Origin of the sequence: Ureibacillus sp. 179-F W5.1 NHS (assembly GCF_045369345.1) — a bacterium.
GTDB classification, from domain to species: Bacteria; Bacillota; Bacilli; order Bacillales_A; family Planococcaceae; genus Ureibacillus; species Ureibacillus halotolerans.
The window spans coordinates 173,015-230,685 of sequence record NZ_JBIQFG010000001.1; the positions used below are offsets into that span (position 1 = coordinate 173,015).

The 57,671-nt window shown below is 34.8% G+C and carries 60 protein-coding genes and 1 other annotated feature (2 of these 61 running past the window's edge); of the genes, 30 read left to right on the plus strand and 30 right to left on the minus strand.

Annotated elements, in window-relative coordinates; all coding sequences use genetic code 11:
- Nucleotides 1-175 carry the 5' portion of a response regulator transcription factor gene (locus ACH0B5_RS00880; protein WP_122970852.1) on the minus strand. The gene continues 530 nt to the left of window position 1, outside the view, so the window shows 175 of its 705 coding nt (coding positions 1-175); its start codon is at nt 173-175; its stop codon lies beyond the left edge, outside the window.
- Nucleotides 176-340: 165 nt separating this feature from the next.
- Complete coding sequence (gene lplA, locus ACH0B5_RS00885) at nt 341-1,333, minus strand: lipoate--protein ligase (protein WP_406927279.1); 993 nt, start codon at nt 1,331-1,333, stop codon at nt 341-343.
- Nucleotides 1,334-1,471: 138 nt separating this feature from the next.
- Between lplA and yhfH the strand changes: the two genes are divergently transcribed.
- Nucleotides 1,472-1,597 carry a protein YhfH gene (yhfH, locus tag ACH0B5_RS00890; RefSeq protein ID WP_122970854.1) on the plus strand — a complete coding sequence of 42 codons (126 nt, stop codon included), beginning with the start codon at nt 1,472-1,474 and terminating at the stop codon, nt 1,595-1,597.
- Between the two features lie 126 nt (nt 1,598-1,723).
- Here yhfH and ACH0B5_RS00895 read toward each other — a convergent pair whose 3' ends face one another.
- The 4 genes from ACH0B5_RS00895 to hemE form a co-directional block, all read right to left on the minus strand.
- Nucleotides 1,724-2,260 (minus strand): FixH family protein, encoded by a 537-nt coding sequence (locus ACH0B5_RS00895; RefSeq protein ID WP_406927280.1) that lies wholly within the window; start codon nt 2,258-2,260, stop codon nt 1,724-1,726.
- A gap of 142 nt (nt 2,261-2,402) precedes the next feature.
- Nucleotides 2,403-3,800, minus strand: coding sequence for a protoporphyrinogen oxidase (hemY, locus tag ACH0B5_RS00900; protein WP_241559262.1), 1,398 nt, complete (start codon nt 3,798-3,800; stop codon nt 2,403-2,405).
- 33 nt (nt 3,801-3,833) lie between these two features.
- Nucleotides 3,834-4,766, minus strand: a complete 933-nt coding sequence (gene hemH / locus ACH0B5_RS00905; RefSeq protein WP_122970857.1) for a ferrochelatase — start codon at nt 4,764-4,766, stop codon at nt 3,834-3,836.
- A gap of 75 nt (nt 4,767-4,841) precedes the next feature.
- The gene (gene hemE, locus ACH0B5_RS00910; protein WP_406927281.1) at nt 4,842-5,894 is read right to left on the minus strand and encodes a uroporphyrinogen decarboxylase; all 1,053 of its coding nucleotides are present in this window, start codon (nt 5,892-5,894) and stop codon (nt 4,842-4,844) included.
- Between the two features lie 436 nt (nt 5,895-6,330).
- Here hemE and ACH0B5_RS00915 point away from each other — a divergent pair, with 436 nt between their 5' ends.
- Nucleotides 6,331-6,852, plus strand: a complete 522-nt coding sequence (locus tag ACH0B5_RS00915; protein WP_122970859.1) for an antibiotic biosynthesis monooxygenase family protein — start codon at nt 6,331-6,333, stop codon at nt 6,850-6,852.
- Nucleotides 6,853-6,887: 35 nt separating this feature from the next.
- Here the strand turns inward: ACH0B5_RS00915 and ACH0B5_RS00920 are convergent, their stop codons facing one another.
- Complete coding sequence (locus tag ACH0B5_RS00920) at nt 6,888-7,871, minus strand: ornithine cyclodeaminase family protein (RefSeq protein ID WP_341362606.1); 984 nt, start codon at nt 7,869-7,871, stop codon at nt 6,888-6,890.
- A 27-nt stretch (nt 7,872-7,898) separates the two neighbouring features.
- Nucleotides 7,899-9,227: an MFS transporter gene (locus ACH0B5_RS00925; protein ID WP_122970898.1), complete on the minus strand. Its 1,329-nt coding sequence runs from the start codon at nt 9,225-9,227 to the stop codon at nt 7,899-7,901.
- Nucleotides 9,228-9,442: 215 nt separating this feature from the next.
- On the opposite strand from ACH0B5_RS00925, the gene ACH0B5_RS00930 reads away from it, so the two are divergent.
- Nucleotides 9,443-9,943 carry a helix-turn-helix domain-containing protein gene (locus ACH0B5_RS00930; RefSeq protein WP_122970861.1) on the plus strand — a complete coding sequence of 167 codons (501 nt, stop codon included), beginning with the start codon at nt 9,443-9,445 and terminating at the stop codon, nt 9,941-9,943.
- A 53-nt stretch (nt 9,944-9,996) separates the two neighbouring features.
- Here ACH0B5_RS00930 and ACH0B5_RS00935 read toward each other — a convergent pair whose 3' ends face one another.
- Both ACH0B5_RS00935 and ACH0B5_RS00940 read right to left on the minus strand, forming a co-directional pair.
- A complete protein-coding gene (locus tag ACH0B5_RS00935; RefSeq protein WP_122970862.1) occupies nt 9,997-11,196 on the minus strand; it encodes an ABC transporter permease in 1,200 nt (399 codons plus the stop codon).
- Nucleotides 11,189-11,929, minus strand: coding sequence for an ABC transporter ATP-binding protein (locus tag ACH0B5_RS00940; RefSeq protein WP_122970863.1), 741 nt, complete (start codon nt 11,927-11,929; stop codon nt 11,189-11,191). Before ACH0B5_RS00940 ends, ACH0B5_RS00935 begins: the two co-directional genes overlap by 8 nt.
- Before the next feature lie 261 nt (nt 11,930-12,190).
- Here ACH0B5_RS00940 and ACH0B5_RS00945 point away from each other — a divergent pair, with 261 nt between their 5' ends.
- The 6 genes from ACH0B5_RS00945 to ACH0B5_RS00970 all read left to right on the plus strand — a co-directional run bounded on the left by ACH0B5_RS00945 (nt 12,191) and on the right by ACH0B5_RS00970 (nt 15,584).
- Nucleotides 12,191-12,616 (plus strand): HIT family protein, encoded by a 426-nt coding sequence (locus ACH0B5_RS00945; protein WP_406927282.1) that lies wholly within the window; start codon nt 12,191-12,193, stop codon nt 12,614-12,616.
- Nucleotides 12,617-12,786: 170 nt separating this feature from the next.
- Nucleotides 12,787-13,320 (plus strand): tryptophan transporter, encoded by a 534-nt coding sequence (locus ACH0B5_RS00950; RefSeq protein ID WP_406927283.1) that lies wholly within the window; start codon nt 12,787-12,789, stop codon nt 13,318-13,320.
- A gap of 170 nt (nt 13,321-13,490) precedes the next feature.
- Nucleotides 13,491-13,868, plus strand: coding sequence for a YtxH domain-containing protein (locus ACH0B5_RS00955; protein WP_406927284.1), 378 nt, complete (start codon nt 13,491-13,493; stop codon nt 13,866-13,868).
- A 185-nt stretch (nt 13,869-14,053) separates the two neighbouring features.
- Nucleotides 14,054-14,608: an HTH-type transcriptional regulator Hpr gene (locus ACH0B5_RS00960; protein WP_122970867.1), complete on the plus strand. Its 555-nt coding sequence runs from the start codon at nt 14,054-14,056 to the stop codon at nt 14,606-14,608.
- Between the two features lie 179 nt (nt 14,609-14,787).
- Nucleotides 14,788-15,327, plus strand: a complete 540-nt coding sequence (locus ACH0B5_RS00965) for a DUF3267 domain-containing protein (protein WP_341362607.1) — start codon at nt 14,788-14,790, stop codon at nt 15,325-15,327.
- Nucleotides 15,328-15,398: 71 nt separating this feature from the next.
- On the plus strand, nt 15,399-15,584 hold the full coding sequence (locus ACH0B5_RS00970) for a hypothetical protein (protein ID WP_122970869.1): 186 nt from the start codon (nt 15,399-15,401) through the stop codon (nt 15,582-15,584).
- Between the two features lie 135 nt (nt 15,585-15,719).
- Here ACH0B5_RS00970 and ACH0B5_RS00975 read toward each other — a convergent pair whose 3' ends face one another.
- The gene (locus tag ACH0B5_RS00975; protein WP_122970870.1) at nt 15,720-15,815 is read right to left on the minus strand and encodes a YjcZ family sporulation protein; all 96 of its coding nucleotides are present in this window, start codon (nt 15,813-15,815) and stop codon (nt 15,720-15,722) included.
- Between the two features lie 142 nt (nt 15,816-15,957).
- Here ACH0B5_RS00975 and ACH0B5_RS00980 point away from each other — a divergent pair, with 142 nt between their 5' ends.
- The gene (locus tag ACH0B5_RS00980; protein WP_341362608.1) at nt 15,958-16,866 is read left to right on the plus strand and encodes a peptidylprolyl isomerase; all 909 of its coding nucleotides are present in this window, start codon (nt 15,958-15,960) and stop codon (nt 16,864-16,866) included.
- 141 nt (nt 16,867-17,007) lie between these two features.
- Here the strand turns inward: ACH0B5_RS00980 and yhaM are convergent, their stop codons facing one another.
- Nucleotides 17,008-17,946, minus strand: a complete 939-nt coding sequence (gene yhaM, locus ACH0B5_RS00985) for a 3'-5' exoribonuclease YhaM (protein WP_122970872.1) — start codon at nt 17,944-17,946, stop codon at nt 17,008-17,010.
- A 194-nt stretch (nt 17,947-18,140) separates the two neighbouring features.
- Here yhaM and ACH0B5_RS00990 point away from each other — a divergent pair, with 194 nt between their 5' ends.
- Entirely contained in the window at nt 18,141-18,326 is a 186-nt protein-coding gene (locus tag ACH0B5_RS00990) for a YhzD family protein (RefSeq protein ID WP_122970873.1), read from the plus strand.
- A gap of 47 nt (nt 18,327-18,373) precedes the next feature.
- Here ACH0B5_RS00990 and ACH0B5_RS00995 read toward each other — a convergent pair whose 3' ends face one another.
- Complete coding sequence (locus tag ACH0B5_RS00995; RefSeq protein WP_122970874.1) at nt 18,374-19,156, minus strand: enoyl-CoA hydratase; 783 nt, start codon at nt 19,154-19,156, stop codon at nt 18,374-18,376.
- A 63-nt stretch (nt 19,157-19,219) separates the two neighbouring features.
- Nucleotides 19,220-20,866 carry an FAD-binding dehydrogenase gene (locus ACH0B5_RS01000; RefSeq protein ID WP_406927285.1) on the minus strand — a complete coding sequence of 549 codons (1,647 nt, stop codon included), beginning with the start codon at nt 20,864-20,866 and terminating at the stop codon, nt 19,220-19,222.
- Between the two features lie 357 nt (nt 20,867-21,223).
- Nucleotides 21,224-21,460, plus strand: a binding site (T-box leader).
- A gap of 103 nt (nt 21,461-21,563) precedes the next feature.
- On the opposite strand from ACH0B5_RS01000, the gene serA reads away from it, so the two are divergent.
- The 5 genes from serA to ACH0B5_RS01025 all read left to right on the plus strand — a co-directional run bounded on the left by serA (nt 21,564) and on the right by ACH0B5_RS01025 (nt 27,311).
- Entirely contained in the window at nt 21,564-23,183 is a 1,620-nt protein-coding gene (gene serA / locus ACH0B5_RS01005; protein ID WP_406927286.1) for a phosphoglycerate dehydrogenase, read from the plus strand.
- Nucleotides 23,184-23,323: 140 nt separating this feature from the next.
- A complete protein-coding gene (locus tag ACH0B5_RS01010; RefSeq protein WP_241559263.1) occupies nt 23,324-24,811 on the plus strand; it encodes a spore germination protein in 1,488 nt (495 codons plus the stop codon).
- Nucleotides 24,812-24,813: 2 nt separating this feature from the next.
- Complete coding sequence (locus ACH0B5_RS01015; RefSeq protein WP_122970877.1) at nt 24,814-25,923, plus strand: GerAB/ArcD/ProY family transporter; 1,110 nt, start codon at nt 24,814-24,816, stop codon at nt 25,921-25,923.
- On the plus strand, nt 25,898-27,151 hold the full coding sequence (locus tag ACH0B5_RS01020) for a Ger(x)C family spore germination protein (protein ID WP_122970878.1): 1,254 nt from the start codon (nt 25,898-25,900) through the stop codon (nt 27,149-27,151). The genes ACH0B5_RS01015 and ACH0B5_RS01020 overlap by 26 nt, the downstream gene beginning before the upstream one ends.
- Before the next feature lies 1 nt (nt 27,152).
- Complete coding sequence (locus tag ACH0B5_RS01025) at nt 27,153-27,311, plus strand: hypothetical protein (RefSeq protein ID WP_158599663.1); 159 nt, start codon at nt 27,153-27,155, stop codon at nt 27,309-27,311.
- A gap of 54 nt (nt 27,312-27,365) precedes the next feature.
- Here ACH0B5_RS01025 and ACH0B5_RS01030 read toward each other — a convergent pair whose 3' ends face one another.
- Entirely contained in the window at nt 27,366-28,154 is a 789-nt protein-coding gene (locus tag ACH0B5_RS01030; RefSeq protein ID WP_122970879.1) for an HAD family hydrolase, read from the minus strand.
- Between the two features lie 225 nt (nt 28,155-28,379).
- On the opposite strand from ACH0B5_RS01030, the gene ACH0B5_RS01035 reads away from it, so the two are divergent.
- Nucleotides 28,380-28,994 (plus strand): PH domain-containing protein, encoded by a 615-nt coding sequence (locus tag ACH0B5_RS01035; protein ID WP_122970880.1) that lies wholly within the window; start codon nt 28,380-28,382, stop codon nt 28,992-28,994.
- 172 nt (nt 28,995-29,166) lie between these two features.
- Here the strand turns inward: ACH0B5_RS01035 and ACH0B5_RS01040 are convergent, their stop codons facing one another.
- The 4 genes from ACH0B5_RS01040 to ACH0B5_RS01055 form a co-directional block, all read right to left on the minus strand.
- Complete coding sequence (locus ACH0B5_RS01040; protein WP_122970881.1) at nt 29,167-30,579, minus strand: tetratricopeptide repeat-containing diguanylate cyclase; 1,413 nt, start codon at nt 30,577-30,579, stop codon at nt 29,167-29,169.
- Between the two features lie 279 nt (nt 30,580-30,858).
- Nucleotides 30,859-32,376, minus strand: coding sequence for a coproporphyrinogen III oxidase (locus ACH0B5_RS01045; RefSeq protein WP_122970882.1), 1,518 nt, complete (start codon nt 32,374-32,376; stop codon nt 30,859-30,861).
- 235 nt (nt 32,377-32,611) lie between these two features.
- A complete protein-coding gene (locus tag ACH0B5_RS01050; protein ID WP_406927287.1) occupies nt 32,612-32,956 on the minus strand; it encodes a YlbF/YmcA family competence regulator in 345 nt (114 codons plus the stop codon).
- Between the two features lie 20 nt (nt 32,957-32,976).
- Nucleotides 32,977-34,122, minus strand: a complete 1,146-nt coding sequence (locus ACH0B5_RS01055) for a DUF445 domain-containing protein (RefSeq protein WP_122970884.1) — start codon at nt 34,120-34,122, stop codon at nt 32,977-32,979.
- Between the two features lie 129 nt (nt 34,123-34,251).
- On the opposite strand from ACH0B5_RS01055, the gene ACH0B5_RS01060 reads away from it, so the two are divergent.
- Nucleotides 34,252-34,461 carry a YheE family protein gene (locus tag ACH0B5_RS01060; RefSeq protein WP_341362615.1) on the plus strand — a complete coding sequence of 70 codons (210 nt, stop codon included), beginning with the start codon at nt 34,252-34,254 and terminating at the stop codon, nt 34,459-34,461.
- Between the two features lie 37 nt (nt 34,462-34,498).
- Here ACH0B5_RS01060 and ACH0B5_RS01065 read toward each other — a convergent pair whose 3' ends face one another.
- The 3 genes from ACH0B5_RS01065 to ACH0B5_RS01075 form a co-directional block, all read right to left on the minus strand.
- Entirely contained in the window at nt 34,499-35,791 is a 1,293-nt protein-coding gene (locus tag ACH0B5_RS01065) for an MFS transporter (RefSeq protein ID WP_406927288.1), read from the minus strand.
- A 184-nt stretch (nt 35,792-35,975) separates the two neighbouring features.
- The gene (locus ACH0B5_RS01070) at nt 35,976-37,709 is read right to left on the minus strand and encodes an ABC transporter ATP-binding protein (protein WP_122970886.1); all 1,734 of its coding nucleotides are present in this window, start codon (nt 37,707-37,709) and stop codon (nt 35,976-35,978) included.
- Nucleotides 37,706-39,451: an ABC transporter ATP-binding protein gene (locus tag ACH0B5_RS01075; protein WP_341362617.1), complete on the minus strand. Its 1,746-nt coding sequence runs from the start codon at nt 39,449-39,451 to the stop codon at nt 37,706-37,708. The genes ACH0B5_RS01070 and ACH0B5_RS01075 overlap by 4 nt, the downstream gene beginning before the upstream one ends.
- Before the next feature lie 742 nt (nt 39,452-40,193).
- On the opposite strand from ACH0B5_RS01075, the gene ACH0B5_RS01080 reads away from it, so the two are divergent.
- Nucleotides 40,194-41,516 carry a hemolysin family protein gene (locus ACH0B5_RS01080; RefSeq protein WP_174232642.1) on the plus strand — a complete coding sequence of 441 codons (1,323 nt, stop codon included), beginning with the start codon at nt 40,194-40,196 and terminating at the stop codon, nt 41,514-41,516.
- Between the two features lie 87 nt (nt 41,517-41,603).
- Nucleotides 41,604-42,503, plus strand: coding sequence for a cation diffusion facilitator family transporter (locus ACH0B5_RS01085; RefSeq protein WP_122970889.1), 900 nt, complete (start codon nt 41,604-41,606; stop codon nt 42,501-42,503).
- Between the two features lie 65 nt (nt 42,504-42,568).
- Here the strand turns inward: ACH0B5_RS01085 and ACH0B5_RS01090 are convergent, their stop codons facing one another.
- A complete protein-coding gene (locus tag ACH0B5_RS01090; RefSeq protein ID WP_122970890.1) occupies nt 42,569-43,216 on the minus strand; it encodes a response regulator in 648 nt (215 codons plus the stop codon).
- Between the two features lie 10 nt (nt 43,217-43,226).
- Nucleotides 43,227-44,342, minus strand: coding sequence for a GAF domain-containing sensor histidine kinase (locus ACH0B5_RS01095; RefSeq protein WP_122970891.1), 1,116 nt, complete (start codon nt 44,340-44,342; stop codon nt 43,227-43,229).
- Between the two features lie 201 nt (nt 44,343-44,543).
- Between ACH0B5_RS01095 and ACH0B5_RS01100 the strand changes: the two genes are divergently transcribed.
- From ACH0B5_RS01100 to ACH0B5_RS01120, 5 genes are all read left to right on the plus strand, one after another.
- Nucleotides 44,544-45,170: a GntR family transcriptional regulator gene (locus tag ACH0B5_RS01100; RefSeq protein WP_122970892.1), complete on the plus strand. Its 627-nt coding sequence runs from the start codon at nt 44,544-44,546 to the stop codon at nt 45,168-45,170.
- Between the two features lie 143 nt (nt 45,171-45,313).
- Nucleotides 45,314-45,742, plus strand: a complete 429-nt coding sequence (locus tag ACH0B5_RS01105; protein ID WP_122970893.1) for a disulfide oxidoreductase — start codon at nt 45,314-45,316, stop codon at nt 45,740-45,742.
- Nucleotides 45,739-46,209, plus strand: coding sequence for a thioredoxin family protein (locus tag ACH0B5_RS01110; RefSeq protein ID WP_122970894.1), 471 nt, complete (start codon nt 45,739-45,741; stop codon nt 46,207-46,209). Before ACH0B5_RS01105 ends, ACH0B5_RS01110 begins: the two co-directional genes overlap by 4 nt.
- 68 nt (nt 46,210-46,277) lie before the next feature.
- The gene (locus tag ACH0B5_RS01115; protein WP_122970895.1) at nt 46,278-47,114 is read left to right on the plus strand and encodes an RluA family pseudouridine synthase; all 837 of its coding nucleotides are present in this window, start codon (nt 46,278-46,280) and stop codon (nt 47,112-47,114) included.
- Nucleotides 47,115-47,223: 109 nt separating this feature from the next.
- Nucleotides 47,224-48,117, plus strand: coding sequence for an alpha/beta fold hydrolase (locus ACH0B5_RS01120; RefSeq protein WP_406927289.1), 894 nt, complete (start codon nt 47,224-47,226; stop codon nt 48,115-48,117).
- Between the two features lie 112 nt (nt 48,118-48,229).
- Here the strand turns inward: ACH0B5_RS01120 and ACH0B5_RS01125 are convergent, their stop codons facing one another.
- On the minus strand, nt 48,230-49,048 hold the full coding sequence (locus ACH0B5_RS01125; RefSeq protein WP_174232699.1) for an aldo/keto reductase: 819 nt from the start codon (nt 49,046-49,048) through the stop codon (nt 48,230-48,232).
- Nucleotides 49,049-49,321: 273 nt separating this feature from the next.
- On the opposite strand from ACH0B5_RS01125, the gene ACH0B5_RS01130 reads away from it, so the two are divergent.
- A complete protein-coding gene (locus tag ACH0B5_RS01130; protein WP_406927290.1) occupies nt 49,322-50,935 on the plus strand; it encodes a long-chain fatty acid--CoA ligase in 1,614 nt (537 codons plus the stop codon).
- A gap of 39 nt (nt 50,936-50,974) precedes the next feature.
- Here the strand turns inward: ACH0B5_RS01130 and ACH0B5_RS01135 are convergent, their stop codons facing one another.
- Nucleotides 50,975-51,169 carry a hypothetical protein gene (locus ACH0B5_RS01135; protein ID WP_122972904.1) on the minus strand — a complete coding sequence of 65 codons (195 nt, stop codon included), beginning with the start codon at nt 51,167-51,169 and terminating at the stop codon, nt 50,975-50,977.
- Between the two features lie 396 nt (nt 51,170-51,565).
- Here ACH0B5_RS01135 and ACH0B5_RS01140 point away from each other — a divergent pair, with 396 nt between their 5' ends.
- The gene (locus ACH0B5_RS01140; RefSeq protein ID WP_122972903.1) at nt 51,566-52,450 is read left to right on the plus strand and encodes a VOC family protein; all 885 of its coding nucleotides are present in this window, start codon (nt 51,566-51,568) and stop codon (nt 52,448-52,450) included.
- A gap of 97 nt (nt 52,451-52,547) precedes the next feature.
- Entirely contained in the window at nt 52,548-52,961 is a 414-nt protein-coding gene (locus tag ACH0B5_RS01145) for a VOC family protein (RefSeq protein ID WP_122972902.1), read from the plus strand.
- 41 nt (nt 52,962-53,002) lie between these two features.
- On the opposite strand, the gene trmL is transcribed toward ACH0B5_RS01145, so the two are convergent.
- Together trmL and queG are read right to left on the minus strand one after the other, a co-directional pair.
- A complete protein-coding gene (trmL, locus tag ACH0B5_RS01150) occupies nt 53,003-53,476 on the minus strand; it encodes a tRNA (uridine(34)/cytosine(34)/5-carboxymethylaminomethyluridine(34)-2'-O)-methyltransferase TrmL (protein WP_341362623.1) in 474 nt (157 codons plus the stop codon).
- Nucleotides 53,477-53,503: 27 nt separating this feature from the next.
- Nucleotides 53,504-54,637, minus strand: coding sequence for a tRNA epoxyqueuosine(34) reductase QueG (gene queG, locus ACH0B5_RS01155; protein ID WP_406927291.1), 1,134 nt, complete (start codon nt 54,635-54,637; stop codon nt 53,504-53,506).
- Between the two features lie 81 nt (nt 54,638-54,718).
- Between queG and ACH0B5_RS01160 the strand changes: the two genes are divergently transcribed.
- Both ACH0B5_RS01160 and ACH0B5_RS01165 read left to right on the plus strand, forming a co-directional pair.
- Nucleotides 54,719-55,408, plus strand: coding sequence for a B3/B4 domain-containing protein (locus ACH0B5_RS01160; RefSeq protein WP_406927292.1), 690 nt, complete (start codon nt 54,719-54,721; stop codon nt 55,406-55,408).
- 13 nt (nt 55,409-55,421) lie between these two features.
- Nucleotides 55,422-55,937 carry a DIP1984 family protein gene (locus tag ACH0B5_RS01165; RefSeq protein WP_406927293.1) on the plus strand — a complete coding sequence of 172 codons (516 nt, stop codon included), beginning with the start codon at nt 55,422-55,424 and terminating at the stop codon, nt 55,935-55,937.
- Nucleotides 55,938-56,220: 283 nt separating this feature from the next.
- Here the strand turns inward: ACH0B5_RS01165 and ACH0B5_RS01170 are convergent, their stop codons facing one another.
- Both ACH0B5_RS01170 and ACH0B5_RS01175 read right to left on the minus strand, forming a co-directional pair.
- On the minus strand, nt 56,221-57,567 hold the full coding sequence (locus ACH0B5_RS01170) for a GntP family permease (RefSeq protein WP_406927294.1): 1,347 nt from the start codon (nt 57,565-57,567) through the stop codon (nt 56,221-56,223).
- A gap of 12 nt (nt 57,568-57,579) precedes the next feature.
- Nucleotides 57,580-57,671, minus strand: partial view of a glycerate kinase gene (locus ACH0B5_RS01175; protein WP_406927295.1) — the 3' end only. Its footprint extends 1,030 nt past the window's final position; 92 of the gene's 1,122 nt are visible here — the last part of the coding sequence; its start codon lies off the right edge, out of view — the gene reads right to left on this strand; the stop codon is at nt 57,580-57,582.

Consider the following 57,671-nt stretch of genomic DNA (forward strand, 5'->3'; position numbering starts at 1 on the left):
ATGGTAAATTAATATCTAACAAAATGATGTGGGGTGCAAATGCATTACATTCCTCCACGATTTCATCAAAATTTTGTACTATTTCTACTTCATATTGGTATTTTCTTAATGTATCTGCTAAAAGGGAGGCGATTTTATGATCGTCCTCCACAATGAATATTCTTGTGTTTACCATACCCATTCCTCCGTTATATTTTGGAATGCTTAATTACTTTATTTTATCAAAAAGTCAAAGGGTCATAAACCTGGAGCTATTCTTTTTTCTAAACGTTTCGATTACAAAATAAAAAAGATGCCCCTAAACATAGAAGGAGCACCTTTTAGCCTTGAAAAACTAGTATTAATAAATTAATTTTAAAAACTCTTCCCTTGCAACACCACCGAAATAATGGGGAATATCAATTGATTCTAAAGCATCATCAATGCTTGTCCGATCATACTTTGTCCCAATTAAACGTTGTTCAATTTCTGCAACATCACCTACACCGAAGAAGTCTCCGAAAATTTTAGCTTCTTCAATAATTCCTTTGTTCACTTCTAAACGGATATCGATACTTCCTGAAGGGAAGCGATTCGTTTTTTGAATGTTAAAACGTGGTGATTTTCCATAATTCCATTCCCATGTTTGATAACGTTCTTTTGAAATTTGGTGGATTTTTTCCCAATCTTCATCGGTTAAATTGTAATATTGAATGTTTTCTTCTCCGCCGAATATCGATTTTAAAATTTCCATTCTAAACTGTTCTACTGTCATTGGTTCTTTTAAATAATCAGAAATATTACCAACTCGAGAACGAACAGACTTAATACCTTTTGACTCAATTTTATCTTTTTTCACTTTTAACGCGGAAGCAACCGCATCCACATCTGTATTAAACAATAATGTTCCGTGACTAAACATGCGACCTCTAGTTGAATATTGGGCGTTCCCCGATACTTTACGACCTTCTGCTAAAATATCATTGCGACCAGATAATTCAGCATTTACACCAAGTTTCGCAAGGGCATCTACTACAGGTTGTGTAAACTTTTTATAGTTGTGGAAGCTATTGCCATCGTCTTTTGTTAAAAAACTAAAGTTTAAATTGTTTAGATCATGATAAACTGCCCCACCACCAGATAAACGTCTTACTACAATAATTCCATTTTCTTCTACATAGTCTGTATTGATTTCCTCAATGGTGTTTTGATTTTTCCCAATAATAATGGAGGGCTGATTGATATAGAACAGTAAATAATCGTCCTTTTCTATATCCATATTTCTTAAAATATATTCTTCAATGGCTAAGTTAATACGAGGGTCTGTAATCCCTTTATTATCGATAAAATACATAGCTTTTCACTCCTCTTCAAATACATTTACTATTTTACACGAAAATTGAAATAATGTGTTGACGAAATGAAACTGTTATAATACAATTAAAAATATCAAATCAGTAATATAACAGATGTCCAAAAGGAGGGGCGGCTCTTGTTAGAAAACGTTGTTGAATTCTTCAAAAATTTACCTGACAAAGTTTGTGTACAATGTGGGGACAAAATGGAAGAACAAAGTGAATGTTACGGCAACACTTGCGATAAATGTAATTCTCTCTAGTCGTCAGTCGGTGTATTATTGATTCAGTATTAACCTTCATCTTATTAGATGAACCTATAAGTAAATAGCTTACACGATAAAACCCTCAAAGCTCGCTCAAGCTTTGAGGGTTTTCAATTTGATTGTTTAATGATGATTACTTTCTTCATTTGATTCGCTATGCTCACCGTGATTACTATGATCCGTTTCTGTAGATTCTCCTTGGTCACTTGGCATTGAATCATCACTATTATCTTCTTTTACTTTACTCATATCTGGATTACCGACAATGATTTGTTGTTTCGGCATAACGTGTAATCCCCTTGCCGTTGTATGGGCATACATATAATACACCCCATCATGATCAAAGGTAATTTCCGCTTTATAAACACCATCTGCTTCTAGCTTACCATCCATCATTTGCCCTTCATCTCGATATCCCGATTCCCAAACTTCAAATTCAACAGACTCTGCATCGTTGATATCCTCACCATTTTGAGAGACATGGGCAGCTAATTCAACCGGTTCATTTACTGCTACTTTTTCAGGCGTTAATATGTCTACAACTACTTCTAGTGACGCTGCATCTATTGGCCCTTCATTCGTATCTACTTCTTTGTCATTAGACGAACATCCTACTAATAGCGCCGTAATTGCTACGAAACTTGCAAACCACTTTTTCATTGTTTTTTCCTCCAACTTTTAGATAGAAAAACTTCATCGGTTACAAAACTTTCATTTTCATTCGAAATAAGAGCTTATTCTTTTCTAAAAAATAAAAGCTGTCTATCCATTTAAGATTCGACAGCTATGTTCAAGATTTAATTTAAATAAGCTGCATTTCAAACATTTTATTTAACATTTCATCTGCAACGCTTTTTCCTTGGGAAACACAATCTGGAACACTAATACCTTCATAAGAACTTCCTACTAATTTAACATTAGGGAACTCTTCCTCCAATTGTTCTTTCATGGATTCCATACGTTTTTCATGCCCTACTGTATATTGGGGCATCGATTGCTTCCAACGGGAAACAACTGTAAATATTGGTGCTTCCGTTAAACCAATGGCTCTCTCTAAATCATTTAGAACCGTTTTTTCAATATCACTATCTGATAGTTCCACAATGGCTTCATCACCAACACGCCCAATATATACTCGCAACAAATCATAGCCTTCTGGGGCAACATTTTCCCATTTATGATTGCACCAAGTACATGTCGTAATGGCAAAGTCACTATTTCTAGATACAAAAAAATTCATTGCATCTTGATATTTTTCAACTTCTCCTTGTTTAAAGGCCATAGTTACCGTTGCTATTGTGGCATATTGCATTATTGGTGTATGTTCCAACAAGCCATAACTTGTAAAAATATCTTTTGTCACATTAAATGGCGTCGTCATAATAACAGCATCACATTTAATCGGTGCCATATTATTAGAGAATAATTGAATCGTACCGTCATTTAATTTATCAATAGATTCCACTTTTACTCCCTTTAAAATGGAATTGGGCGATAGTTGGGATTCCAAAGTTTCAACAAGGGTTTCTAAACCATTTTCAAAAGTTTGGTAGGACTCAATATGCTCTTTTCTTAATGCTTCTCCCGATTTTTTCAAACCAAGAATTAAACTTCGATGTTTCTTTTCAAGCTGATAAAATTGGGGAAACATCGACTTGATACTTAAATGGTCGATGTCCCCCGCAAAAGTTCCTGCAAGTAAAGGTTCTACTAAATTTTCAACAACTTCTTTACCAAAACGGCGTCTAAAGAAATCCCCAATCGGTTCATCCTCCAAATCCCTTGTTTTAGGTAACAATAAATCCCCTGCAGCACGAATTTTGCCAGTTAAAGAAAATAAACCAGACGTAATGAATGAAGAGACTTCAAGCGATCCAAACATAAAATTGTTTGGAATTGGATACAGATTGCTACCGACTGCTACATACGTAAGTCCATTGTTATTCTTCATCATCTTTTGTTCGATACCTAAATCTTTAGCTAGATCACGAACACTATTGTTATAGTCTAAAAAAGATTCAGGACCCCGTTCGATAATAAATCCATCCTTCCTTAAAGTTTGGATTTTACCCCCTAAACGTAAAGATGATTCGATTAACACGACCTCAATCGGCAAATTGTTCAATTGTGCTTTTCTTTGTAAATAGAACGCTGCCGTTAAACCGGTAATACCTCCGCCTATAACAGCAACTTTTCGCATCCTTAAAGTCACCCTCATCATCACTCTCTAAAATTAATTAGCCAATTTATTATAAATAGCATCCACCATCGCATCTATAAATAACGGATGCGTGTTTGGCATTGGTGGACGACGATAGTTCGCACCAAGCTCATCACAAACAACTTTACATTCATAATCGTTATCATAAAGAACTTCTAAATGTTCTGTCACAAATCCTACAGGAATGTACACGAATGAACGGAATCCTTTTTCTTCATAAAGTTCACGTGTTAAATCTTGAACATCTGGTCCAAGCCAAGGCTCTGGTGTTTGACCAGCAGATTGCCAGCCAACCTCCACATTTTTCACACCTGTAGCTTGTTGAATTAAACGAGCAGTTTCAATTAATTGGTCTTCATATGGATCGCCAGCTTCTTTAATTTTTTCTGGTAATGAGTGATTGGAAACGATTAGACAAGCTTTTTCACGTTCTTCTTCGTCCATTTCAGCAAATGCATGATTCACAGCTTCTTTCCAATATTCGATGAACTTCGGTTCGTTATACCAAGCTTCTACAGACGTTAATTTCATAGAGCTGCCTAATTTTTCAATCGCTTCTTTTGCTCTACCATTGTAGGATTTAATTGAAAACGTTGAGAAGTGTGGTGCTAAAACGATAGAAACGGCTTCTTCAATACCGTCTTTTACCATTGCTTCTACTGCATCTTCAATAAATGGTTCGATATGTTTTAAACCGATATAAAATTTATATTCTACTTCATCTTGCACTTCATTTAAACGAGCTTCAAGGGCTTGAGCTTGTTTTTTCGTCATTTCTGCAAGGGGTGAAATCCCACCGATTGCTTTATAACGACTTTTTAAATCTTCTAAATGTTCTTCAGAAGGTTTACGTCCATGACGAATATGTGTGTAATATCGTTCAATATCTTCTTCTTTATATGGTGTTCCATATGCCATTACTAATAATCCACGTACTGGTTTCAATTTTTTCACCTCATAAAATTTTACTTATTGTTATATATTATTTTGCTAAAACATTTCCTTAGCGAATTCACTACCTTATTGACCTAACTGACTTACTCTTTCACGACTGTATTCATGAATGAAAGTTGTAAGGCGTTTTAGTACATCTGGATTGACTTCAGGGAACACGCCATGACCTAGATTGAAGATGTGACCAGGTACTTCTAGTCCTTGATCGATAATATCTTTTGTACGTTCTTCAATTACAGACCAATCTGCTAACAACAATGAAGGATCAAGGTTACCTTGCACAGCTTTCTGTACGCCTAATTCACGAGCTTTTCGAATTGGCATGCGCCAATCTAAGCCAACAACATCAATAGGTAGATCATTCCATTCATTAACTAAATGGCTTGCACCTACTCCAAATTGGATTAATGGGACATTTTCTTTTCGCAATTCAGCAAAAATACGTGTCATCACTGGTTTAATGAAAACGCGGTAGTCTTCTACGTTTAAAGCGCCAACCCAAGAATCAAATACTTGAATCGCTTTAGCGCCAGCTTCAATTTGAGCTGTAACGTCATTAATAATCATATCACCTAGCTTGTCCATTAAAGCAAACCATGCTTTTGGCTCTGATACCATAAATGATTTTGTTTTATTGTAGTTACGTGAAGGACCACCTTCAATCATATAACTTGCTAAAGTGAAAGGTGCACCAGCGAAGCCAATTAATGGTACATTTAATTGTTCTTCCGTTAACAATTTAATTGTTTCCAAAACGAATGGTGTATGTTCTTTTGCATTGAATTCTCCTAATTTCTCCACATCAGCTACTGTGCGTATTGGATTAGAGATAACTGGTCCAACGCCTGCTTTAATTTTCACATCAACACCAATACCTGGAAGCGGTGTTACAATGTCTTTATAAAGAATTGCTGCATCAACATTGTAGTTTTCTACAGGTAATCTTGTGACATAAGCACATAATTCCGGTTGATGGGTAATTTCTTCTAATGAATATTTTTCTTTTATTTTTCGGTATTCTGGTTGTGAACGGCCAGCTTGACGCATATACCAAACAGGTGTGTACTCTGTACGCTCTCCTCTTGCAGCCCGCAATAATGTATCATTAATCGCTTTCATTTTAGTACCTTCCCCTCAATTTAATAAGCCCTGTTTCCTACTTTTCTTTCGAGCAAAGCATATTTATATTCAGTATAGGTATCCCTATAAAGAATAAAGCAAAAAAATAAAAACTACCTTTATTTCATTTCACTCGTTGATGCAAACGTACCGTTCTAAACATTCGTTACGAGTTCGTAATAAAGACAATTGGGTGATCTTTGTTCATTTTTTACACTCACCTTAAGAAAAGCAAAAAATGAACAAAGAAATATATTAGTTCATTGATATCCGTTTTCAAATATATACTTTTACCATCATATTGTATAGTTTTATCGACGAAATGTCATAAAATTGTTCTTTAACGAAAGATTTTACCAACAATAATTTTTGACAAACGTTACTTCTTTTGCTTTGATGAAATCAATAGAAATTTATGAAAGGGGTTTGGTTACGTTTGTTTATTTATTTAACATCTGGAACTGCGGAATATATGGAGAAGTTAATGAAAAAATATCGTTCAAAGGAACATATGATTGTTTTACATGGTTCTGGAACTTCCGTTTTACTCCATGAAACTGAAGGAAAAACTCTATTTGCTACTCCACGAAAATATGAAGTATTAGATAGTGTGAATGAAATTGAGCAACGGGGGTATTTCGTTTTTAATCATATCCCTGTATCGGATGAAGGTAGACCTATTTTTGAAAAACGTTTTTTAGAACGTTCGAAAACGATTGAAAACGAACCGGGATTCATCGCTTTCCGTTTGTTACGTCCGTTAGCTTCTGATACGTATATCGTCCTTACCCAGTGGACTGGTCCAAACTCCTTTGAAACATGGAAAAACTCCCAATCCTTTAAAGAAGCCCATAGTAAACCTAGTGGTACAACACCGGGTGTAAAAAAACAAAATATTTTTAACGCAGCCAGTTACCTTACGACTTATTCAGGTAAATTAATGGAAAGTGAACAATAAAAAATATAGGGGTGTCAATGGACACCCCTACTTCACTATACTTCAATCGTTATTCCTCGTTTATCCTCTAATGCTTTATAATAGACACCCTTTGCAACAGCCAAATCATAATAAGCTGCGCCAACAGATTTAAAAAATGTTATTTCCTTTTCATTTTCTCTTCCTATTAAATGGCCGCTTACTAAAGATTCCAATTCCCCATATAGTTGTTCAAAGGACCAAACACCTTTGTGATTAGCATTAATAAGTTCCCCAGCTTCATCCTTTGCACCATGTACATCATCTACCACAATTTTAGAAGCGGATTCAATCGTTGTTTCATCGATTTCATGCATATGGGGTAAATAAGAACCGACGCCGTTCACATGGGTACCCGGTTTTAAATAATCCCCGTTAAAGACAGGTGTTGTCGATTTCGTAGCACAACAAATAATATCGGCTTTACTGACGGCTACATTCACTTCCTCTTCAACGGTAATAATCGCTGATACGCCAAAATCCTTTAACTTTTGTAAAAATACTAGAGCTCGTTCCTTCGTTCGATTGACTAAAAGTATTTCTCGAATATTCCGAACCGCTAATACACCAAGTACTTGTTCAAATGCCATTCCACCTGTTCCAATAACCGTTAACACTTCAGAACTTTCCTTAGCAAGATAATCTGTTGCTAAAGCAGTCATCGCGCCAGTCCGCAATCTCGTTAAATAAGAAGCATTAAGGAAAGATAAATGCTCCCCCGTCTCCGTACTCGTTAGAACGATGACTCCTTGAGTTGTTGGTAATCCCTTTTCATAATTATTTGGAAAAATCGTGACAACTTTCACCGCAGCCACTTTATTTTCCAAATCCGCGCTTGGCATATAAAGAGAGGAAGCATTCCTTTCTGGAAACTCTAAAATCGTTCGATGGGGGGATTGAACTTTATTTTGACCTTTTGCAATCAACGTTTCTCGAACATCGGAAATAGCATCTTCAATTGTATAAAAACTTTTAATCTCTTGTTCATTTAATAGTATCAATCATAACATCTCCGTTATTTTTATTTACTAATGTACAGCAGTCTTTTCCCGTTCTTTTCCCTCTGTTTTAACCTCTTTACTTACAGTTTCGAATTCATCTAATTCTTTATTACTCTTTTCTCTTACAGAAAATACAGCAATTAAAGAAATAACGGCTGTTAATATAATGTAAATAGCAACTGGAACATAGGAATTGTTAAATTGAACTAATAAAGCAGTAGCTACTAATGGAGCTGTTCCACCGGCAACTGCAGCACCAATTTGGTACCCTAATGAAACTCCTGTATAACGTACTTTTGCGTCGAAAATTTCAGAGAACATCGTTCCTAATACAGCAGTAATTGGAGCCCAAATAATACCTAGTCCGATAATCGTTGCAATTAATAACGTTGCAAAAGTACGTTGTTCAAGTAGTAAGAAGTATGGGAATGCGTATAAAATCATCCCAATCGTACCCCAAATATAAACTTTTTTCCGTCCAATCTTGTCAGATAAACTCCCCATAACTGGCATTAACAGCGTAGTAATAATTGTGGCAATCATAACCGCTACTAAAACTTGTGTATTGGTAAAACCTAAATTACTCGTTCCATAGGACACGATAAACGTTGCAAAAATATAAAATGGAGCTGTTTCAACAACTTTTCCACCAATGGCGATTAATACTTCTTTCCAATGGTATTTAAAAATATCAACAATCGGTAATTTTGGAATCTCTCCTGATTCTTGTACCTTTTTAAAGGAAGGTGTCTCATCAAGCCCTTTACGAATCCATAGACCGAAAATAACTAAAACTGCACTTGCTATAAATGGAATACGCCATCCCCAAGAAATAAAGGCATCTTGAGAAACAACCGAAGTGATGAACGTTAAAGCACCTGAACCTAAAAACATCCCAATCGTAACGCCCATTTGTGGGAAGGCACCAAATAATCCTCGTTTGTCCTTTGGAGCATATTCTACTGCTAGAAGCAATGAACCTCCCCATTCACCGCCAATCCCAATTCCTTGAACTAAACGAAGGGTAATTAATAGAATAGGAGCCGCAACGCCTATGGCTTGATAAGTTGGTAATAACCCCATCAATACAGTTGCAACACCCATAATTGTAAGAGTCACAACTAGGGTTTTTTTGCGTCCTATCCGGTCTCCGATATGACTAAAAATAACACCACCTAATGGGCGTATAAAGAAGGCTAAAGCTAATGAAGCATATGATAACAATAGGCCGACGGTTGGATCATCGGCGACAAAAAACACTTGATTAAATACTAATGCGGCAACTGTACCGTATAAGAAATAATCAAACCATTCAATTGAACTACCTACTAAACTTGCAATCCATACTTTCACCATTTGATTTTTACTCACTACATTTCCTCCTTAATTTTTTTATGTCACTAAAAATCGAAGAAAGAAAAAAAGTATGTACAAAAATTTAAGTGACACTTAAATTATTCCAAATCAAATATTACACATTTTAGAATTTTCAGTCAATAGTTTTTTATAGGTTTGAGTTAAGTAGAATACTAGCGTATAATTTTTTATGGAAATATTAGGAGGTGTTAGACATGACGATAGGTGAACGACTCCGAAAAATAAGAAAAAAGAAGAAAATGACATTAAAAACTCTTTCAGAACTTACAGGGGTTTCCATTAGTTTCTTATCTCAAGTAGAACGAAACAAATGTAATGTTACATTAGAATCATTGAGGAAAATTAGTGATGCTCTTTACGTTAATCCAAGTATATTTTTTTCCGATACAAATCATGATAGCCCAGAAGTGAAAAGCTTCCCCTTTTATTATGAGGATCTTTCAAATAATATTAAAAACCCATCCTTTCACCCGATACTTGTTACACTAAAACCGAGGGAAAAGGAAATTAAAGAACTTACCCATTATGGACATGAATTTATATACGTTTTATCTGGAACATTAACATTATCCCTTGAAGGCAATATGATTGAACTGAAAGAAAACGACTCCATCATGTTAGAATCCACAAGAAACCACAATTGGTGGAATAATAGTGAACAAGATGTTCAGTTTCTATTAGTTTCCACAAATTAATAGTAAAAGGAGTACTTAAGCATCTCACAACTTAAGTACTCCTTTTCTTTTGTTTAATATTCTTCAGAAGGATCCTTTGTCATCATAAAGGTTACTTCACTTATCGCTATAACAATAACCGGTAATACAAAAAACAAAGGTTGTCCTAAGGCGCAAATCGTTACAATAATGGCTTGAATAACCATAAAAAGACGTAACACTTTTTGAACTGCCTGTTTTCGTTGCGTCTTTACAACTGGATAAAGCCGATCCATTCTAAAATCTCCTGAAGATAGAAGGGCATATTTTAGTTGAATCGTTGTTGCAAACGAAAGGGCCGCTGCAACAATCCACGTAACAATTGGAATGTTCACTAACAATACGACAATGCCAGAAATGGCTGTTAAACGTACCCATAAATAAAAATGATCATCAGTTCGGATAAACGTTCGATATACTAAATAATTTTGGGTACTTTTTTGACTGTAAGGAACAATAGAATAAACAAAATTTAACCAACTTCTTCGGCGAATCGAACCACGCAAATGAGGGACATCTGTAAAATAGTTGGCAAATCGATAAAAGCCCATCATGCGGTTTTGTTCTAGTTTTACAAAATGCTCATAAGGGATTGGTTGTTCCTTCACCCGTCTTACTAATGCCCAATCGTATATTAAAAGTAAAACGATAAAAAGAATAACAAAGGAAAAGCGTGCAGTTAAAATAGATTGCACCGTTAAAATTGAAAGAACGGCACGAGTTACTTTGTCTACTCCAACGTTATATCCTCTATTCGCATATCGATAATGAAACTCAATTTGCACATTCAAATATTTTAAAAGAATAATGATTATCAATACAGTCCAAATTTGGGCAGATGATAATTCTGTCACTGTATTTAACAAAGGAATCGCCACAATGTAAACAACGGATACTAGTCCAATTTGAGACCAAAAAGTCCATGTCAGTGCCTTTTTAAAATATAAAGACATTTTAGATTCTAACGGTAACAAATAAACTTGATCCGGCTCACGCAACAATGTAACAGGTCGACTGAGTGCTAAAATGATACCTATAATAAGCGCTACAATCCATTCCGCTGGGAAAGACGGTTTGACAACTTTTAACCATTCACTATATTGATATCCAACGGCACCAATGACAAAAACTAGAACAAGCGCCAAATGCCCGGTGAAAACGAAACGCATATATTTTTGCACTTCATTCATATAGTGGGTAAATCGCTTAGACCAGACCTCGTTCAAATTATTCATGGTCTTGCTCCTTTGTCATTGCGATATATAGATCATCTAATGTAGCATCTGGCATATTAAAGGCTCTTCGTAAATCATTCATCGTCCCTTGTGCTCGAACTCGACCTTCATGTAATAAAATAATTCGATCACAATGCTTTTCGGCCGTTGATAATATGTGGGTAGACATTAAAATAGAAGCACCATCTTTTTTCTTTTCATCCATCTGGTCTAGTAAAGATTGAATTCCTAATGGATCCAATCCAACGAACGGTTCATCAATAATATATAACTGTGGATTTACTAGAAATGCACACATAATCATTACTTTTTGGCGCATCCCCTTTGAAAAATGGGATGGAAACCAATTTAAACGTTTTTCCATTCGAAATTCCTTTAATAAATCTTCTGAACGTGATTTCAATGTATATTGATCAATGTCATAAGCCATTGCTGTTAATTCTAAATGTTCTTTTAAAGTTAATTCATCATATAACACAGGTGTTTCTGGTATATAGGAAAAGGAAGATCGATATTTTTTTATATCCTCATTCAACGTGACACCATTTAAACGAATTTCCCCACTTTGTGGTAAAAGTGTACCGATAATATGTTTTATCGTCGTACTCTTCCCCGCTCCATTTAAACCAATTAAACCAACAAGCTCTCCTTGTCCAATTGAAAAAGTTAAATCTTTTATTACTGGCTTTCTTGTATATCCACCGGTTACATCTGTTAGTTGTAACAATGTCATTTTTTTCGTCACTCCTATTCTTTCTACAGTTTAACAAAAAATACGAATGGAATCAGTTGCCATATGTTAAAATATTAGAAAAACATGAATATCGTAAATTAGATGTTCAAATGTCTTTTCTAACACTGTTTACAATCGGTGTGAGAAAAAACAATGTGCTTGCCACAATAGGGATAATTACAGTCTTTACGTTAGAAAAAAACTGGACATATCATCATTTGGGCAACGTACTTCATTACTTTACTTGAAAGGGTGTTTTTTATGAACGATTGTATTTTTTGTAAAATCATTGATGGTACGATTCCAAGTACAAAGGTTTACGAAGATGAAAACGTTTATGCATTTATGGATGTTTCACCTTTAACTAAAGGACATACGTTATTAATACCTAAACAACATGTCAAAGATCTTTTTGAAATGCCAGCGGAAGTAGCATCAAACCTTTATTCGGTTGCTCCTAAAATTGCCAATGCGATTAAAGAGGCTTTCCATCCACAAGGGATGAACACAATTAATAACAACGGTGCCTTTGCAGGACAATCAGTGTTCCATTACCATTTACACTTTATTCCCCGTTATGATGAAAGCGATGGTTTAAAAGTAAAATGGGAAACTAAACAAAATGAATTTACATCAGATGTATTACAAACAATCGCATCTCAAATAAAAGAAAACTTAAACGACTAATTTAAAAAATCATATTCTTATACAATTATATGAAGTTCGTTGAATTGTATTCTATTATATGAGGTTGCAAAATCATTAGGAAGCGATTAAAATCAATGTAAGTTTCGCTAACGGCAATGAGTGCACGTTAGGAAATGGAGAGCATAGAAAAGTAGAGGAGAGTTTTGTAAATGAATACAAAAAATTTAGTTTTAATGGCACTTTTAGTTGGTGTAGGTGCAGCACTTTATCTGATAATCCCTGGTTACGGTGAAGGGATGAAACCAGATTTTATGTTAACGATGATGTTTATTGGGATTTTATTATTCCCTACCTTTAAGGAGACATTTTTGTTAGCTATTGCAACGGGTATTTTATCTGGTCTATTTTCCACATTCCCTGGTGGATTCGTTCCGAATATAATTGATAAAGTTGTGACAGGTATTGTCTTCTTTGTTATTGTGGTAGCATTACGTAAAGTAGCTCAAAAAATAGCGGTAGGAACAGTACTAGTTTGTCTAGGTACGTTACTTTCAGGAACTACTTTCCTGTCAATGGCGTTAATGTTAGTAGGATTACCTGGAGGGCAAGCATTTGGGGCATTATTTGTCCTTGTTGTTTTACCAGCTGTATTATTAAATGCGATTGCGTTTATCATTATCTACCCAATTATTACAAACCTATTAAAACGTGCAAAATTCAACACGTCAATATCCCAAGCTTAAATGAAAAGTAGACAAAGTACATTCACTTTGTCTACTTTTTTTCTAGACAAATCCTTTCTGCTCTTACTTTTTTTAAATGTTCATTCATGGTTTAATATGGGTAAGAGAGGGAAACTTTTATATATAGAAGAAAATAATAAACTATCGATTACAATATAGGAGTGATAAATATGCGTGCGAAACCATTTTTAATCGGATTATCAACAGGAATTATCGGAGGATTAACTGCTATTATTTTTACTACTCCCCAATCGGGAAATGAGCTTCGTTCAAATGTAGCACGAAATTTAAAAATTGCTAAAACAAGATTATCTGAAATTCAACACCATTCCAGTTCAGTGAAAGAGTCGATTATAACTTTAAAAAACGAAGCGAAAAATAATATCCCAAATATAATGAATGACTTAAAAGGTTCCATTTCCAATTTTAGACAAGAAATTGGATCGGATACAGAGAAGTTAAAAGAAGAAATAGAAGGATTACAGAGATCTATCGCCGAAATCGAGAATAATTTATCAGAAATCAATAATAACAAGAAAAAAGAATAAAAAAACAATTACTCATTTATACCTAATTTATGGTTATTAAATGGGTAATTTTTAATTATTTCATCGTAAATTTTAATATTTTTCAGGCAAAATTCAATTATTTAATTTTTCTAACTTTAAACTTTTTTCTTTTATTGCTATAATATTTTCATAATGTTAAGGAAAGAAGAAAGTAGGTGTTCGCTTTGTCTGATGATTCATACACAATGAAAGAAGCAATGCTTTATAGCCAAAGAATTGCTCAATTGTCAAAAGCATTATGGAAAGCTGTAGAGAAAGACTGGCAACAATGGATTAAGCCCTATGATTTAAACATCAATGAACATCATATTTTATGGATTGCCTTCCATCTAAAAGGAGCATCCATTTCCGATGTTGCAAGATTCGGAGTAATGCATGTTTCAACTGCTTTTAACTTCTCAAAAAAACTAGAAGAAAGGGGCCTATTAAAGTTCTCTAAGCGGGATGATGACAAACGTAATACTTATGTCGAGCTGACTCAAAAAGGCGAGGATCTAATTCTACTTATGTACGATCATTATTACGATACACATCATTCAATCCTTGAAGGATCTCTAGCATTAAAAGAATTGTATGGTAGATTTCCAGAATTTCTTGATGTTATGGCCGTTATACGTAACATTTATGGGGAAGATTTTATTGAAATTTTTGAGCGTTCATTTAAAAACTTCCGTTCTTCTATCGTTGAAGATGAAGACAAATTGATTGTGAAAAGATAAATGACAAATCAAAACCCTTTATAAAGTATGAATATGTTTTAGAATGTCAAGGATGATTATGAGTGTAGCGATACACTCTTTTCTTTTTCTTAAAAAGATTTTCAAAAAATTGGTGTAGCATTAAGACCTTTTTTCCATTACAATATTTTCACTATAAATTTTAAATGGGGTCATTTATCTTGCATTGTTGGAAAACAATAAACATAAAAAAAGAATATGGATCAACTTGGATAGCGATCATGGTAACTTCCTTATTTATACTAGTTTTTTCCTTTTCTTATTTAGTATTTAATCGCTTACACCCAACTTTATATCGGGATGATAATTTTTGGCTATTTGTCGTTGTGTTACTATTACTCTATCCATTACATAAGCTTATCCATTACTACTCGCTTTTCGATTATCGAGTCTTTGTTAAATTTCGAATGCGTATCGATTACAAGTTTATTCCAATCATTCGCATGCGTATTAAAACTATTATTTCAAAAAAAAGATATATTTTTACGTTATTAGCACCGTTTATCATAATAAATACAATACTCATCATATTTGCTATTTCTATTCCCCAGTACACCCACTTCAGTTGTATTTTATTGGGGTATCATTGCAGTATTTGTTTTGTGGATCTTTTATATGTAAAAAATTTAATTGTTGCTCCTAAAGATGCTGTCATTGAAGAAACACCCAAGGGTTGTGAAATTTTAGTAAGAACCCTTTAGTGGTATAATTACTTGTATTACATTGACATTTTTTGTATCCTTAAAGGAAGTGAAAGAGGGGAGGAATAGACTTGCTACTTTTCGTTGTAGTGCTATTCTCAGTGTTTTATTTGTTTCAAATAAACCGCATGACATATGCACTTGTCATGTTAAAAGAAATTCCAGAAGAAAAGCATGAAAAAATATTCCGTACCATAAATGTACTGGTTACCATTTTATTAGTTTCCTTTTACGTTGAAGTTTACGTTGCAATGTAAAAGAAACTTGAAAAATTAATTTTGACTTACAATGGTTGCAATATAGGGGTTTAAAGAAGTTGGTATGGATAAAAAGATAAGAGAGCTAATGCTAAACATTAGCTCCCTGCCTGTTTCGTTACGTATGTTGTTTTATTAGTAAATGAACGCAGCACCTACAATGATTAATAAAATGAACAACACAACTAATAACGCGAAACCACTACCATATCCGCCATTATAGCTTCCCATCACGACACCCCCTTTCAAAAACTATAGTATGCATGCATGTTCGTGGCATATAGGCAAATAAACATGCAACCATTTTTGTTTTTAATCCGTTTATGTTATAGTTACTATTGATTTCAATCGAAGTTAGGAGAGTTTATTACTTATGAAAAAACCGTTTTTAGCACTAACACTAGCTACTTCCGTTTTCGCTCTATCAGCATGTAACTCTGGTGATGAGGTAGTTGTTTCAACTTCATATGGAGATATTTCGAAAGATGAATTTTACGATGATATTAAAAAACTTGCAGGTAATGCCCTATTAGAGCAAGTTGTCATTGAACAAATTTTAGAAAGTAAATACAAAGTGACGGATGAGGAAGTAGATGAGCAATTCAAAGCTGTTAAAGAACAATATGGTGATTCTTTTGAATCTGTATTATCATCAAACGGCCTAACTGAGGAAGCATTCAAAGATAACGTTCGTTTCTCTCTTTTACAAGAAAAAGCTCTTGCAGAAGATGTAACGGACGAACAAATTGAAAAATATTACAATCAAGGAAAATATGAATTAAATGCACGTCACATTTTAGTAGCTGACGAAGAAACAGCTCGTAATGTGAAAGAAAAACTAAATGCTGGTGAAGATTTTGCTGCATTAGCTAAAGAATATTCAACAGACGGTTCTGCTTCTAACGGTGGAGAACTTGGATGGTTTACTGTCGGATCAATGGTAGATGAATTCAATGATGCTGCTTATGCTTTAGAAGTAAATGAAATTAGTGAACCAGTTCAAACACAATATGGTTACCATATTATCCAAGTAACGGACAAGCGTGAAGTAAAAGATTACGGTACATTGGAAGAAAAAGAAGATGAAATTAGAAAAGCCTTAGCACAAAAAGGCGACTGGCAATCAAAAGTAGTAGAGCTAGTAAAAGAAGCTAAAGTAGATATTAAAGATAAAGACTTAAAAACAGCTTTAGACCACTACACAGCAACGGAAGAGAAAGCGTCTGACGATAAAGCTGCTGAAGATGAAAAAGCTACTGAAGACGAAAAATCAGATAAATAATCAAATTGATTTAAAAGCGTAGTATTTTTCAAATACTACGCTTTTTCATATTTTATATTTGTCGTTTCCTTCCCTACTAAAAAAGCCGTTACCTTATTAGGTAACAGCTTTTAATATTTTTATTTCATTGTGAACTGCTAATTACTCAAAGGTTGGCTTGTAGAAAGAACGATTATCAAGTGGGAAAAGTCTTTCGGTAAACTCACCAGGTTTTGTTTTCGATAATGCCCTTGTTAACATGTTCATTTTGGCATCAATATTATCAATGTAATGGAGAATTTCAGCTTCTTGAACCATTGGCTTTTTCGGGCTACCCCATTCCTCTTTACCGTGATGGGATAACACAATATGTTTTAAAATGACAACTTCTTCCCCATCAATGCCTAATTCCTTAGCAGCCTGACCAATTTCATCAACCATAATGGAAATATGGCCTAATAAATTTCCTTCTACCGTATAGGCTGTAGCAATCGGACCCGTCAGTTCTTTTACTTTCCCAATATCGTGCAATATAATTCCTGCATAAATTAAATCGCGATTTAACGTCGGATAAAGATCACAAATTGATTTTCCTAGACGAAGCATTGACACAACATGATCGATTAATCCAGAAGCATAATCATGATGATTTTTCGAAGCGGCTGGAAAAACGGATAGTTCTGATTGATATTTTTTTATAATGTATCGTGTAATTCGTGAAATATTTGGATTTTTAATTTCAAAGAAAAATTGTGTCAGTTCTTCAAAAAGCTCTTCTTTCGGTGTAGATGCAGACGGTAATAAATCATTTATTTGAATACCTTCATCTGCTCGAGCAACCCTTATTTGTTTAATTCGAAGCTGGTTTTTCCCACGATAATCGTGAATCTCCCCACCAATATGTACGATAACTTCAGGACGATACATATTTTCATGCTCTTCGTTCGTATCCCATAATTTCGCCTCAATATCCCCACTCTTATCTTGTAAGATGAGTGTCATGAAAGGTTTGCCTACTGTTGTAACTCCTTTTGTTGCTTGTTTAATTAGTAAAAATTGATTCACTGATTCCCCCGCTTGGAGTTGGGTTATTCCTTTCATATCGAAAACACTCCTTTTTCTCTTCATTCCGTATGAAACTCTTATTCTATTATTGTAACACGGGAACCTAATAGATACGATTTAAAATCAAAAGAACATTCCATTAATCAAATTTTCTTTATTTTCAATGAATTAATTCGATAGATTATGTATAATGTATTATATCTTCTAGTATGTAAAAAGGTGGGGATACAATGGAGAATTTTCGTTTTACAGCATTTGAAAAAACAGGGGAAATTTTATTTGATGAAATTTGGACATTCGAAAGTGAAGAGGTTGCTAAAGAAAAGGGCCAAAAACAAATTGAAGAGCATGGGGTAGAAAATAAAACACACCGTCTCGTTAACTCGAAAGGCAAACTAATTTTATTCCATATTTAAGTGAGTAAAAACGATTAGGCGTCTCCAAAAGCAGAGACGCCTATCTATTATTTCCCCTTAAATTGCTGCGTTCTTTTTTCAATGAATGCTTTAATGCCTTCTAAATGGTCTTCCGTTTTACGCATACGTACTTGCCCTTCTGATTCTAATTCTAATATCGATGTTAGTTCAGATAATTTTTGTTTATGTAAAATCGACTTCGTTTCTAACATCGCTAAAATCGGAGAAGATAAAATTTTACCGACTAATTGATCGACAAAGGATTCTGACTCTCCTTCTCCCACTTTATGATCGATTAAACCTAAATCAAGGGCTTCTTCTGGACTCATAACATTTCCAGCCCATATAAGTTGTTTTGCCTTTGATGTACCTACCCGTTCTTTCATAAAGAAGTGGCCACCGCCATCAGGAATTAAACCAATACCGATAAAGTTCATGGCAAGTTTACTTTTCTCTTCGGCAACAATAATGTCACAACCTAACGCTAAACTAAAACCTAATCCTGCAGCTGCACCGTGGATTTGTGCAATTGTAATCATTGGCAACTGATACAAAGCTAAAACCATTCTTGAAATATATTCCATGATGTTTCCGAAATCTTTCGGATCACCGGACGTCATCATCATTTTAATATCCCCGCCAGCTGAAAAGATGTTCCCTTCGCCTTTTATTACTAAAATTTGAACTTCAGGATTATCTTTCAGAAATTCTAAACAATCGGCTAGTTCTTTCATCATTTGAAAATCCATGGCATTTGCCACATTCGGTCTGTTAAAGGTTAACGTTGCACGTCGATCTGCCATCTCTACTTTTATTGTTTCATAAGCCATCATACCATCCCCTAATTTTTACAATTTATAGTTAACTATTCAATTTCTATCATCAAATATCCTTTATTTACTTAAATATTTCCCTACTTGTCTCCCGGAAAACAAACAGCCGCCAACAAAAGTCCCTTCTAGTGATCGGTAGCCATGGATACCTCCGCCACCGAAGCCGCTCACTTCACCTGCTGCATATAACCCTTTCAAGATTTCTCCTGCTTCATTTAATACTTGACCATTTAAATTTGTTTGTAGGCCACCTAATGTTTTTCGCGTTAACAAATTTAATCTAACCGCTATTAATGGACCATTTTGTGGATCAAGGAATTTATGGGGTTTTGCTACCCGTATTAGTTTGTCGCCTACGTAATTTCTTGCACTTTGAATGGCCATTACCTGTATGTCTTTCGTAAATTTATTCTCTATTTCCCTGTCTCTTGCCAAAATTTGTTCTTTTATTTTCATAAAATCTAATAAGTCATTTCCAACAAGTTGATTCATTCCATCCACTAAATCTTTTAAACTTCTTTCTACAATGAAATCTTCTCCAAATTCTTTAAAAGATTTAATTGGAGTCGGAGGTCCCGGTAAAACGCGCTTCAATAACTGTAAATAACTTTTATTCGTCAGATCAGGATTTTGTTCTGAGCCAGAAAGGGCAAACTCCTTCTCAATAATTTTTTCTGTTAATATGAACCACGAATAGTCGTGTCCCGTTTTTTGTATAGCCTCTAACGTACTTAACGTATCAAAGCCAGGGAAATTTGGGGCACTGAAACGATTCCCTAGTGCATCAAACCACATGGAAGAAGGGCCCGGTAATATTCTAATTCCATGATTGTTCCAAATCGGTTTCCAGTTTTTCAAACCTTCCGTATAATGCCACATGCGGTCCTTATTCACTATACGAGCACCAGCATTTTCTGAGATTTTTAACATTCTTCCATCAACAAAGGCGGGCACTCCTGCAATCATCTGCTTCGGTGGGTTGCCTAACCTTTTCGGCCAGTTTTGTCGAACGAGTTCCATATTCGCTCCGATTCCACCACTAGCAACAATGACTGACTCTGCAAAATATTCAAAATCAGCCACTTCTATTCTCGAACTTTCCTGTCCCCGTTCAATTTGACATTCTTCAAGTACCTTTCCACTAATCCCTATGACCTCACCGTTTTTTGTTATAAGTTCATCAACTCTATGACGTGGCTTATAATCGATTTTCCCTACCTTTTCAGCTTGCAGTACTTTTTTTGCAAAGGGCTCTACAAGTCCGGGTCCCGTACCCCAAACGATATGAAATCGAGGCACTGAATTGCCATGTCCGCCAGCTAACGCCCCTCCCCGCTCTGCCCAGCCTACGATAGGGAAAAATTTAATGCCGATTGACTTTAGCCATTCGTACTTTTCTTCAGCTGCAAACTCTACATATGCTTGTGCCCATTTATAACTCCATACATCTTCATCTTCCAGTCTGTCAAAACCAGCTGTACCAAGCCAATCTTGCCATGCTAATTCTTTACTATCTTTAATACCTAATCTTCTTTGTTCTGGAGAATCGACTAAAAACACTCCCCCAAAAGACCAAAAAGCTTGGCCCCCTATCGAATTTGCCGGTTCTTGATCAACAATTAGTACTTTTTTATTCCCATCAAGTAATTCACAAGCTGCAGTTAATCCAGCGAGCCCAGCCCCAACAATGATGACGTCGTATTTCACACTTCCACCCCTTTTTGAAATGTATAATGTTATCTTTCTTGAACATTCTTTTTATTTCCTCTTTTCATTGAAGAATAAATTAACTTACTTGCCTGATTTTCTTTAAAAGACGAAAAATCTTAAAAACCTCAATTTAGTTAATTTAATCGAATAAAATCAACCTAATATTCTGATACTTCTACCATTTTCCCAATGTTAATAGCGTATAAGGATGGATATATATACGAACGTTATTTAAAATAAACTAGATAATATTCGTATATAATAGGTATTATTATCTTATAACGAAATTTTTTTTTGAAAACATGTTGACAAAACTGAACAATAGGGATTATGATGTTAACAATTAAATCAACGAAAAATATTAGGACGGAGACATACTCTTTCCTCGAAAACTTAAGAGAGCTGATGGTTGGTGAAAATCAGTGTTTTCTATGATTGAAGTTCCACTCCCGAATAGATTAGCGGAAATACAAGTATGCTAATCCGTAATCGTGCACGTTACGCATTTGCTTAAAGGTTGTCTGAGTCTATTTCAGCAACGAAAAAGGGTGGTACCGCGTAAGAATGTTAATTTAGCCTTTCGCCCCTTACTTAATTGTAGGGAGCAAAAGGCTTTTTATATTTTTTAGAAGCTTTCCCTTCTAAATTATCAAAATCTTTAGAAAAAACATATTTAAAGGAGCGTATTATTCAAATGGTAACAAAAACTGCTACGACAACAGATGAAATTAATGTATTTATTGCTGATCCCCTAAGTGAAGATGGTATTTTCCCCCTTCGCCAGGAAACCGAATTAAACTTAAATGTAATCGTCGATACAGGTCTCACACCACAACAATTAATTTCTAAACTAGCTGACGTCCATGTTCTTTTAGTACGTAGCCAAACAAAAGTCACACGGGAAATTATCGAAGCAGCAAAATCCTTAAAATTAATCGGACGTGCTGGTGTAGGTGTTGATAATATCGACTTGGCAGCAGCAACAGAACACGGAATTATCGTCGTTAATGCACCAGATGGGAATACGAATTCTGCAGCTGAACATACAATCGCGATGATGACTTCCCTAGCTCGTCATATTCCCCAAGCCTACAACTCTTTAAAAAATGGAATTTGGGATCGTAAATCTTACGTTGGCGTTGAGCTTAAAAACAAAACGTTAGGTGTCCTTGGTTTCGGGCGTATCGGTACAGAGGTAGCTTACCGCGCAAAAGGTCAACGAATGAACGTTATTGCTTATGACCCATTTTTAACAGAAGAGCGAGCAAAAGAACTAGGCGTAACAAAAGGAACAGTAGATGAAGTCGTTCAAGCTGCTGACTTTATTTCAGTTCATACACCGCTTCTACCGGAGACTCGTAACTTATTAAATAAAGAAAAATTCGCTATCATGAAAGACGGCGTTCGAATTATTAACTGTGCCCGTGGTGGAATTATTAACGAAGACGATTTATACGATGCAATCGTCGAAGGAAAAGTTGCCGGTGCAGCCCTTGACGTATTCGTTGAAGAGCCAGCGACAGATCACAAATTATTGAATTTACCACAAGTCATTGCTACTCCTCACTTAGGTGCTTCCACAATAGAAGCGCAAGAATCAGTAGCCGTGGACGTTTCAAATGATATTATTAAATTCTTTAAAACAGGTACGGTTACAAATCCTGTGAATATGCCTTCGATTCCAAAAGAGTTATTGGCACAAGTAGAACCGTTCTTTGAATTAGCTGAGAAATTGGGTTCTTTCTTATCTCAAGTGACGACTGAAGCCATTAAAGAAGTGAATATTTCTTATGCTGGTGAAGTAGCAAATTACGATGTCCGTCCATTAACATCTAATGGATTAAAAGGATTGCTCAAAAAAAATCATGGTGACCACGTAAACGATGTAAATGCCCGTTATTTATCTGAACGAATTGGGATTAAAATTAATGAGCATAAAACGACTACTGCGAAAGGTTTTACGAATCTAATCACAGTAGAAGTTAAAACAGAGCATGAAGTACACTCAGTAGCAGGAACATTATTAAACGGCCTTGGGGCTCGTATCGTAAAAGTAGAAAATTATGTTGTAGATGTTATTCCTGAAGGTCGCCTACTTTATATTAAAAATACAGATAAACCAGGTGCAATTGGTCGTGTTGCCACAAAATTAGCTGAAAAAAATATTAACATCGCCACAATGCAAGTTGGTCGAGATCAAATTGGCGGCACTGCTGTCATGATGTTGACAATTGATAACGATGTAACCGAATTCGATTTACAATACGTAGCTCAACTTGAAAATATAGATGAAGTTAAAGCAATTACTTTATAATACTTATATAAAAAGCCGCGCAAAGAAAAAATTGCGCGGCTTTTTTCTTAATTTAATACTTGATAAAGTACATAAAACCATTATTTATGAGCAATATAAAAGTATTGTATTTCTGGAAAAAGAGAAAGGGGCAACCATCATTGTCGGAACAATTATCATTAGATCCAATTTCTCTAAAGAAAGAAACAATTAGTGGAAATTTACAAAGTACTATGGAGATTTTCAATTCCTTTTACTCGATTCCTATCAATAGTGATGTTAAAGTTCGAAACCTTCTTATTGGCGGATTAAATAAAAAGGCTTCTATCATCTATATAAGTACCATTACAGATTCCCAAGTCATTGAAAATCAAGTTATAAAAAACCTACTATTAAATAGTGATGATTCGAAGGAAGTTCAAGATATTCTATCAACGAAAACAATTAAAAATGTAGAAATAATTGGGGATATATTAAAAGAAATAAATAAAGGAAATGTTGTAATTCTCGTTGATGGACATTCCATGGCTTATATTATCGATGCAAGCAAATTTCAAGGAAGATCTATAGAAAAAGCAGAAAATGAAGTATCCCTTAAAGGACCAAAGGAAGCATTTAATGAACAAGCAGTGGCGAACATTTCATTAATTCGGAAGAAGATTAAAAATGAAAGTCTCATTGTTGAAATAACCCCAGTTTCCGTAAGAGCCAATAATGAATTATATATTCTTTACATGAAGGATTTAGTAAATGACGAATTACTTCAATCAGTGAAAGAAAGAGTCAATTCACTAGATGTAGCATCTATACAAAACCTCTCTTTATTAGAACAATTTATTGAAGACCGGGAAAAATCCATTTTTCCAACTATTTTAAATACGGAAAAACCAGATCGGGCAGTTGCCTATTTAGAAGATGGTTTTATCATTTTACTAATGGATAATTCACCGACATCTTTAGTATTACCCGCGACTTTTTGGTCTTTTTTTCATCTTTCCGAAGAAAATTATTTACGTATACTATTTGCAAACTTTATAAGATCATTACGGATTTTAGCCTTATTTATCACTTTATTTGCATCTGCTACCTATATTTCCATCACAAATTATCATGTGGAAATGATTCCAACAGATTTACTTTTAGCAATCTCAGCAACTAGAGAAATTGTACCATTCCCATCGGTCATTGAAATATTGTTAATGGAAATCGCCTTCGAACTTATTAGGGAAGCTGGTTTAAGAGTGCCAAGCCCGATTGGTCCAACCATTGGCATTGTTGGAGCTTTAATATTAGGACAAGCGGCTGTACAAGCGAATATTGTCAGTCCACTTGTAGTCATTATCGTTGCCCTTGGCGGCTTATCCTCCTTTGTAATTGGTGATATTAATATGAATTTCACCATTCGATTATTAAGATTTCTATTTATTATCTCAGGGGCACTTTTCGGATTTTATGGGATGGCAGCAGTATTTACTGTCATTTTATTTTATATGCTATCCATCAAGACTTTTGGGGTTCCATATTTATCTCCGATGACACCAAAATATGTTTCCTCAAAGGATACTGTGTTCCGGAAATTATTACAAAATCAAATATTTAGACCCGGTTATTTAAAACCGAAAGATATGGATAAAAAAGCAGGAGAATAGCGATGGACAAAACAAAGGGGACAATTGGTACAAGAGAATTTATCGCCATTATTATTCTTACAATCGGAACAAAATTGGCGGATGATACACCAAGTCTATTTTTTAGTAGTATGGGAAGTGCTGCTTGGATGGCACCTATTATTATTGGGGTCACAACCATCTTACCCGTTTTTTTTATACTAAAAATTTTCACAATATATCCAAATAAAACTTTTGTTGAAATTATTAAAGAAGTATTCGGGAAATATGTTGGATTTTTCGTCCTATTCGCATTATGGATTATTCAAATCTCTGCCCTTATCATCGATTCCTCCATTTATACAGATATTATGGGAACGATGTACTTTAACGATACACCTACTATTGTTATTTACGCAGTATTAATTTCTGTAGCGGCATATGGAGCAAAAAAAGGTTTTGAACATATTAGTTCCTATGCATGGATTATTATTGCCGGTGTAAAAGTTACCGCATTAACCGTTTTAGTATTAATAGTTTTACAAGGTCGTCCCGAATTTATTTTCCCTCTATTTGGAACAGGAAAATGGGAAATTATAAAAGGAAGTACATCTTATATATCTATTTTTGCAGATTTATTTTATTTTGCATTCATTGCTTCGTATTTAAAGAGTACAAAGGTTTTAAAAAAAGGGATGTGGATTGGGTTAGCCTTTATAACGATTGAAATTTCTACAGCCATTATGTCTTATGTAATGCTGTTTGATTTTAATGGTATAAAGCTAATCGACTATCCTTACCATGAGTCTATACGAACAATCCAACTCGGGTTTATAAGAAATACAGAGTCGCTATTCTTTCCCTTTTGGTTAATTGCAACTTTTGCGAGATTTTCCTTTTACTTTTATATAAGCGTCTTATTATTCAGCACTCTATTTAAAATTAGTCAAAAGGAATTCATTATCCCTATACTTGCAACATTAATCGTATTTTTCGGTATGATACCTGAAACTCCAACCTTTGCAATTTATACGTTAAGAGGAGAATTTTTAAAACTAGTTACTCCAGTGTTTTTGTTCCTACCATTTGTTATATGGGTATTAGCAAAGCTAAAAGGAGGTTCAAAAAATGATAAAAAGAAAGCAGCTGAGTAAATTATCGTGCCTTTTTTTAATGTTAATTTTTTTAAGTGGTTGTTGGGATCAGTTAGCTATAGATGAAAGGGCCTATGCTTTTGCCATTGGACTAGATAAAGGAGAAGAAGAAAATCAAATTAAAATAACATTTCTTATTACGAATCCTGAATTATCTAGATCAGAAGGTGGACAAGGATCGAATGAACCTCCAAGAGAAATTATTACTTTTCAAACGAATGATTTAATTTCTGCGAAGGATATGGCGAATACGGTCATTACAAAACAGGTTTCATATACACAACTAGGCTATCTTCTTGTTTCGGAAGAATTAGCGAAAGACAAAAACTTTGTACGATTAATGTATGATGTTGCAAAGGAACCGGAAATAAAACGAGGTGTTCGGTTGATTGTAACAAAGGAGGATGCTAGTCAATTTCTAGAAAAAACTCAACCTAAACTTGAAACGAGGGTTCATAAATTTTTTGAATTAATACTCGAATATGGTATTCGAACAGGTTATATACCTGATACGGATATTAACAAATATTTTAGAATTATCGAAGCAAAAGGATCGATTTTTTTAGGAATATACGCTACTACTGAAAAAGACACTTCAGACAATCGTAAAGGCGAAGATAATTTTATAGCTGGGGAATTTAATGCAGAAGGACAAACGAATAATTCAGAATTCGCTGGATCTGCTGTTTTTAAAGAAGGTAGGATGTTAGGGACTTTAACGAGCGAAGAAACAAGACTTACTATACTACTAAATGATACATTAAATTCTGGGCATATGTTAACAACATTTCCCGACCCTTTTGATAGGGAGCATCAGGTTGTCACAAGGTTAGTAAAGAAAAGAAATAATGAAGTGAAGATAAATTTGAACGGGGATAATCCAACAATTGATATAACGATTCCTCTATATGTGGAAGTTCTATCAAATCATAGTATGATTAACTATGCAGTAGATAGTAAAAAAAGAAAGATTTTAAAAAATGATATTGAAGAACGTATTACTACGAAATTTGATAATCTCATTAAGAAGACGCAAAAGGAGTTTAAAGGGGAACCATTTGGTTGGTCCCTTGATGTTAGAAAACAATTTCCAACGATTCCAGCATACGAAAAATACAATTGGGGAGAAAAATATCCTGATTTACAAGTGAATGTATCGGTTAACATTAATTTTGGGCAATTTGGTAAACAAAGTGAAGTTCCTGCTTTAGAAGGAAGTGGCGATTAGGTTGGACTTAATCATTTGGTTGGTTATTGTCATCATGTTTCTATACGCAGTTGGTTTTGCCATCACCCTATGGAAAGAGCAAAACAAAAAAGGTGCCATTGCCGTTTTCATTTTGGCGATAATGATTGTAGTAGTTCCTTTTTTCTCTGTTTTACAATGACATCAGGAAAATAGAAAGCGAAATGACATTTGCACTGTCATTTCGCTTTCCTTGTTATAAATTCTTTAGCAGTTCTTTAAATTCGGTTAAAGACTTCACTTCGAAGGTTGGTGTTACTTTAGAATCGTTACTTTTCCCTTCCCGATTAATCCAAACGTTTTTCATACCGACACGAGCAGAACCTAATATGTCTGTATTTAAATTATCGCCTACCATTATCCCTTGATTTGGCTGAATATTTGCCTTCTCCATCATATATTCAAAAAGGGAGGCGTCCGGTTTTCCGACTCCAAAATCACCAGAAATAATAATATGATCAAAATAGGATTTAATTTCCGGGGTAATTTTTAATTTTAAATTTTGTAAGCTAGGTGCTCCATTTGTTAATAAAACTAACTGATATTTCCCCTTCAAATCATCAAGTACTTTATATGTATCTTCATATACGAAAGGTGAGTTTTTCCGTTCTTCTACAAAACGTTCACCGAGTTCAGCACCTAATGCGACATCATCTATCCCGATAGCTTTCAGACCGTTTGTCCAAGCATCTTTTCGATAAGTCGGAACGATTTTTTTCATTAATTGAAATGATTCAGACGAATCGTCAAAGGTACCCCATAATCCTTCAAAGGGATTTATCCCAATCGATACTGTATATTCATAGGTCTCATAAGATTCATATAATTTACGAGCATGGAGCCGAACCGCAGCCTCCAGCTCCTCCGGTTTTATATTATATTTTGTTGAAGCATAATAACATGTCTTTTCAAAAGCAGTTTGTATACTTTTTTTATCCCATAATAATGTATCATCTAAGTCAAAAATAATCGTATGAATTGGCATTTGGCTCTCCTATGAATATATTTATATTTTAATTGGAATCGAATTTTCGTTCTAAACCAATTATTGGTAGCTTTCTAAAATAGAAATTAAATGGTATATTTATTTTATCATATTTTCAGAATTATTAGGTTAATTTTTGAAAAGTGAAAATTATATAATAATAGTTAAACAATTCTAGCACCAACTGTTTTTACAACAGAAGCACTAGTAAAAGGAGAGAAATTAATGATTAAGAAATTTGCAGCAGACGCTTTAGGACTTTCGGATATCGGTAAAGTAATTGAACCTCAAGACTACGATAAAACAGAATCGGATGATTACGTTTTACATGAGAAGGGCGAAAAAATTTACTTCCTTATAAAAACAAAAGCGGATGAATATTGTTTTACTAATTTTGCCCTTATACATGTTGATGGTGATTCCGCAGTAAGTAAAAAGCGTACATTAAGACGTTACGATTATAAATATAATACGTTACGCCAAGTATCGCTCGAAACTGCAGGAACAATTGACCTTGATATTGAAATAAAATTCACAATTGGCGAAACGCCATTATCAATTGATATTAATAAAAGTTATGCTGAAAAAATTAAAGATCTTTATAAAAGCTTAATTACAATTGAACGTATGATGCGAGATAATGAAAAACACCGCAACTTTATGTTTGATAGTTTAGAGTATGCAACAAGAAGTGTTTCTTCAACAGGTTATGGACAAACATCCCCTGCCGAATCCTTTAAATCCATTGCTGAATTTGCTAACCAATGGTTAAAAGAAAGCAGTAACAACTACTCAAAAGAAGACTTTGGAGATGTGTTCGAATTATTTATTAAAAACTAATCATCTTAAAAGCAAATTAAAATATTCTACCAAAATAAAAGTGGTATTAGTTCTTTTCTAATACCACTTTTATTATATTGCTATATTCCCTTTAAAGTTACCATCCTCTCAAATCGACTCATTGATTGCCTTACGTTGAACAATAAAAAAGAATAGCCCTTGTCTATTCTTTTTAATTAACTGTATATTGATTTCGCCCATTTCGTTTTGATTTATACAATGCATCATCAGCTAATTTAAAAATTTTCTTTTCATCTGTAATCATTCCACGATAATTCGTACTTACCCCGATACTAATATGAATCGGAATTTTTTGATCATTTACCTCTATCACTAATGAAGTGAGATGTTTATGAAGATTTTCCACAATCGATTGTAATTCTTTTAAGTTTTCCACTTTTAAAATTGCAATAAATTCATCTCCGCCATATCTAGCCAAAAAGCTATTATAATTAGCTAAACAAAGATTTGCCTCGTAAGCGATTCTCTTTAATACATCATCACCAGCTAAATGGCCGTATTGATCATTTACTTCTTTAAAATAATCTACATCGAAAATGATAAACCCGATTAGACCATCTTGCTGTTGAGCTTCTACTAACCATTCTTTTATATTTTTTTCAAAATAATGACGGTTATAGCAATTTGTTAATGGATCCTTCGTTGACATTGATTCGTATTGTTTATTATTTTGAGAGACTTCTATTTGCATTAAATTTTGATTTAAATTAATTTCTTTCAACTTTAAAAGAATATTAATATAATCTTTCTGAATTGCGATTAAACGATCTTTATCATTTAGCTCCGTCATAATTTCTACTAAAGTTTTATTAATCTCTTCTAATTGAATTAAATCATTGTTATTTAATGCAAACCCTTTTGCTTTCTCTAATATTTCACACGCTTCTTCATAACGTTTTTGTTTTTTAAACCATAGTCCTTTATATTGATAAACATAAATAGAAGGTTTCACCATTTTTTTACCTTCAATGTAAGAAAATAAAAAATCAAAAAGCTCTTCAGCTTTATCAAATTGCTGAAGTTCTGTATAGGCCTTGGCTAAATTTAACCGAATATGTAAATAGGCAGGAATATCAAAACCACGCTCTTCGTAAAACTGCTTTGATAATTGAAGACATTTTGTAAGAAGTTCAACTGCTTCTTCCGATTGACCTATATCTATATAATGTACACTTAAATTATTATAAATATTGCAAAGTAATGATAGATCATTATATTGAACCGCTAAATTTTTCGCCTTATTTAAATATTCCAAATATTTATCTTTGTTACCAAGTTCTCCACAAGCAGCTGCAAAGGAATTAAAATATTTGATTTTTTGTTCAGTCGTTCCATACTCATCAATCCACTCTGAAGCCTTTTTTAAATCAGCAATACAAGATTGAATATCTCCTAATTGATAAGAAATCCAACTCCGATTCCAATATAGATCTATTAATATGGTGAAATTTTGTTCTTCTAATGCAAGACTTACCGTAGGGTCAAACAAATTAAAAAACTCTTCGAAACGTTCTTCTCTTGAAAGAGCGGTCATCGTAATGTTTAATTCCTTTAGTTCTTGCATATTTTCACTTCCTATCTATTTCCCACTACTTTTTCAAATCTTATATTTAAGTTATACATAAAATTTTAGTATATTACAAATTTTTCCAAATACTAAATTTACTATAAAAAGAATTTTCTGTCTTTTAGGTTCTTTCATTTTACCTATTATTTTGTAAAAATGAAAGGATTTTTGAAACATAAATAAAACAAAAATGTTAGTACTTTGAAACAAAAATAACTTGTATTTATACAGTTCGTGTTAAAAAAAGACAGAGAACAATTCTCTGTCTTACAAAATCTACTGCTTAATCTGTGTATGGTACAAATCATTTAGCATTTCAATTTTTTTCTCAATAGTCTCTTCAAAGGTCATAATATAGGCAGCCGGATCTTTCGGATTATGGAATTGTGTAATTTTACCTGTTACCGGATTAACAAATTTCGTTGAAGCGCCACAACCTATTCCTAAAATCGTCTGAACTTCTTCCATAATCACAATATTATAGATGCTTTCTTCTCCTGGTTTACAGTACCCGACATTTTCTAAATTACCTAAAATATTTTTTTGACGGTATAAATAATAGGGAACATAACCGTTTTCAGCTGTCCAAGTACTTGCCATTTCCATCATTTTTGTAACCGTCTCACGATCAGCGACTTTATATTTATCTTTATTATGGGTCATTTCCGAAGCCCGTTTAAAAGATAAAGTGTGTACGGTTAACGACTCAGGTTGCATTTTCCCACTTTCGTCTAATGAATGTTGGAATTCCTCAATTCCTTCATTTGGTAAACCAATAATTAAATCCATATTAATATTGTTCATTCCCGAGTTACGAGATAACCAAAATTTATCGATTGTTTCTTGTACAGAATGATGACGACCAATCGCTTTTAAAGTTTCATCTGTATAACTTTGAGGATTAACTGAAATACGATCAATTCCCCATTTTTTTAATACTTCTATTTTCTCAATCGTAATCGTATCAGGGCGACCTGCTTCTACCGTAATTTCCCTAATTTTCTCTGGATTTGGAAAGGATTCAAACATCGTTTGATAAAGGGCATCCATTTCATGGGCTTCTATTGAAGTAGGAGTACCTCCACCCCAATAAACGGAAGTAATATTCATATTATTTTCTTTAAGCCATTTTCCCATTGCACGAATTTCGATATGCAATCCATCGATAAAAGATTCGACACGACCAGCTTTCCTATTGCTTGCGATAGCATAGGCTGGGAATGTACAGTAGGCACACTTTGTCGGACAGAATGGAACTCCAATATAAACTGAAAGTTCCTTACCGATTTCGTCTAAATCTGGAATTGTCTCTAATTGGCGTTTAACAATTTCACGCATAAGGGCAATTTTAGAATCTGATATACGGAAATCCTTTTTCAAAATAGCAAATATTTCTTCATCCTTTAATCCTTGTTTCCGATATTTGTGGTAAAGCTTTGTAGGACGCACTCCCGTTAAAATGCCCCATTGTTGGGTCATGCCTGTATATTGCTCAAGGGCATCTAACATCACATGGGATAAGGCACGTTTCATACGGATACCTTGTTCTTTTTCCGTTCCTTCCGATTCATAACGAATCGAATAATCACTTGTATATGTTTCGTTTTCTACTTCTAATTCACAAGCTGTATGAATGGAGAAATCTTTATCTATTGAATAATGAAAACGAAAAGAAAGTTCTGCATCGTCGGCAGCTACTACAATCTTTGAGTCTTCAAAAAATAAATTTGCTATATGATTTAACACGCGATTCCAATCTTCTTTAAACACTTCATTAACTTGGATCTTTTTCATCGTTTATACTCTCTTCCCTATTAATATTCGTTCATTTAACAACAAAGGAGAATTCCTACTCCCTAAACAGCCTATCTAATCAGCGATGTATGTGAAGGGAGATTTTCAAACGTTAATTATAACATGTCATTTAAATATAACAAATTGTTCATTAAAATGGCTCATTATTACTTTTATATTGACATTTATTTTCTTCATAAAAAAACCACACAATTTTTTTGTGTGGTTTAAACTATTACAATCCGTCGTATAAAGACTGGATAGGTTTTACTAATATACGATTTACTTCTTCAATTACTTTGCTTAAAGCCATTTCAGCCTCTAACATAGCTAAAATTTTCGGGCTTGATTGGGCTAATTGAGCAGCCTTTTGTGCAAAGATTAATTCATCTTCTTGTAACTCTTCACCGTTCATTTGCTTTTGTTGAAGCTTCATTTGAATATCACGGAAATTCGTAAACAATTTCGTCGCTTCTTCATCTGCTCGAACAGCTTCAACTGCATCTTTCAAAATTTTAAATTCATCCGTTTGATGTAAAGACGCTTCTAATTTGTTAATGTCTTCATAAATGTTAATCAAAAAATTTCCCACTCTCATTTTTAATTTAAAAGATAGACAATTAATCCTTGTAAAATACCAATTGCTCCACCTAATACAGCACCTAAAATCGTAATCATTTGCAATTCTTTGTTGGCAATCCCGATTACAAGCTCTTCTAATTTTTCTAAAGGGAAAGAATCCACTTGTTCCCGAACTACTTCCTCTAAATTCAAACGATTTAATACATCTTCCAGTTTACTTTCAGCTTCCGTAAACCCTTTATGAACTAATTTAGGTAACAACTCATTTTTAACATATTCATTCCCTTGTGGCCAATAATAGCTAATCGTTTTTTGAAGATGTTCTTGAATGTTAAGTTCTTGTTTTGCGTAACGTTGAATATTTTTTAAAATGTTATCAAAATCAATATTCTCGAGATACTCTATAACCGGCTGTTGTTTAATAGTATCCCATTCTTTTAAGAAAATGTTAACTAATAAATGTTTCGTTCCAGGTGCGTTTAAAAAATGTATAATTTCCTTTTGAATTTTCGATACGATGGAAGTTGAATCTCCTAATAACATTTGAATCATTCCACCGAAGGAACCTTTTGAACCTAAAAAGTCATCCATCATATTTTTAATCGTCATCTCACCTTTTGTGGATTGGAAATATTCCTCCCCTTTTGCTAAAAGGTATGAAGTGATTTCAGGAATTTTTTTATCGATAGCCTGTTGAATATCGTTTGGTAAAAGTTCCTCAATCGATTTAGTAGAAATTGTTGTTTTCATCGTGTTAAATTGCTTTTCAATTAACAAATCTACTTTTTCTTCAATTGTATTTGGCAAATGCTCAAATCCGCCTAACTTTAACCAGTCATATATTGTTTTATCATCTGTAAAAACTGTTTTTTCGACTTTCTTTTGGGCAAATTGTAAAACCGACGAACGAATGTCTTCATTAAATAGTCTCTTTTGAAAAACTTCAGGAGTTAATAAATAATTTTTTACAGTTGCACCAATTTGTTTTGATAATTCCTGACGACGTTTCGGAATGAGACCTGGTGTAAACGGTATACGCCAATTTTTGATGTATAGTGCATTATATGGTCGAAACAACATTTTAATCGCAAGATAATTCGTAAATCCCCCGATTAATGCTCCAACTACTGCCATAAAAATGATCGTGACTACTACATTTTCCATCTAAATCCTCTCATTTCTTTCAAACTGTGTTCCAATTATATCAAAGGAAATGGATTTAAAGATAATGTTAGCCTTTCTTTCCCACTTTTAGTACGATAAACGTAATCGATAGTTTCAAGGGGGATTCGTATGATTCAACATTTTCAATTTAAGCCTTTATTTGAAAACAATTTATTGCCGGGGTGGGCGATATCTTTTTACTACAAACAGCAACAATATAAAGCTGAGTATAAAAAAGATGGAAAAATTGTATGGTTAGGTACCAAACCTTCTAAGGAAGAAGAAGAAACAGTTAAAAAAATGATTCATGAATTAATGCTTTTCCATGTTTATGATTGATAAAAGGCGAGTTCGGATATGTCGAACTCGCCCTTCTTTATACTTCCTTTACTTTATATTTTCGAGCAAAAACGATATAAAAGTATGTGGAGGCTACTAAATATAAACATCCCGTAATCGTAAAGGTATAAGCATAACCCCAGTAATTTCCATAGGTCGTAACGAGCCAAGCAGCAGGAAGCCCCATCGTTGCCCAACCAATATTAAAAACCATCTGACTTACCGAGTTACCAAGACCTTTATACTTGTCATGAACAACATCCATCGCAATGGCACTCTGAATCGGATTTCCTGCATTCATCAATGCCTGCCTCATTAAAAATCCAACGGAAGCAATGAACAACGAATTTGTATAAGCAGTTAAAAATAAAAATGGTATTGATAGAAGTTGAAAAATGACTAACGCCCGAACTTTCCCTACTCTTTTGACTAAAATCGGTCCTATCAACATTGCAACGGCTGTCATTGCAGATCCTAATGCAATAATGAACCCTACATAGGAATTCGATGCATCGAAACGATTGGCAAAATATAAATTTAAGTACGGAATAACTAATCCAGATCCAGTTCCTATCATTAAATTGGCTATGCCAAATAAAGCAATCATTTTAAAGTTTTTCTTAAAGCTGCTGTCACCATTATCATCTTCTTTTAATCGCTTATTTTGTAACGCTTTTTCATCCTTTTGGGACCTTTCACTCGTTTTTAATTGAAGGAGCGGAATTAATCCGACTGTAAAAATTGCTGCTCCTATCATTAACGACCCTCTAATACTTTCTACTTCTCCCAATTGGAAAAAGAATTGAAAGCCATCTGCTACAAATCCCCCAAGTAAATTTCCAAGGACATTTGCTATCGTCACGAAAGAAAAATGAATGCTAAATAATTGAATCCGTTCATTTGGTTTTGAATTCTCAGCTAGAAAAGGAACAGCTGATACTTGAACAAACGCCCAAATGATACCAGCTATAAAGGCAAAGGTGAGAATTGGTTGTTCGACTGAAACGATACTCCTTCCAAAAAGCATTATAGCTGTTATAAGCGTCCCTATTAAAAGAATGGATTTCCTTCCATAACGATCACTAATAATTCCAGCAGGTACTAACATTAATGCCGTTGCGAGTGAATTTATAGAAATAACGCTTCCATTGACTGCCTCCGAATAACCTAACTCCCGAATGTAAAGATTGTACATTACCATAAATACACCCATGCCTATTTGAATAAGCACATTGGCAACCATAAACAATTGAACATTTCGATTAAATGACTTGATTGTTTTATAACTATTTTTCATCCATTTGTACATAGCGACTACACCGCTTTCCAAACATTTCACTCGTTCACTTACATAACTATGTAAAGACTAATTCGAATTTTCTATATATTTCGTTACCCTAAATATACGACCTTCGTTATAAAACTGCAATACTTTTATAAAAAAGAGCTAGCCCAAATGCTTCCCTTTTGTAATAACGATGGGAACTCATTTAGGACTAGCTTCACTTTTCTTCTTATTGAAGGGCCCCTGCCTGTAATCGGTACATCGTCTCATAACGACCACCTAATGCGATTAACTCATCATGAGTCCCTTGTTCCACAATTTCTCCCCTATCTAATACTAAAATCTGATCAGCATTTTTAATTGTTGATAGACGATGGGCGATAATGAAAGTCGTTCTTCCTCTTTTCAAAACTTCCATCGCATGCTGGATAATTTCTTCTGTCTCCGTGTCAATATTAGACGTTGCTTCATCTAGTATTAAAATCGCCGGATCAAAGGCTAATGCCCGTGCGAAGGATATTAATTGCCTTTGCCCTGAAGATAGGGTACTTCCCTTTTCAATTACCGGTTCATCTAATCCCTTTTCAAGATTTTTTAAAACCCTTTCTCCCCCTACTGCAGTTAACGCTTTTTCAACCGTTTCTCTAGAAATACGTGGATCCCCTAAACTGACATTTGTTGCAATCGTTCCTGTAAATAAATAAGGGTCTTGTAATACGATTCCCATATGCTCACGAAAGGCTTGACGGGGGATGGATAGAATATTTTGACCGTCTATTAAAATTTTTCCCTTTTGAGGATCATAGAAGCGGAATAACAAATTCATTATAGAACTTTTCCCTGATCCTGTATGACCAACAAGGGCTACTGTTTCCCCTTTTCTTGCAGTAAAATTAATATTTTTCAATACATAGTCATTATCTTTATAAGCAAAGGATACATTATCAAACACTACATTCCCCTCATATCTTGGAATGGATTGTGTGCTTACCGGCTCTCCTTTTCGATCTAACAATTTAAAGACACGAGAACCAGCAACAAGGGACCGTTCCAATTGGGAGAATTGATTGACAATATTAACGATCGGACTAAATAATCTCGTAATATAGTCAACAAAAGCGTATAAAGTTCCCGCAGTAATGACATCTGTAGTAGTCATGGACTGGGTACCAAAATAGTAAATAAAAATAGCGAAGATGATTAAACGTAAAACATTCACTAAATTAAATGCTGTCGCTGAATCTAAAAACAATAATTTTCTTTGATATTCATAATGCTCATTATTCATTTCAGCAAATTCTTCCTTCATTTGCTCTTCCCGTTTGAAGGCTTGAATAATGGTCATTCCTTGAATCGACTCATTAATCATCGCATTAATATCTGCAATCTTAGTTCGAACAACATGGTTATATTGGGCAGCATATTTCCGATAACCAATCATCCAAAAATAAACGATCGGGACAACGACTAATGCAACAAGGGCCATTTTCACATTTAATATGAAAAGAGCTATATATACTCCGAAAATGGATATAAAGCTTGTTGCAAATTGGGATAACACTTGAACATATAAATTACGAATAGCTTCCGTATCATTCGTTACCCGCGCTACAATTTTCCCAGCAGGTAAATTATCAAAATAGTCGATGGGCATTGTTTGAATATGTCCAAAAACGTCTTGGCGTAGCTTTTGAATAATTCGGTTCGCCCCAATTTGTAAATAAATATACATAAAGTATCTTAAAACAGCAGTTGCAATCGCTAATACAAAAAAGACAATTAATAAATGAATAATCGGTTCAAACTGTAATGAACCTGGTGTCATATAATGGTCAATAATATATTTCGCGATGAATGGTCCTGCCAAATCGGTTAATACCGCGATTGTTAGTAAAAATAATCCGATATAAATAGGTCTTTTAAATAGTAATGCATATTGAACTAAACGTTTACTCGTACTCATTCGCTAGACACCTCCTCTAGCTGTTGTCGATCGTACTGTTCTTTATACCAGCCTTCCTTTTGAAGAAGTTCCTCATGGGTACCTTCTTCTATAATTCGGCCATCATCCAATACGATAATATGATCTGCATGCTGAATAGCTGATAAACGATGGGTTGTAATAATGGTTGTTTTTCCATTTCGGACACGACCAATATTTTCGATAATTTTTGCTTCCGTTTTTGCATCGACTGCGGATAAGGAATCATCTAATATAAGAATCTCTGGATTTTTAATGAGCGCCCGGGCAATCGATACCCGCTGCTTTTGTCCACCAGAGAGGGAAACTCCCTTCTCACCAACTAATGTTTCCATTCCTAACGGTAAATTTTTTAAATCATTTTCAAAGTAAGCCATTCTTACCGCTTCATTTATTTCTTCTTCTGTTGCATCTTCTTTCCCAAATAAAATGTTCTCACGGATTGTTCTGGAGAAAAGAACATGATCTTGCGGAACGTATCCTATCCACTCTAATAACTGTTCCTTCGATAATTTTGCTATATCAATGTCTCCAATCGTAAACTGCCCTTCACCTAATGGATATTCTCTAAGGAGTTGTTTTACAAAAGTTGTTTTTCCGGCACCAGTCTTCCCGACAACTCCTAAAGTTTCACCTTGTTTTAAATGTAATGATAAATTTTGTAAGTTTGTCATTTGAGACATCGGATATTTAAAAGAAAATTGATCAAATCCAATAGATGATGGACTCTCTACTGTTATTGGATTATTTATATTTTTTACATCCTGTTCATAGTCTAAAGTTTCTTGAACACGATCTAGGGAAGCGTTACCTTGTTGCATTACATTAATGAGCTCTCCAATAGCCATCATCGGCCATACTGCTAAACCTAAATAGACGTTAAAGGTAACAAGCTGACCTACTGTCATATCACCATTTGATACAAGAACAGCACCATATCCTAAAGCAACGACATAACTTATCCCTGTACCAATTTTTGTAATCGGACCGAATAACGCGTTAATTTTCGCTACATGGATATTTTTTTGGTACACTTCTTCACTCATTTGTGCAAAGCGTTTTTCATCTTTCTTTTCTTGTACATATGCTCGGATAACCCGAACACCCGCTACCGACTCAAGTACACTATCATTTATTTCACCAAAGGATTCCTGGGCTGTCATGTAACGTTCATGAACAATTTTGCCCAAATATTGCATAAGTACTGCCATAATTGGAATCGGGAGCATGGAGAAAAGCGTTAGCTTCCAAGAGATTAAAAACCCCATCGCTAAAATAATGGCACCCATGTAAATTGTAGAATCCATCAAGGTCATAATGCCAAACCCTGCCGTTAATGACACTGCATTTAAATCATTCGTAGCACGAGCCATTAAATCGCCCGTTCGATTTTTTTCGTAAAAAGTTGGTGTCATTTTTAAAAATTGGTGCATCAATTTTTTTCGAAAAATTCGTTCGAGGGTAATAGCCCCACCAAACAATTGATATTGCCAAGTGAAATTCATCGCATATCCAACAACGATAATTAGAATAATCGCTAATAAATAATTACGTAGCGAGTCAGCCGTCATCGAATTCATAGCAATTTCATCGATCGCAGCACCAATTATCCACGGTGGAATTACTTCCACTACATTGGCGATCATTAGGAGAACGACTGCAATCGTATATCTTTTCCAATAACTTTTAAAAAACCATTTTAATTTAAATAAAACATCAAACATTTAGGCACCTTCTTTTCCTATTCATCATTCTCTTTCCTATCCACTATCTACAAACCCATCTTTTAACAACTTTCTTACGTAACACTTTTTCATATTACATCTCTCCCTCTCTTACATTTTGTACTTAAACAACTCTACATAAATCCTTTCCATGATGTCTTATTCGATTGTCTTCTACACCGAACATATCCATAATTTGGAATGTCTTATAAGCAAAAAAGCACCTATCCTTTTTTGTGATAGATGCTCAATAAAAAAAGGATACAAGTATCCAATACCTGTATCCCTTTTTGCTTAAATTTATGCGCGTTTAAGCTATAAACATAAGAAATATATAGGAAGGCTTGGATTAACATATTGAATTGCTGGCGGCAAATTTAATTTAATTTTCATAATCCTAACCTCCCTTTCCTTAAGTTTATTTTCTATTAAAGGGTAGCACACCCATTTTTTGAAAGTCAACAATTTTTAGAAAATAGGGAAAACATTTTTATGTAAGCTATGTAACTCTTCTGTTTTAACCATCTATTAATCTAATCCTACTAGGAAATTCGTCTCTAAAAATGTGAATATTCTTCCTAAGAGCATGTTTTCAATTTGTATTTTTGCATAAAATATTTTATCATTGTATTATTCAATTATTTTTTATTTAACAGGAGGTGTACTCTTTGTTTGCTCCCCTCATTCGGGCTGGAAACAAAGAAAATATTTGGACGTAGACATAGTAGAGCTAACCATTCGGTTGGCAGCATTTGTGTTGTTAATTGCTGCTACGGCATTTTTCGTTGCAACAGAGTTTGCAATTGTAAAAGTGCGATCAACACGTATTGATCAATTAGTTGCGGAAGGCAACAAAAAAGCAATGAAAGCAAAGAAAGTTATTTCAAATCTAGATGAGTATTTATCAGCTTGTCAATTAGGTATTACAATTACTGCATTAGGTTTAGGTTGGTTAGGTGAACCTACCTTTGATTTAATTTTACATCCTTTATTTGATATGTTTAATTTAGATCCAAGAATATCTGGAGTGCTTTCAGTCGTTGTTGCATTCATCATCGTAACTTACTTACACGTTGTCGTAGGGGAATTAACTCCCAAAACGTTTGCCATCGAAAAATCAGAAGCACTTACTTTAAACTTATCAGGACCATTAATTATGTTCCATAATGTTATGTACCCATTCATTAAAGCGTTAAACGGATCTGCCCGCGCTTTATCTGGATTATTTGGTTATAAAATGGTTTCTGAATCTGAAGTAGCGCATTCTGAAGAAGAACTTCGCATTATTTTAACCGATAGTTATAAAGGTGGAGAGATTAATCATTCAGAATACGAGTACGTTAATAGTATTTTTGAATTCTCTGACCGTACTGCGAAGGAAATTATGGTACCTCGAACTGAAATTACTAGTATCGAAAAAGATTTAACTATAAAAGAAGTATTTGAAGTTATGGGCGTGGAACAATATACACGATACCCTGTTATTGATGGAGATAAAGACCATGTAATCGGTCTAGTAAACTTAAAACATTTATTAACGGCTTATATTAAAGATCCTGCAAACGGTAACAAATCTATCCAAGAATATATGCAACCAATTATCCGTGTTTTTGAAACAGTTCCGATCAGTGATTTATTACTTAAAATACAACAAGAACGAATTCATATGGCAATACTAATGGATGAGTACGGCGGAACATCTGGTTTAGTCACAATTGAAGATATTATTGAAGAAATTGTCGGGGAAATTCAAGATGAATTTGACGATGATGAAATTCCCGAAGTTCAAGAAATTAGTAATGATCATTATATAATAGATGCAAAAATGTTAGTAGAAGAAGTAAATGACATGTTAGGAATTGAAATCGACGATGAAGATGTGGATACTATCGGTGGCTGGTTCTTAACACAACGATTTGATGCTGTTGAAGGCGATAGCTTTGATTTCCAAGGCTACGAATTTAAAATAAAAGAATCCGATGGACATCATATTCTTTATATAGAAGTAACAAAATTACCTGAATCCGCACAAACAGAAGAAGAGGAATCAGAAGAAGATAACTAATTAAACATTTACTTTATTTAAAAACGACTTTCCGAATTTCGGAAGGTCGTTTTATCATGTTCTAAAGTTTTGCCAGGAGGAAACAAAGTGGAGCTATATACAAATTTACGAGCTGGGGAAAAAGGGGCATGGCTTTCCATTATTGCCTATTTATTCTTAAGCTCCATCAAACTTACAATCGGTTATTTTGGAGATTCAGAAGCATTAAAAGCCGATGGATTAAATAATACAACAGATATCATTGCTTCTATCGCCGTACTAATTGGACTTCGAATTTCTCAACGTCCTCCTGATTTAAATCATCCTTACGGCCATCTTAGAGCGGAAACGATTGCTTCCATGATCGCTTCATTTATTATGATGATGGTTGGTTTGCAAGTCCTCCTTAGTTCGGTCATGAATTTATGGAATCCTGTACGCCAAAGCCCTTCTACGTTAACAGCAGTCGTTGCAATAGGAAGTGCCTTCGTTATGTACGCGGTATATCGCTATAACTTGTCCCTTGCTAAAAAGATTAATAGTTCAGCAGTCAAGGCGGCAGCCTATGATAACCGTTCTGATGCCCTTGTTAGTATCGGGACAGCAATCGGAATATTCGGAGCAATTATCGGTTATCCAATTATTGATACGTTAACCGCACTCGTTATTGGGATTATTATTATTAAAACAGCAATCGAAATTTTTTGGGAGTCGGTTCAAACTTTAACGGACAGTTTTGATATTGAAGATACCGAAACATTATCCGTCCTCATTGAAAATGTTGATGGGGTTATTGATTTAGTGGATTTTAAAGGGAGAACCCATGGAAATGTCCATTTTATCGATGTAACCGTAACAGTAAATCCATATTTAAATGTTTGGGAAAGTCATCAAATTACAGAAAAAATCGATTCCACTGTGAAACGATTCAATCCATTTTGTACAGTGCTCGTCCATATCGAACCCCATGAAATTCCTACCGCTGTGGAAGAGGATTATCATTTCTAAAGTATTAAAAAGCAACTTTAAGGTATTCCTTAAAGTTGCTTTTTATTCGTACTTTACCCATTTATTCATAGCCCACTGCCTTCGGTTAAACCGTGTTTTACTGCATAAAGGGCAGCTTGTGTTCGATCTTGCACTTCCAACTTCGTAAAAATATTCGAAATATGGGTTTTAACCGTTTTCTCCGTTACAAATAATGAAGAAGCAATTTCTCGGTTGCTTTTCCCCTTCGTTAACTCAGCTAACACATCCCTTTCCCGCGGTGTTAAAGGATTTTTCACATGGGGTAAATTTTCTTCTTCCCGTAGTACCTCTTCTAATTGGGAAGTGGCAACAGGATGAATAATGTTTTCACCGCGAATAATTTGTCTAATGGCATTTACTAATTCATCTGGTTCGATATCTTTTAACTGATATCCTGCAGCACCTGCTTCTATGGCAGGTAAAACATGATCTTTATCAGAAAAACTCGTCAGCATTAAGATAGCAACGTTCGGCCATTTTGCTTTAATTTTTTTCGTCGCCTGTATCCCGTCCATTTCAGGCATAACAAGATCCATTAAGACGATATCTGGTTGTAGTGATTCTACCAGCTCGACCGCTTCAAACCCATTTTTCGCTTCCCCAATTACTTCTATATCCTTTTGTGTTTTTAAAAAGAATAATAAACCGCGACGTACGACATGATGATCGTCTGCAATTAAAACTCGAATCATTTTTCTCCCCCTAATAAGGTAGACGGATTAACAGTTCCGTCCCCTTACCAATTTCACTAACCCAATCAGCTGTACCACCAATAGCAATGGCACGATCTTTAATCGATTGTAATCCAATCGAAGGAAGGCTTAATTTGGGATCGATGACAAATCCCCTTCCTTCATCTTTAATAACAAATAAAATATCTGTTGATGTAACTGTGATATAAATAATCGCTTCTTGTACACCTGCATGTTTTCGTACGTTGTTTAATGCTTCTTGTGTAATTCGAAATAACGTTTCTTCCACACGGGACGGGAATTGAATAACGCCCGAAACGTTTACTGTTAATTTAATATTTAACATTTCAGCATAGGCTTTTATTGCTTCAATTAACCCACTTTCCAATCCTTTTGGACGCAGTTGCCATATCAGTGCACGCATCTCCGTTAAAGCTGATTGGGTAAGTTGTTGAATCTCTTTAAAAGTTTCTTTTATTTCCTGCTGTTCACTCATCTCAATTCCTGCTCGGGCAGTCAAAGTGACGGAAAACAATAACTGATTAACAGAATCGTGCAAATCTCTAGCGAGGCGATTTCTTTCCTGTACAAGGGCAATCTCCTGTTCTTGTTTTGTTAAATTAATACGCTTAATGGCAGACCCCATTTGAAAGGCAACCGATTCTAATAATTCCAGTTCTTCCTCTGTATAACTTACTGTATTTGGAGAAGCCACATTTAAAATACCAAATCGTTCTTCCCCCGATTGCAATGGTACTGTTGCATGGTGAGTAATATTTGCATTATCCCCTATATTCGCTTCAATAGCCGCTTCAATCCGCTGGCATTCGATAATATTAGAAGCCTTCTCCAACTCATGATTTCGATAGCGGGAAACACACCAGCATCCACCTTTTTTTAAATGTTGACAACCGTTGAACGCAAGGGCTTCTGGTAAATGTTCATGGGCTATTAATTCCGATTTTCCCTTTTCGTTAATGAAAAAAATCCAGCCTGTTTCAAAATTTGTTCCACTTAAAAATTTCGATAACGCACCTTTCAGCATAGGAATTAAATCGGTTTCTTCATTAAGTAATTCGGCTATTTCTTTCAGAATCGTTATATTAGAATGATCGCTTACTGACAAACTGTGTACACCTCTCTAAATGAACAAACTATTTTCTAATTTCATCATATCATTAGTCCATAGTAATTGGCATTTGTTGTCTTCTCATACTTTTGAATGAAACATTTGATTAATTTTTGGTTACATTTGAAAGTTATTCTCATTTAATAGGAAATTTAAGTGTATAATAAAAAGGAATTTAGCGTTACTAGGGGGATCGAAATGCAAGTAAATAATACTAGTACTTCTAACGCTTATCACTTAGCCTATGAAACGATACGTAACAACATATTAAGCGGAGAATTACCTGGTGGGACAAAACTTGTTGAGGAACGATTAGCAGCTACGATCGGCGTAAGTCGAACACCAATACGAGAAGCAATTCGTCATTTAGAACAAGAAGGATTAATCAAGGACAAGCGAGTGTATAAACCTACTAGAAATGATTTAATCCACAATTCAGAATTAAGAACTTTAATCGAATGTTATGCTGTAAAAATAGCTGCAAAAAAAATGTCCAAAGAAAATTTAAGTCTACTAAAACAGGCGATGAAAGACTCGAAAAACGGAACTATTGAAGAAATTGTAAGCGCAAACAAAAAATTTCATAATCTTATTATTTTAGAATCGAACAACCCCGTTATAATAGAAGAGGCAAAAAAGACGGATGCCATCTTCGACTTATTTAGTCGTACATTGTTGAAAAGTAAACGACCGTTACTATATGAGGAACATGAAGAAATATATCGGGCTATTGCATCAAGGGATAGTGATTTAGCAGAGGAATTAATAAGGAAGCATTTAGAATTCGATTTAAAATATATGTTGCGGTATACAAGTTACTTTTAGTCCATTTTTTGTACATTTCCTATGATGGATTGGTCAAATCATTTTCTTATAGTATAATTATCCGTAATTCAAAATAATTTACTTATTTTTATGAACAATCTATAATCAGTCTGCGTAATAATATGATTACTAGGAGATGCTAAATGAATAAAAAACTAGAAAATAGTTTGCTATTTATATGGCTTGTGTCATTAGTAGCAACACTTGGTTCACTCTATTTTTCTGAAGTTCGTGGCTACGAACCGTGTGAGCTTTGCTGGTATCAACGAATCTTGATGTACCCGATATTACTCATTACGACAGTAGCTTACATCCAAAAAAATGTACGAATTGCCGTAACAACTGCAGTTTTTTCATGTATTGGTGGAGCCATCTCTCTTTATCATTACGGTATACAAAAACTAGATTTCTTAACTGAATCAGCACCAGCATGTGGACGAGTTCCTTGTACAGGCCAATATATAAACTGGTTAGGATTTATTACAATTCCATTTTTAGCTGGACTTGCTTTCATTTTAATTGCCATCACTAGTTTCTACATGATCAACGTTTTAAAGGGGGAAAAACAATGAAAAAACTAGGTATTATCGGTGCTATTGTCGTTGTTTTATTTGCAGCTATTATTATACTTACTAACTTAGCAAACGAAGATAAATTAAAAGACAATCCTTATGATACAGATAACTTAAATCAATCAACGATTGATTTATTATCCGATGAAAATTATCAAAACATCATTCTTCCCGACGCTTTAGAAGAAAAAATTGCGTCTGGCGAACCTGTCGTAGCGTATATGTTCAGCCCAGAGTGTCCACACTGTCAAAAAATGACACCTGCTCTTATGCCTATTGCTGAAGAATTAGGTGTTCATATCGATCAATATAATATTCTTGAATACAATCAAGGTTGGAATGATTATCAAATTACAGCAACACCAACTTTAATTTACTTTAAAGATGGAAAAGAAGTAAGTCGTATTGTTGGAGATTATTCTAAAGATACAAAAGTGATTTATGATTTCTTAGAGCAAGTAAAATAATAAAGGTATTACTATTTCATAATCGTGTTCTATATAGAGCACGATTATTGTTATTTTGGAGGTATATTATGTTCCAATATGAAGTTCAACAAGAAGGACTATCCGTGGAAGAATTGTTGCGCACAAAATGGCGCCTTGGAAAAAAGATTGTCCATGAATTACGAATGGCAAAAGCCGTAACTTACGAAGACTCGACACCTGTCATTTGGAAAGAACCACTTCGTGTCGGCACTATCCTGTTCTTTCACTATGAAGTACCCGCATCTAGTTATAAACCTACTTCCCATTGCGGCTTAACGATTCAATACGAAGACGACCATTGTCTTATTGTATCAAAACCAAAAGGGATGGCTACCCATCCTAATGATGAGCGCGATGTGGACACTTGTATGAATCATGTTATGGCGCATATTATCGCATGTGGAGGACATTACGCTGAGCATGTTCACCGTTTAGATCGCGGAACAAAAGGTTTATTATTAGTAGCTAAGCATCCTATAGCAAAATCCATTTTCGATCGAATGATTGAAGAAAAAACGATTGTTCGAACGTATGAGGCAGAAGTCCAAGGGAATATCCGTCAAGAAAGTGGTACAATCAATGCCCCAATTGGCAAAGATCGTCATCACGCTACTCGACGGGTCGTTTCAAAATCCGGTCAACATGCTATTACACATTTTGAAGTGGTAAAACGCTTCAAACAAACTTGCCTTGTCCATTTAGTGCTTGAAACGGGTCGTACCCATCAAATCCGCGTGCACATGGCCCATATTGGACATCCTATTGTAGGTGACACTATGTATGACGCAAGAAAAACGGCATCAGGTGATTATGAATTACATGCTATCCAACTGGAGTTTGAACATCCCTTTATCAATAAACGGATAGTTGTTTCTGATATATAACGCAAATTCTCTCCCTTATAACCGTGACATTTAAAAAGGCAATTTTTATTTTTGATTGTAGGAATAGTTTTAATGGTCTATTATGGTAAAAAAAGGAGGGAGTTAATTTATGGAAAGAAGAATAGAAAAGTTATCAATAAATAATAGAACGATTGAATATTCAATTATTGGTAAAGGTGAGCCTATATTCGTTTTACACGGTGGACATTCAAATTGTAATGAAGAGTTTGGCTATAAAGCATTAATTGATAATGGGTTTTCTATAATAACTCCCTCAAGAGCAGGATATGGAGATACATCAAAAGAAATAGGTGAAAGTCTATCTACAGCTTGCGAGTATTATTTAAAACTATTAGATCATTTAAATTTAAAGAAAGTCCACGTAATAGCTATATCTGCAGGTGGACCTAGTGGTATATATTTTGCTTCCAAATATCCAGAAAGAGTTAGTACTCTTACTTTACAATCTGCTGTTACAAAAAAATGGCTTACACCTAAAGATGTAGAATATAAAGCTGCAAAGATATTATTTCGTCCAAAACTAGAAAAATACACATGGAAATTAATTTCATTTATGAATAATCTATTTCCTCAATTTATTTTTAAACAAATGTTTTCTTCATTTAGTAACTTGGCATATAAAGAAGCAACGACAATGCTAAGTAAGGAAGATATTGAAGAAATAAGGAAAATGAATAACCGACAACGATCCGGATACGGTTTCTTTATAGATTTAGTACAGATTAATGACCTTTCAACTGAAACTTTACAAGGAATAAGTTGTCCTACTTTTATAATGCATAGTAAACATGATGGATCAGTACCTTTAGACCATCCATTTTTTGCCCATGAAAATATAACCTCTTCTGAAATGTGTTTGCTTGATACATGGGGACATTTAATTTGGCTCGGTAAATCTGCAAAAGAAACTGATGTAAGTCTTATTAACTTTCTTAAATCCCATTCAGTACATTCTGTAAGGAATGAACCAAGTTTAATTTGAAAATAAAAAAGGATAGATAGGGCCTATGTAATCGCTCTATCTATCCTTCCTCATTTTAAACAAAAATGTTACGTGATAAGACTAAATATTCAAGTCACCTCTAAACAATTTACTAAAAGTCAAAATTGTCTGGGTCTGATCCAAAGCGTTGATTTTTATTCAGTTGATTCATTTTTTCCATTTGTTCTGCTGAAAGTTCAAAATCAAATATTTGCATATTTTGCTCAATACGACTTGGAGTAACCGATTTTGGAATCGTAATAACATCGTTTTGATAATGCCAACGAAGAATGACTTGTGCCGTTGATTTACCAAGTTGCTGTGCAATGTCAGTAATGACTGCATCTTCAAGAACTCTTCCTTGACCTAGCGGAGACCATGCTGTTACTGCAATATCATTTTCTTTACAAAAAGCTCGCAGTTCTTCTTGAGCAAGATATGGTTGTAATTCAACTTGGTTCACCATTGGTTTAACATTTGCCTTTGCAAAAACTTTTTCTAAATGATGAATATGGTGGTTGGATACACCAGGTACACGAATTAATTTTTCTTCATATAGTCTCTCAATGGCGCGATAAGTATCTACAAATTTCCCTTCTACTGGCCAATGGGTTAAATATAGATCTACATATTCAAGTCCTAGTTTTTTTAATGATGTTTCAAATGCACGTAACGTCTCATCATAGCCTTGATCCGTGTTCCAAACCTTTGTCGTCACAAAGATTTCTTCTCTTGCAACGTTCGATTGGCGAATAGCTTCCCCTACTTCTGTTTCATTGTTATAAAGAGCAGCAGTATCAATGGCACGGTAGCCAACTTCAAGGGCCTTTACCATTGCTTGTAGAGCTACTTCAGGCTCTGTCATTTTGTAAACACCTAAACCAAGGTAAGGCATTTCTACTCCATTTGTTAACGTTTTTGATGGTATCATCGTCAAAATTACTCCCTCCTAACTCTTTCATATTAATATTATACGATTATTTATTCAGGTTACTAAATATTTTGAACTGAAATTTCTAATTTATCAATAAATTACTAGAAGGAGTCTAATTTTCCTTAAGTCTATTGTTATAGATATACTTCTCATAAAAAAATCTATTTTAGTCGTTCTAACATGAGCTTTGTAGAAATATACATATATGAAAGGTATTTTTTCTTATTTCCAAGTCCTTTTTCTTAAATTTTCCCGTGGAGAGTGATTCTTATGATGGAAACCCCATTACTGTTAACAAGTTTTCTAAAGCGCGTCGAAAAGTATTACCCTGAAAAACTAGTAATTTCCCGTACTAGCCCTGACACCATTCACCGTATACCTTACAAAGAGTATGTAAAACGAACTCGTAAACTTGCCAATGCATTAACTTCACTAGGCATGAAACGTGGGACGAAGGTCGGTTCTTTTGCGTGGAATCATCACCGACATCTCGAGGCTTACTTTGCAGTTCCATGTGCAGGTGCGATTTTGCATATGGTCAATATTCGTTTATCACCAGAACATATTATTTATGTAATCAATCATGCAGAAGACGAAATTTTATTAATTGATGGTGATCTTTTCCCGTTATTAGAAAAAGCAATCCCTTACTTAAAAACTGTTAAACATATTATTATCATGCAAGATAATATGGAAATCCCAGAATCAAGCTTCCCCAATGTTCATTCCTATGAAAAATTGTTGGATGAAAGCTCAGATGACTTTAACTTCCCTGAAGATTTAGATGAACATACACCAGCTGGCATGTGCTATACAAGTGCCACAACAGGTATGCCGAAGGGGGTTGTTTATTCCCACCGTGGGTTAGTATTGCATAGCCTTGCCCTTGGTTTAAGTGATAGCATGGGATTAATGGAAAGAGATGTCGTCATGCCGATTGTTCCAATGTTTCATGTAAACGCTTGGGGCATGCCTTTTGCCTCTGTTTTATATGGTTGTACCCAAGTACTACCTGGACCTGGATTTACACCATCATTAATCCTTGATTTAATACAAGAGGAAAAAGTGACTGTCACGGCAGGGGTGCCGACTATTTGGCTAGGCGTAGCTCAAGAACAGGAGAAAAATCCACGGGATGTATCTTCCCTACGTTCAGTCGTATGTGGTGGCTCAGCTTCTCCTAAGGGATTAATTAAAACCTTTGAAGAGAAATTTAACGTGCCATTCATTGTCGGTTATGGTATGACGGAAACAACTCCTATCGTTTCCCTCTCTACTTATACATCTTCCATGGATGAGTGGACACCTGAAGAAAAACTAAACATCCGTGCAACTCAAGGGATAACCGTTCCCCTTCTCGATACGGAAGTCGTAAATGAAGCAGGGATAGTGCCGCAAGACGGGCAAACAATGGGCGAATTACGTATTCGAGGACCATGGATTGCAGATGAATATTATAAAGACGAACGGACATCAGAAGCCTTTAAAGATGGTTGGTTATATACCGGAGATATTGCAGTTGTAACAAAAGAAGGTTATATCAAAATTACAGATCGGACGAAGGATCTCATTAAAAGTGGTGGTGAATGGATTTCTTCCGTCGATTTAGAAAACGCTTTAATGACCCATGAAGCAGTATTCGAAGCGGCTGTCATAGCAGTTCCCCACGAAAAATGGCAGGAGCGCCCCCTTGCATGTGTCGTGTTAAAAGAAGGCAAACAAACGACAAAGGAAGAATTAATAAGCTATTTAGAAGGACAATTTGCAAAATGGTGGTTACCAGATGATGTCGTTTTCATTAATGAAATACCGAAAACTTCTGTAGGAAAATTTTTAAAAGCAAAATTACGGGATGAATTAAAAGATTATCAAGTAAAATCTTAACGAACTAAGCTGACTCAAAATCATTTGAGTCAGCTTCTATTAATTTTTCCTTTTATAAGTTTCCTTTTCATCATTGTCATTATCGAGATCATCGAATTGAATTGGATCTGGAAAACGCATATCTTCCTCTAATTGTGCTCCATCTCTCATTCGTTCCATTTGCTTACCTAGAAAGATTAGATCTTCCATATTATTTGCCATCGTACCATTCATAATTGTTTTATCTTGCTCCATCTTTTTTCTCCCTCCTAACATTACTATTCCCCAAAAATAATATTTCACCCATTACTTAAGAGAAAATAATGTAGTAAAGTTTAGTTAGATAAGCTATACTAAATAAAGAGATTTTATATACATGAGGAGGATTCTTCCATGAGCTTAATTTTAATTCTTGCTGTTATTGTTGCATTTTTAATCGCTATCTTTACTGCTGGTTATGAAGGCGACTATACTTCAGAAAAATAATCTCTACAAAAAGGCATGATAACTTTTGTTATCATGTCTTCTTTTTTTGGAAAAATCCTTCTTTAATGCCTAATATGAATTAGCTTGACATGTATCAATTTTGAAAATAAACTAGGTTACATAAAGTAAGTTGATTATTAAAAATAATTTATAGGAGGCAATTGTATGCCGACACATTTTCATAAAAAACCGAACAAGTATATTTCCCACGTTCAACTTAAGGTATCTAACTTACAAAATTCAATCGAATATTATAATACGATTATTGGATTCGATGTTTTAGAACAAACGAATACAACAGCAATATTAACTTTCGATGGTTCAACGAGCGTCCTTTCTTTAGAAGAAATATCTGATGCACAGCCTTTAAAAAGCGGACAAACGGGACTTTTTCACTTTGCTTTATTACTTCCGACAAGAAAAGATTTAGGAAATTTTATTCAACATATGATTCAACAAAATGCCCGTGTTGGAGCTGGCGACCATCATGTTAGTGAAGCTTTTTATTTAAACGATCCAGATGGCAATGGCATTGAAGTGTATGCTGATCGACCTGAACAAAGTTGGATTTGGAATGATTCGACTATTTATATGACGACTGAACAAGTGGACGTTCGTTCCGTTTTGGCAGAAGCTGAAGGTACATGGAACGGCTTACCGGCTGGAACAGTAATGGGCCATATCCACTTGTCCGTAGCCAATATAAGCGAAACGGAAAACTTTTATATAAACGCTTTAGGGTATGAAGTCGTAACTCGCTTCGGTAACCAAGCATCTTTCATTTCTACTGGTAAATATCATCACCATATCGGATTGAATACATGGAATAGTTTAGGCGGTACTCCTACACCTGAAAATGGAGTAGGTTTAAAATCGTTTACAATTGTATTAAATAACGAGATAGAAGCTGAAAAAATAAAAGAAAGCTTATCCACTATAGGAGCAACAGTTGAACAATTTGTAGATGCTCCTAAATTTGGTGGCCGCCAAGCCTTTTCAACAGTTGATCCTTCAGGCATTCGCATTATTTTTACTGTGGAAGGAGAATAAAACAGGTTCAAATATTTTTGAACCTGTTTTTTTCAGTCTTTTGGTCAATTTTTCTAAATTTCACTAACCCTTACTATAAAGAAAAGGGGATGATGACATGAAAGAAAAATGGCCAAACGGAATGGAAGTTGCTCAAGTACGATTTGCAAGACCAACAGATCAATTAAAAGAAATTGAACGATTTTATTGTGAAGGGGTTGGTCTACGGAAAATCGGATTCTTTTCTGGGCACCGTGGTTATACAGGGCTTTTAATTGGATTACCAAATAGTGACTACCATTTAGAATTTACAGAGCATGAAGATGGCAGTCCATGTCCTGCTCCAACAAAGGATAATTTACTCGTATTTTACATACCAAATAAAGAAACAATCGTTGAAATTGCAAATAAATTAGCACAAATGGGCTATCCTGAAGTAGAACCTGAAAATCTTTACTGGAAAGAAAAAGGGGTTACGATTGAAGATCCAGATGGCTGGCGTATTGTTTTAATGAATACAGAAGGCGTATAAAAGAAAGGCTACATTTGCTTATTCCAAATGTAGCCTTCTGCTTATTTTAATCCAGGGAAGTTTTGCTGACGTAGCGCTTCGTAAATAATGATTGCTGCTGTATTCGATAAGTTTAGCGAACGTACATGTTCACTTTGTGGAATACGTAGACACTTATCTTTCCTTTCATAAGCAAAGTCCTTCGGCAATCCCGTTGTTTCTTTTCCGAACATAAAATAAATATCTTTATTTTGGTCACTAAAGTCGTGATTGGAATACGGTTCATCGCTATAAGTTTCGATTAAAAATAACTCTCCATCCCTAGAATAGTCTAGAAAATCCTCTAAACTATCATGATAGACAATATTGACAGAATGCCAATAATCTAGACCCGCGCGTTTTAGCATTTTATCATCCGTTGAAAAGCCAAGAGGACGAATTAAATGTAAAGATGTATTCGTTCCAGCACATGTACGAGCTATGTTCCCTGTATTGGCTGGAATTTCTGGTTGATATAAAACAATATGCAATGGCATATAAGACACTTCCCTTTAATACAATTTCTAAGCTTTTAACAAAGTAAGACCTTTTTCAATTTCTTTCAGCACTTCTTCATCGGTCTCTTTTTCACGGGCTTTAAGTAAAGCTTGTTCTGCATCAGAACCACCAATTTTTCCAATCGCCCACGCGGCTGTTCCGCGCATAACGGGGCGCTCATCTTTATTCATAATGTCAATCAAATCCGGCACAGCAGATTGTTCCTTAAAATGGGCTAACGCTATAATCGCATTTCGTTGAATCGGTTTCTTTCCTCTCCAAGAACCCGACATATAGCCAAACTTCGCTTTAAATTCTTTATTTGACATATGAAGCAACGGTTTTAAAAGCGGTTTTGCCAATTCTGGTTCAGGTTTAAATTCCTCATGAATCCAATTCATTTTCCCTTTGTTTTTCGGACAAACTGTTTGGCACGTATCACAACCGTAAATTCGATTACCTATTTCCTTTCGAAACTCATCAGGTAAGAAATCCTTTGTCTGGGTTAAAAACGCGACACACCGTTTGGAATTTAACTGTCCAGGATTCACAAGAGCGCCCGTTGGACAAACATCTAAGCATAAAGTACAGTCACCGCATTCATTTTCGATCGGTGAGTCGGGTATGAAAGGAATATTCGTAATCATTTCACCTAAGTAAACATAAGAGCCAAACTCAGGTGTAATAATCGAACAGTTTTTACCGCTCCATCCGATTCCAGCTCGCTCAGCTACAGCTCGATCCACTAGTTCGCCAGTATCAACCATTGATTTCGTTTGAACATCGGGAACCCGATTCTTTAGCCATTGTTCAATTAAATTTAAACGTTCACGGACCGCCACATGATAATCGACTCCCCAAGAAGCACGAGCAAAAATGCCTCTTCTTGATCCTTTTTTTCCAACAGGTGCATCTTCCATTTTAGAAGGGTACGCCAAGGCAATGGCAATAATACTTTCTGCACTATTTAAAAGCAACTTAGGCTCTGTTCTTTTTTCAATATCTTGCTCTTCAAAACCAGATTGATATTGAAGTTCTTGCTGACGTTTCAATCGGTTTTTCATTTCATGAAAGGGAGAAGCATGCGTAAAACCGATTTTATCAACGCCAATTGATATTGCATATTCAATTAACTCTTTTTGTAATTGTTCGATTATCATTAACGCATTCAACTCCTTATTTGGTAAAATATATAATCATACGCAAATGTTGCGAAATTTAAAAATTGTAGGTGATTTTCTATGAACATCTCCATAAACGATGCACTTTTTACAACGAATGACCAATTAAAAATCGGCATTATCCATTATACCAAAATTGTCGTCTCAGAATCTCCTCAAATGATTAAAGGTCGTACTCAACTTTATCAAGAAAACCTATATTTAGAACTTCAAGAAAGCCCTGTTACAGAACGACCAGGCATTGCAGAATGGCGTAAAGTTTGGAAGTCCTTTGGCGCTGATCCAAATCGTTATCGTCATTCTGCTGAAAGTTTAATGCGACGTATTGCTAAGCAAAACTATTTATCTCCTGTTCATTCCGCAGTAGATTTAAATAATTTCTTTTCTTTACAATACGAAATTCCAATCGGTATTTACGATGAAGAGAAACTGGAAGGAAACATTGAACTGTTACTTGGAGATGAAAATACTGGATATGAAGGGTTGAATGGCCGTTATAATTCTTTGAAAAATATTTTATATAGCAAAGATGCAAATGGTGCCTTCGGAAGTCCTTTCGTTGACTCTGTTCGAACAGCTGTAACAGAACAAACCCGTCATGCGATTCAAATCTTTTATTTACGACCTTCTCTAGATGAAACAGAATGTCTTCAATTATTGAATACTGCTGGAAAGATGTTTACACAAGTAAATGGTGGCGATTTTGAAATCACTTTACTATCGAAAAATAATCTTGTTATAACATTATAAGGGGGTTCGGAAAGTGAAAAAAATTCCGCTTGCTGAAGGGGTTAAATTAAAAAGTATTATAACGAGAAAAATTCAGGAACTTATTAGTGAAATTCAATTTGTTTCCCATGCAGTTGTAGAAAAGGGGGAAACCCCTAAAACATCGGGAAGAAAGCTGGCAGAAGTTGAAGCAGAACTTGCCCGAGTAAGAAAAGATGCTAGAACTTTAGATAAACTCATTTACCGAGCAAACATTGATCATACCGTGACGTTTAAAGGAGAAGAAATGCCGATTGTAGAAGCAATTGAATTAGCTACACAGCTACGAGCCGATGTAAGTCTTTATAAAGAATTAGGACAATCGGAAAAAGAAACCCTCTACCATGGCGGAAGCGAATCCGTAATTTTCTATAGCGTCGCATTATATGAACCAGAAGAATATCGCAAGCGGGCAAATGAAATGGAAAAAGACGCTCATCGATTATCCAACTTAATTAACGCCAAAAACTATCAAGTTGAAATTAAATTTGACGACTCGCACTATATTTAATCTCGGTGCGGTGAGACTCCAATCCGAGACGTAACGTACCGTCGCCTGCCTTTTAAGCAGTTTAGTATCGCAAACCGATTACCATTGACCGGTTACTTTGTGACCTATAACTAATAACCAACCAACGTAATAGGACAAGTTCCCTCATCGTAATCTTGATATGACGGTACTTACACAAAAAGGTTACTACTTTTCTTATAGAATTGTAGTAACCTTTTATTTTTCACTTTTCAAGATAAATAGAATTTCCATTCATCGTTTTTTGATTCTATTATTCTAATTACTAAACAAATATTAACCATAAGATCATTGACACTGCAATTGTGACAATCCCTTGTAACAGAGTCGCAACCGTTTGAGCTTTATATGCTTGGGTTACTTCCATTCCACTATATTGGGTAACAACCCAGAAGAAACTATCATTTACATGGCTCACTGTCATTGCCCCTGCTCCAATTGCCATAACGACAAGAGCTAGCGGAATTGCCCCATCAATTCCAGCTGTTGCTAACATTGGTGCAACTAAAGTAGAAGTAATAACTAAAGCCGTTGTTGAAGAACCTTGAGCCGTTTTCAATGCTGCAGCAATAAGGAATGGCACAAGTAGGAATAAACTACCTTGAGCTAGGGAGCCTAAATCCATTTCTTGTAGCATTTCACCAACGCCCGTTTCCTTAATAATCGTACCAAAGGAGCCACCTGCACCTGTAATTAATAAAATGGGAGCTGCATCTTTTAAACTATCCCCAATCCATCCTGATAATGTTTTTTCATTCATTTCAGGAAGTAATAAAAATGATGCAAATACCCCTAACAGTAAGGCAACAATTGGTTTCCCTAAAAATTGTAAAAATACATTAATAGATGCTTCCGGATCCCCAACAAGGGATGCAATTGAACCAATACCAATTAATAAAATTGGTAAAATAATTGGTAAAAATGCTTTAAAAGTGGATGGCATTTTACCATAGGACTTGATGATTTCCTCATAATCTAAAGCTTCTTCGTCATCAGCTGCTACACGAATTTTCGAAGCAACTTTTGTAGCCCAAATGTAACCAACTAAAGTAGCAGGAATTGCCACAAGTAAACCGATTACGATGACTGTCCCTAAATAATCACTCGCCCCAATATTCCCTGCTGCTGCAATAGGACCTGGAGTTGGTGGTACTAATACATGGGTAGCGTATAACCCCGTTGCTAAAGCAACACCCATGGAAGCAATCGTTACTTTTGCTCGTTTAGCCAAAGATTTTTGTAAACTTGATAAAATAATGAATCCTGAATCACAAAATACTGGAATCGAAACGATGTAACCGATAATCGACATTGCTAATTGAGGATGTTTCTTTCCTACTATGCGAAGAACTACTTCTGCCATTCGATAAGCTGCCCCAGAGCGCTCTAATATCGTTCCAATCATAGTTCCAACAACAATGACAATACCAATACTTGTCATTAAACTACCGAAACCGTTATTCACTGTATCGGCTACCGTTAGTAACGGCATCCCACTAGCAATTCCAACAAAGAAAGAACTAATAATTAATGCTAAAAACGGATGCAAATGTAACTTTGCAGTGGCAAAAATAACAAATAATACCCCAATTAATATAATTACAAAAAGCATTTCATCATCCCCTTATTTTAATATCTTCTGAAAAATCGCTTTTGTTTTATTTCTTAAATGAACAGCTGGTTTTTCCATTGCCATTTGTACCGTCACGTCCTTAT

Excerpts from the sequence above, each read along its gene's own strand:
- lplA (WP_406927279.1), bottom strand. The coding sequence starts at position 1,333 with ATGTATTTTATCGATAATAAAGGGATTACAGACCCTCGTATTAACTTA.
- ACH0B5_RS00895 (WP_406927280.1), bottom strand. The coding sequence starts at position 2,260 with ATGAAAAAGTGGTTTGCAAGTTTCGTAGCAATTACGGCGCTATTAGTA.
- hemY (WP_241559262.1), bottom strand. The coding sequence starts at position 3,800 with ATGCGAAAAGTTGCTGTTATAGGCGGAGGTATTACCGGTTTAACGGCA.
- hemE (WP_406927281.1), bottom strand. The coding sequence starts at position 5,894 with ATGAAAGCGATTAATGATACATTATTGCGGGCTGCAAGAGGAGAGCGT.
- ACH0B5_RS00925 (WP_122970898.1), bottom strand. The coding sequence starts at position 9,227 with ATGGTGAAAGTATGGATTGCAAGTTTAGTAGGTAGTTCAATTGAATGG.
- ACH0B5_RS00930 (WP_122970861.1), top strand. The coding sequence starts at position 9,443 with ATGACGATAGGTGAACGACTCCGAAAAATAAGAAAAAAGAAGAAAATG.
- ACH0B5_RS00935 (WP_122970862.1), bottom strand. The coding sequence starts at position 11,196 with ATGAATAATTTGAACGAGGTCTGGTCTAAGCGATTTACCCACTATATG.
- ACH0B5_RS00940 (WP_122970863.1), bottom strand. The coding sequence starts at position 11,929 with ATGACATTGTTACAACTAACAGATGTAACCGGTGGATATACAAGAAAG.
- ACH0B5_RS00945 (WP_406927282.1), top strand. The coding sequence starts at position 12,191 with ATGAACGATTGTATTTTTTGTAAAATCATTGATGGTACGATTCCAAGT.
- ACH0B5_RS00950 (WP_406927283.1), top strand. The coding sequence starts at position 12,787 with ATGAATACAAAAAATTTAGTTTTAATGGCACTTTTAGTTGGTGTAGGT.
- ACH0B5_RS00955 (WP_406927284.1), top strand. The coding sequence starts at position 13,491 with ATGCGTGCGAAACCATTTTTAATCGGATTATCAACAGGAATTATCGGA.
- ACH0B5_RS00975 (WP_122970870.1), bottom strand. The coding sequence starts at position 15,815 with ATGGGAAGCTATAATGGCGGATATGGTAGTGGTTTCGCGTTATTAGTT.
- ACH0B5_RS00980 (WP_341362608.1), top strand. The coding sequence starts at position 15,958 with ATGAAAAAACCGTTTTTAGCACTAACACTAGCTACTTCCGTTTTCGCT.
- yhaM (WP_122970872.1), bottom strand. The coding sequence starts at position 17,946 with ATGAAAGGAATAACCCAACTCCAAGCGGGGGAATCAGTGAATCAATTT.
- ACH0B5_RS00990 (WP_122970873.1), top strand. The coding sequence starts at position 18,141 with ATGGAGAATTTTCGTTTTACAGCATTTGAAAAAACAGGGGAAATTTTA.
- ACH0B5_RS00995 (WP_122970874.1), bottom strand. The coding sequence starts at position 19,156 with ATGGCTTATGAAACAATAAAAGTAGAGATGGCAGATCGACGTGCAACG.
- serA (WP_406927286.1), top strand. The coding sequence starts at position 21,564 with ATGGTAACAAAAACTGCTACGACAACAGATGAAATTAATGTATTTATT.
- ACH0B5_RS01015 (WP_122970877.1), top strand. The coding sequence starts at position 24,814 with ATGGACAAAACAAAGGGGACAATTGGTACAAGAGAATTTATCGCCATT.
- ACH0B5_RS01020 (WP_122970878.1), top strand. The coding sequence starts at position 25,898 with ATGATAAAAAGAAAGCAGCTGAGTAAATTATCGTGCCTTTTTTTAATG.
- ACH0B5_RS01030 (WP_122970879.1), bottom strand. The coding sequence starts at position 28,154 with ATGCCAATTCATACGATTATTTTTGACTTAGATGATACATTATTATGG.
- ACH0B5_RS01035 (WP_122970880.1), top strand. The coding sequence starts at position 28,380 with ATGATTAAGAAATTTGCAGCAGACGCTTTAGGACTTTCGGATATCGGT.
- ACH0B5_RS01040 (WP_122970881.1), bottom strand. The coding sequence starts at position 30,579 with ATGCAAGAACTAAAGGAATTAAACATTACGATGACCGCTCTTTCAAGA.
- ACH0B5_RS01045 (WP_122970882.1), bottom strand. The coding sequence starts at position 32,376 with ATGAAAAAGATCCAAGTTAATGAAGTGTTTAAAGAAGATTGGAATCGC.
- ACH0B5_RS01055 (WP_122970884.1), bottom strand. The coding sequence starts at position 34,122 with ATGGAAAATGTAGTAGTCACGATCATTTTTATGGCAGTAGTTGGAGCA.
- ACH0B5_RS01060 (WP_341362615.1), top strand. The coding sequence starts at position 34,252 with ATGATTCAACATTTTCAATTTAAGCCTTTATTTGAAAACAATTTATTG.
- ACH0B5_RS01070 (WP_122970886.1), bottom strand. The coding sequence starts at position 37,709 with ATGAGTACGAGTAAACGTTTAGTTCAATATGCATTACTATTTAAAAGA.
- ACH0B5_RS01075 (WP_341362617.1), bottom strand. The coding sequence starts at position 39,451 with ATGTTTGATGTTTTATTTAAATTAAAATGGTTTTTTAAAAGTTATTGG.
- ACH0B5_RS01090 (WP_122970890.1), bottom strand. The coding sequence starts at position 43,216 with ATGATTCGAGTTTTAATTGCAGACGATCATCATGTCGTACGTCGCGGT.
- ACH0B5_RS01100 (WP_122970892.1), top strand. The coding sequence starts at position 44,544 with ATGCAAGTAAATAATACTAGTACTTCTAACGCTTATCACTTAGCCTAT.
- ACH0B5_RS01105 (WP_122970893.1), top strand. The coding sequence starts at position 45,314 with ATGAATAAAAAACTAGAAAATAGTTTGCTATTTATATGGCTTGTGTCA.
- ACH0B5_RS01110 (WP_122970894.1), top strand. The coding sequence starts at position 45,739 with ATGAAAAAACTAGGTATTATCGGTGCTATTGTCGTTGTTTTATTTGCA.
- ACH0B5_RS01115 (WP_122970895.1), top strand. The coding sequence starts at position 46,278 with ATGTTCCAATATGAAGTTCAACAAGAAGGACTATCCGTGGAAGAATTG.
- ACH0B5_RS01120 (WP_406927289.1), top strand. The coding sequence starts at position 47,224 with ATGGAAAGAAGAATAGAAAAGTTATCAATAAATAATAGAACGATTGAA.
- ACH0B5_RS01125 (WP_174232699.1), bottom strand. The coding sequence starts at position 49,048 with ATGATACCATCAAAAACGTTAACAAATGGAGTAGAAATGCCTTACCTT.
- ACH0B5_RS01130 (WP_406927290.1), top strand. The coding sequence starts at position 49,322 with ATGATGGAAACCCCATTACTGTTAACAAGTTTTCTAAAGCGCGTCGAA.
- ACH0B5_RS01135 (WP_122972904.1), bottom strand. The coding sequence starts at position 51,169 with ATGGAGCAAGATAAAACAATTATGAATGGTACGATGGCAAATAATATG.
- ACH0B5_RS01140 (WP_122972903.1), top strand. The coding sequence starts at position 51,566 with ATGCCGACACATTTTCATAAAAAACCGAACAAGTATATTTCCCACGTT.
- ACH0B5_RS01145 (WP_122972902.1), top strand. The coding sequence starts at position 52,548 with ATGAAAGAAAAATGGCCAAACGGAATGGAAGTTGCTCAAGTACGATTT.
- trmL (WP_341362623.1), bottom strand. The coding sequence starts at position 53,476 with ATGCCATTGCATATTGTTTTATATCAACCAGAAATTCCAGCCAATACA.
- queG (WP_406927291.1), bottom strand. The coding sequence starts at position 54,637 with ATGATAATCGAACAATTACAAAAAGAGTTAATTGAATATGCAATATCA.
- ACH0B5_RS01160 (WP_406927292.1), top strand. The coding sequence starts at position 54,719 with ATGAACATCTCCATAAACGATGCACTTTTTACAACGAATGACCAATTA.
- ACH0B5_RS01170 (WP_406927294.1), bottom strand. The coding sequence starts at position 57,567 with ATGCTTTTTGTAATTATATTAATTGGGGTATTATTTGTTATTTTTGCC.